General features: G+C 47.4%; 62 protein-coding genes and 1 rRNA gene (1 of these 63 running past the window's edge). 56 read left to right on the top strand and 7 right to left on the bottom strand.

From position 1 onward, the window contains the following. The 5 genes from dnaX to BUA75_RS05840 all read left to right on the top strand — a co-directional run. On the top strand, window positions 1–1,354 hold the 3' portion of the coding sequence (gene dnaX, locus BUA75_RS05860) for a DNA polymerase III subunit gamma/tau (RefSeq protein WP_072873662.1). The gene continues 368 nt to the left of window position 1, outside the view; 1,354 of the gene's 1,722 nt are visible here — the last part of the coding sequence; its start codon lies beyond the left edge, outside the window; its stop codon occupies window positions 1,352–1,354. A gap of 14 nt (window positions 1,355–1,368) precedes the next feature. Beyond that, window positions 1,369–1,680: a YbaB/EbfC family nucleoid-associated protein gene (locus BUA75_RS05855; RefSeq protein ID WP_072873661.1), complete on the top strand. Its 312-nt coding sequence runs from the start codon at window positions 1,369–1,371 to the stop codon at window positions 1,678–1,680. Continuing rightward, entirely contained in the window at window positions 1,680–2,285 is a 606-nt protein-coding gene (recR, locus tag BUA75_RS05850) for a recombination mediator RecR (protein WP_072873659.1), read from the top strand. The genes BUA75_RS05855 and recR overlap by 1 nt, the downstream gene beginning before the upstream one ends. A 104-nt stretch (window positions 2,286–2,389) precedes the next feature. Further along, complete coding sequence (locus BUA75_RS05845) at window positions 2,390–2,704, top strand: DUF2508 family protein (protein ID WP_072873658.1); 315 nt, start codon at window positions 2,390–2,392, stop codon at window positions 2,702–2,704. A 12-nt stretch (window positions 2,705–2,716) separates the two neighbouring features. Continuing rightward, window positions 2,717–2,986, top strand: coding sequence for a pro-sigmaK processing inhibitor BofA family protein (locus BUA75_RS05840; protein WP_165611955.1), 270 nt, complete (start codon window positions 2,717–2,719; stop codon window positions 2,984–2,986). A gap of 26 nt (window positions 2,987–3,012) precedes the next feature. Here BUA75_RS05840 and BUA75_RS05835 read toward each other — a convergent pair whose 3' ends face one another. Continuing rightward, window positions 3,013–4,671, bottom strand: coding sequence for a putative polysaccharide biosynthesis protein (locus BUA75_RS05835; protein ID WP_072873656.1), 1,659 nt, complete (start codon window positions 4,669–4,671; stop codon window positions 3,013–3,015). 220 nt (window positions 4,672–4,891) lie between these two features. Here BUA75_RS05835 and BUA75_RS05830 point away from each other — a divergent pair, with 220 nt between their 5' ends. The 8 genes from BUA75_RS05830 (at window position 4,892) to rsmI (ending at window position 10,640) form a co-directional block, all read left to right on the top strand. Further along, window positions 4,892–5,083: a sigma factor G inhibitor Gin gene (locus BUA75_RS05830; protein WP_072873654.1), complete on the top strand. Its 192-nt coding sequence runs from the start codon at window positions 4,892–4,894 to the stop codon at window positions 5,081–5,083. Between the two features lie 107 nt (window positions 5,084–5,190). Continuing rightward, on the top strand, window positions 5,191–6,579 hold the full coding sequence (locus BUA75_RS05825) for an aminotransferase class I/II-fold pyridoxal phosphate-dependent enzyme (protein WP_165611954.1): 1,389 nt from the start codon (window positions 5,191–5,193) through the stop codon (window positions 6,577–6,579). A 26-nt stretch (window positions 6,580–6,605) separates the two neighbouring features. Continuing rightward, complete coding sequence (gene tmk / locus BUA75_RS05820; protein WP_072873651.1) at window positions 6,606–7,223, top strand: dTMP kinase; 618 nt, start codon at window positions 6,606–6,608, stop codon at window positions 7,221–7,223. 20 nt (window positions 7,224–7,243) lie between these two features. Next, window positions 7,244–7,573: a cyclic di-AMP receptor DarA gene (gene darA / locus BUA75_RS05815; RefSeq protein WP_072873649.1), complete on the top strand. Its 330-nt coding sequence runs from the start codon at window positions 7,244–7,246 to the stop codon at window positions 7,571–7,573. Window positions 7,574–7,630: 57 nt separating this feature from the next. After that, complete coding sequence (locus BUA75_RS05810; RefSeq protein WP_072873647.1) at window positions 7,631–8,575, top strand: DNA polymerase III delta subunit-related protein; 945 nt, start codon at window positions 7,631–7,633, stop codon at window positions 8,573–8,575. Then, entirely contained in the window at window positions 8,568–9,227 is a 660-nt protein-coding gene (locus BUA75_RS05805; RefSeq protein WP_072873645.1) for a PSP1 domain-containing protein, read from the top strand. The genes BUA75_RS05810 and BUA75_RS05805 overlap by 8 nt, the downstream gene beginning before the upstream one ends. A 70-nt stretch (window positions 9,228–9,297) precedes the next feature. After that, complete coding sequence (locus BUA75_RS05800) at window positions 9,298–9,603, top strand: initiation-control protein YabA (protein WP_072873643.1); 306 nt, start codon at window positions 9,298–9,300, stop codon at window positions 9,601–9,603. A gap of 122 nt (window positions 9,604–9,725) precedes the next feature. Continuing rightward, window positions 9,726–10,640, top strand: coding sequence for a 16S rRNA (cytidine(1402)-2'-O)-methyltransferase (gene rsmI / locus BUA75_RS05795; protein WP_072873726.1), 915 nt, complete (start codon window positions 9,726–9,728; stop codon window positions 10,638–10,640). 84 nt (window positions 10,641–10,724) lie between these two features. On the opposite strand, the gene BUA75_RS05790 is transcribed toward rsmI, so the two are convergent. Then, on the bottom strand, window positions 10,725–10,967 hold the full coding sequence (locus BUA75_RS05790) for an AbrB/MazE/SpoVT family DNA-binding domain-containing protein (RefSeq protein WP_072873725.1): 243 nt from the start codon (window positions 10,965–10,967) through the stop codon (window positions 10,725–10,727). 462 nt (window positions 10,968–11,429) lie between these two features. Here BUA75_RS05790 and BUA75_RS05785 point away from each other — a divergent pair, with 462 nt between their 5' ends. Next, window positions 11,430–12,671 carry an NRAMP family divalent metal transporter gene (locus BUA75_RS05785; RefSeq protein ID WP_242650252.1) on the top strand — a complete coding sequence of 414 codons (1,242 nt, stop codon included), beginning with the start codon at window positions 11,430–11,432 and terminating at the stop codon, window positions 12,669–12,671. 71 nt (window positions 12,672–12,742) lie between these two features. Here BUA75_RS05785 and BUA75_RS05780 read toward each other — a convergent pair whose 3' ends face one another. The 3 genes from BUA75_RS05780 to BUA75_RS05770 are packed head-to-tail and all read right to left on the bottom strand — an operon-like array spanning window position 12,743 to window position 14,587. Beyond that, the gene (locus BUA75_RS05780; RefSeq protein WP_072873641.1) at window positions 12,743–13,084 is read right to left on the bottom strand and encodes a YolD-like family protein; all 342 of its coding nucleotides are present in this window, start codon (window positions 13,082–13,084) and stop codon (window positions 12,743–12,745) included. Beyond that, entirely contained in the window at window positions 13,081–14,343 is a 1,263-nt protein-coding gene (locus tag BUA75_RS05775; protein ID WP_072873639.1) for a DNA polymerase IV, read from the bottom strand. The genes BUA75_RS05780 and BUA75_RS05775 overlap by 4 nt, the downstream gene beginning before the upstream one ends. Further along, a complete protein-coding gene (locus BUA75_RS05770) occupies window positions 14,330–14,587 on the bottom strand; it encodes a YhjD family protein (RefSeq protein WP_072873638.1) in 258 nt (85 codons plus the stop codon). Before BUA75_RS05770 ends, BUA75_RS05775 begins: the two co-directional genes overlap by 14 nt. A gap of 301 nt (window positions 14,588–14,888) precedes the next feature. On the opposite strand from BUA75_RS05770, the gene BUA75_RS05765 reads away from it, so the two are divergent. From BUA75_RS05765 to BUA75_RS05620, 29 genes are all read left to right on the top strand, one after another. Further along, window positions 14,889–15,107, top strand: a complete 219-nt coding sequence (locus BUA75_RS05765; protein ID WP_072873637.1) for a hypothetical protein — start codon at window positions 14,889–14,891, stop codon at window positions 15,105–15,107. Between the two features lie 16 nt (window positions 15,108–15,123). Further along, a complete protein-coding gene (metG, locus tag BUA75_RS05760; RefSeq protein ID WP_072873636.1) occupies window positions 15,124–17,115 on the top strand; it encodes a methionine--tRNA ligase in 1,992 nt (663 codons plus the stop codon). After that, complete coding sequence (locus BUA75_RS05755) at window positions 17,115–17,909, top strand: TatD family hydrolase (protein ID WP_072873634.1); 795 nt, start codon at window positions 17,115–17,117, stop codon at window positions 17,907–17,909. The genes metG and BUA75_RS05755 overlap by 1 nt, the downstream gene beginning before the upstream one ends. Continuing rightward, the gene (locus tag BUA75_RS05750) at window positions 17,902–18,498 is read left to right on the top strand and encodes a ribonuclease M5 (protein ID WP_072873632.1); all 597 of its coding nucleotides are present in this window, start codon (window positions 17,902–17,904) and stop codon (window positions 18,496–18,498) included. The genes BUA75_RS05755 and BUA75_RS05750 overlap by 8 nt, the downstream gene beginning before the upstream one ends. After that, window positions 18,495–19,367 carry a 16S rRNA (adenine(1518)-N(6)/adenine(1519)-N(6))-dimethyltransferase RsmA gene (gene rsmA, locus BUA75_RS05745; RefSeq protein ID WP_072873630.1) on the top strand — a complete coding sequence of 291 codons (873 nt, stop codon included), beginning with the start codon at window positions 18,495–18,497 and terminating at the stop codon, window positions 19,365–19,367. The genes BUA75_RS05750 and rsmA overlap by 4 nt, the downstream gene beginning before the upstream one ends. Window positions 19,368–19,467: 100 nt before the next feature. Further along, on the top strand, window positions 19,468–19,944 hold the full coding sequence (locus tag BUA75_RS05740) for a ribonuclease H-like YkuK family protein (protein ID WP_072873723.1): 477 nt from the start codon (window positions 19,468–19,470) through the stop codon (window positions 19,942–19,944). A 63-nt stretch (window positions 19,945–20,007) separates the two neighbouring features. Beyond that, window positions 20,008–20,874, top strand: a complete 867-nt coding sequence (gene yabG, locus BUA75_RS05735; protein ID WP_072873628.1) for a sporulation peptidase YabG — start codon at window positions 20,008–20,010, stop codon at window positions 20,872–20,874. A gap of 151 nt (window positions 20,875–21,025) precedes the next feature. After that, window positions 21,026–21,289, top strand: coding sequence for a biofilm formation stimulator Veg (gene veg / locus BUA75_RS05730; protein ID WP_072873722.1), 264 nt, complete (start codon window positions 21,026–21,028; stop codon window positions 21,287–21,289). Between the two features lie 284 nt (window positions 21,290–21,573). Continuing rightward, window positions 21,574–22,416, top strand: a complete 843-nt coding sequence (locus BUA75_RS05725) for a cyanophycinase (protein WP_238413599.1) — start codon at window positions 21,574–21,576, stop codon at window positions 22,414–22,416. Continuing rightward, entirely contained in the window at window positions 22,413–25,064 is a 2,652-nt protein-coding gene (cphA, locus tag BUA75_RS05720; protein ID WP_072873626.1) for a cyanophycin synthetase, read from the top strand. Before BUA75_RS05725 ends, cphA begins: the two co-directional genes overlap by 4 nt. A 94-nt stretch (window positions 25,065–25,158) precedes the next feature. Further along, on the top strand, window positions 25,159–26,037 hold the full coding sequence (gene ispE, locus BUA75_RS05715) for a 4-(cytidine 5'-diphospho)-2-C-methyl-D-erythritol kinase (protein ID WP_341350427.1): 879 nt from the start codon (window positions 25,159–25,161) through the stop codon (window positions 26,035–26,037). Next, window positions 26,034–26,837, top strand: coding sequence for a pur operon repressor (gene purR, locus BUA75_RS05710; protein WP_072873623.1), 804 nt, complete (start codon window positions 26,034–26,036; stop codon window positions 26,835–26,837). Before ispE ends, purR begins: the two co-directional genes overlap by 4 nt. 86 nt (window positions 26,838–26,923) lie before the next feature. Then, window positions 26,924–27,298 (top strand): RidA family protein, encoded by a 375-nt coding sequence (locus tag BUA75_RS05705; RefSeq protein ID WP_203114928.1) that lies wholly within the window; start codon window positions 26,924–26,926, stop codon window positions 27,296–27,298. 168 nt (window positions 27,299–27,466) lie between these two features. After that, window positions 27,467–27,754 (top strand): septation regulator SpoVG, encoded by a 288-nt coding sequence (gene spoVG / locus BUA75_RS05700; protein ID WP_072873621.1) that lies wholly within the window; start codon window positions 27,467–27,469, stop codon window positions 27,752–27,754. A 343-nt stretch (window positions 27,755–28,097) separates the two neighbouring features. Continuing rightward, on the top strand, window positions 28,098–29,498 hold the full coding sequence (gene glmU / locus BUA75_RS05690) for a bifunctional UDP-N-acetylglucosamine diphosphorylase/glucosamine-1-phosphate N-acetyltransferase GlmU (protein WP_072873619.1): 1,401 nt from the start codon (window positions 28,098–28,100) through the stop codon (window positions 29,496–29,498). 1 nt (window position 29,499) lies between these two features. Next, window positions 29,500–30,444, top strand: coding sequence for a ribose-phosphate diphosphokinase (locus BUA75_RS05685; protein ID WP_072873617.1), 945 nt, complete (start codon window positions 29,500–29,502; stop codon window positions 30,442–30,444). A gap of 9 nt (window positions 30,445–30,453) precedes the next feature. After that, window positions 30,454–31,026 (top strand): aminoacyl-tRNA hydrolase, encoded by a 573-nt coding sequence (pth, locus tag BUA75_RS05680; protein ID WP_072873611.1) that lies wholly within the window; start codon window positions 30,454–30,456, stop codon window positions 31,024–31,026. A 110-nt stretch (window positions 31,027–31,136) separates the two neighbouring features. Beyond that, on the top strand, window positions 31,137–31,379 hold the full coding sequence (locus BUA75_RS05675; protein WP_072873610.1) for an anti-sigma-F factor Fin: 243 nt from the start codon (window positions 31,137–31,139) through the stop codon (window positions 31,377–31,379). A 126-nt stretch (window positions 31,380–31,505) separates the two neighbouring features. Continuing rightward, the gene (mfd, locus tag BUA75_RS05670; protein ID WP_072873609.1) at window positions 31,506–35,048 is read left to right on the top strand and encodes a transcription-repair coupling factor; all 3,543 of its coding nucleotides are present in this window, start codon (window positions 31,506–31,508) and stop codon (window positions 35,046–35,048) included. Then, on the top strand, window positions 35,038–36,039 hold the full coding sequence (locus BUA75_RS05665; RefSeq protein WP_072873608.1) for a peptidylprolyl isomerase: 1,002 nt from the start codon (window positions 35,038–35,040) through the stop codon (window positions 36,037–36,039). Before mfd ends, BUA75_RS05665 begins: the two co-directional genes overlap by 11 nt. A gap of 153 nt (window positions 36,040–36,192) precedes the next feature. Next, on the top strand, window positions 36,193–36,735 hold the full coding sequence (gene spoVT, locus BUA75_RS05660; protein ID WP_072873607.1) for a stage V sporulation protein T: 543 nt from the start codon (window positions 36,193–36,195) through the stop codon (window positions 36,733–36,735). Between the two features lie 168 nt (window positions 36,736–36,903). Next, window positions 36,904–38,502 carry a putative polysaccharide biosynthesis protein gene (locus BUA75_RS05655; protein ID WP_072873606.1) on the top strand — a complete coding sequence of 533 codons (1,599 nt, stop codon included), beginning with the start codon at window positions 36,904–36,906 and terminating at the stop codon, window positions 38,500–38,502. A 30-nt stretch (window positions 38,503–38,532) separates the two neighbouring features. Further along, on the top strand, window positions 38,533–40,017 hold the full coding sequence (gene yabN, locus BUA75_RS05650; RefSeq protein WP_072873605.1) for a bifunctional methyltransferase/pyrophosphohydrolase YabN: 1,485 nt from the start codon (window positions 38,533–38,535) through the stop codon (window positions 40,015–40,017). 80 nt (window positions 40,018–40,097) lie between these two features. Continuing rightward, window positions 40,098–40,370, top strand: coding sequence for a non-specific DNA-binding protein Hbs (gene hbs / locus BUA75_RS05645; RefSeq protein ID WP_072873604.1), 273 nt, complete (start codon window positions 40,098–40,100; stop codon window positions 40,368–40,370). Beyond that, window positions 40,371–40,661: an RNA-binding S4 domain-containing protein gene (locus BUA75_RS05640; RefSeq protein WP_072873603.1), complete on the top strand. Its 291-nt coding sequence runs from the start codon at window positions 40,371–40,373 to the stop codon at window positions 40,659–40,661. It begins immediately after the preceding gene. 239 nt (window positions 40,662–40,900) lie between these two features. Beyond that, entirely contained in the window at window positions 40,901–41,164 is a 264-nt protein-coding gene (gene yabP, locus BUA75_RS05635) for a sporulation protein YabP (RefSeq protein ID WP_072873602.1), read from the top strand. A 6-nt stretch (window positions 41,165–41,170) separates the two neighbouring features. Further along, a complete protein-coding gene (gene yabQ, locus BUA75_RS05630; RefSeq protein WP_207549715.1) occupies window positions 41,171–41,755 on the top strand; it encodes a spore cortex biosynthesis protein YabQ in 585 nt (194 codons plus the stop codon). Window positions 41,756–41,806: 51 nt separating this feature from the next. Continuing rightward, window positions 41,807–42,163 (top strand): FtsB family cell division protein, encoded by a 357-nt coding sequence (locus BUA75_RS05625; RefSeq protein ID WP_083574116.1) that lies wholly within the window; start codon window positions 41,807–41,809, stop codon window positions 42,161–42,163. Between the two features lie 150 nt (window positions 42,164–42,313). Further along, complete coding sequence (locus BUA75_RS05620; protein WP_072873600.1) at window positions 42,314–42,733, top strand: S1 domain-containing RNA-binding protein; 420 nt, start codon at window positions 42,314–42,316, stop codon at window positions 42,731–42,733. A gap of 401 nt (window positions 42,734–43,134) precedes the next feature. Here the strand turns inward: BUA75_RS05620 and cmpA are convergent, their stop codons facing one another. Next, window positions 43,135–43,284 (bottom strand): cortex morphogenetic protein CmpA, encoded by a 150-nt coding sequence (gene cmpA / locus BUA75_RS15590; protein WP_129583530.1) that lies wholly within the window; start codon window positions 43,282–43,284, stop codon window positions 43,135–43,137. Window positions 43,285–43,375: 91 nt separating this feature from the next. After that, a complete protein-coding gene (locus BUA75_RS05610) occupies window positions 43,376–43,876 on the bottom strand; it encodes a ComE operon protein 2 (protein ID WP_072873598.1) in 501 nt (166 codons plus the stop codon). A 158-nt stretch (window positions 43,877–44,034) separates the two neighbouring features. Here BUA75_RS05610 and spoIIE point away from each other — a divergent pair, with 158 nt between their 5' ends. The 13 genes from spoIIE to BUA75_RS05545 form a co-directional block, all read left to right on the top strand. Continuing rightward, the gene (spoIIE, locus tag BUA75_RS05605; RefSeq protein WP_238413601.1) at window positions 44,035–46,476 is read left to right on the top strand and encodes a stage II sporulation protein E; all 2,442 of its coding nucleotides are present in this window, start codon (window positions 44,035–44,037) and stop codon (window positions 46,474–46,476) included. A gap of 131 nt (window positions 46,477–46,607) precedes the next feature. Next, window positions 46,608–47,333 (top strand): vWA domain-containing protein, encoded by a 726-nt coding sequence (locus BUA75_RS05600; RefSeq protein WP_129583537.1) that lies wholly within the window; start codon window positions 46,608–46,610, stop codon window positions 47,331–47,333. Beyond that, window positions 47,333–48,295 carry a protein kinase domain-containing protein gene (locus BUA75_RS05595; RefSeq protein WP_072873596.1) on the top strand — a complete coding sequence of 321 codons (963 nt, stop codon included), beginning with the start codon at window positions 47,333–47,335 and terminating at the stop codon, window positions 48,293–48,295. Before BUA75_RS05600 ends, BUA75_RS05595 begins: the two co-directional genes overlap by 1 nt. A 77-nt stretch (window positions 48,296–48,372) precedes the next feature. Further along, window positions 48,373–49,848: a tRNA lysidine(34) synthetase TilS gene (tilS, locus tag BUA75_RS05590; RefSeq protein WP_072873595.1), complete on the top strand. Its 1,476-nt coding sequence runs from the start codon at window positions 48,373–48,375 to the stop codon at window positions 49,846–49,848. Window positions 49,849–49,858: 10 nt separating this feature from the next. Further along, window positions 49,859–50,401, top strand: coding sequence for a hypoxanthine phosphoribosyltransferase (gene hpt, locus BUA75_RS05585; protein WP_072873594.1), 543 nt, complete (start codon window positions 49,859–49,861; stop codon window positions 50,399–50,401). Window positions 50,402–50,508: 107 nt separating this feature from the next. Beyond that, window positions 50,509–52,350 (top strand): ATP-dependent zinc metalloprotease FtsH, encoded by a 1,842-nt coding sequence (gene ftsH / locus BUA75_RS05580; protein ID WP_072873593.1) that lies wholly within the window; start codon window positions 50,509–50,511, stop codon window positions 52,348–52,350. Between the two features lie 108 nt (window positions 52,351–52,458). After that, complete coding sequence (gene hslO, locus BUA75_RS05575) at window positions 52,459–53,340, top strand: Hsp33 family molecular chaperone HslO (protein ID WP_072873592.1); 882 nt, start codon at window positions 52,459–52,461, stop codon at window positions 53,338–53,340. 64 nt (window positions 53,341–53,404) lie between these two features. Continuing rightward, complete coding sequence (folP, locus tag BUA75_RS05570) at window positions 53,405–54,205, top strand: dihydropteroate synthase (protein WP_242650251.1); 801 nt, start codon at window positions 53,405–53,407, stop codon at window positions 54,203–54,205. Beyond that, window positions 54,183–54,683, top strand: coding sequence for a 2-amino-4-hydroxy-6-hydroxymethyldihydropteridine diphosphokinase (folK, locus tag BUA75_RS05565; RefSeq protein WP_072873591.1), 501 nt, complete (start codon window positions 54,183–54,185; stop codon window positions 54,681–54,683). The genes folP and folK overlap by 23 nt, the downstream gene beginning before the upstream one ends. After that, the gene (locus BUA75_RS05560) at window positions 54,664–54,897 is read left to right on the top strand and encodes a helix-turn-helix transcriptional regulator (RefSeq protein WP_072873590.1); all 234 of its coding nucleotides are present in this window, start codon (window positions 54,664–54,666) and stop codon (window positions 54,895–54,897) included. The genes folK and BUA75_RS05560 overlap by 20 nt, the downstream gene beginning before the upstream one ends. Window positions 54,898–55,097: 200 nt before the next feature. After that, window positions 55,098–55,574 carry a transcription elongation factor GreA gene (gene greA, locus BUA75_RS05555; RefSeq protein ID WP_072873589.1) on the top strand — a complete coding sequence of 159 codons (477 nt, stop codon included), beginning with the start codon at window positions 55,098–55,100 and terminating at the stop codon, window positions 55,572–55,574. 157 nt (window positions 55,575–55,731) lie between these two features. Next, window positions 55,732–57,222, top strand: a complete 1,491-nt coding sequence (lysS, locus tag BUA75_RS05550; RefSeq protein WP_072873588.1) for a lysine--tRNA ligase — start codon at window positions 55,732–55,734, stop codon at window positions 57,220–57,222. A gap of 258 nt (window positions 57,223–57,480) precedes the next feature. Then, window positions 57,481–57,671: ribosomal RNA gene (locus BUA75_RS05545) — 16S ribosomal RNA — on the top strand; the annotation flags it as partial.

Genomic DNA, 57,671 nt, shown 5'->3' with positions numbered 1-57,671 from the left:
CATTGTCGATGAGGTGCACATGTTGACCATGGAAGCGTTCAACGCTTTGCTTAAAACGTTGGAAGAACCACCTTCCTATGTATTGTTTATCCTGGCTACAACCGAACCTCATAAGATACCAGCCACAATTGTCTCTCGTTGCCAAAGGTTTGATTTCCGGCGGATTGAACCGGCTGATATGGTAGGCCGCTTGCGAGCTGCAGTAGATGCCGAGCGATGGCAGGCAGCAGATGAGGCGCTCTGGCAAATCGCCGAAGCGGCAGATGGTGGTATGAGAGATGCGCTAGGTCTCCTGGAGCAAGCTGCAGCTTATGGTGAAGGCCAGATTACCTTGGATGTACTGTCATTTGTCATGGGCGGTTTACGGCCACAGGACAAGCTGAGCTTGCTTGAATCGCTGGTGCAGGGAGATTTGCTTGCAGTTTTGCAAAAACTGTCTAATTTCTATCAAACGGGTAAAGATGCAGGGCGGATAGCTGCTGAGATGCTGGCCATGTTTCGAGATGTGCTGGTTGTGCGGCTGTCTCCAGCGGATCGTCCACTTTTGCATTCTTTCAAAGACTATAAAGAAATAGCGAGGCGGCTTTCTAGCGAATGGTTGCTTTTGGCTATGTCCAAGATGAATGATACAATGATGGCCTTACGTCATGCGGAACAACCACGTTTAATGTTGGAAACAGCTTTGCTCTCGCTGAGTCAAGTCTCGTCTCCTGGCGATTCCACAACAATGGCAGTGATGGAGGCACAGCCAACGGTGTCGCGGTTACCCGCGGCAACGCGTGTTGCGGATGCGGGTATTGAAAAACGACAAATGACACCGCTTGTCCGTTCACCAGATGAAAAATCTTCGGCAAGCGAATCATCTGCTCAGAAAGAATTGGCAACACCTTCTCCCTCTGGGCAGAATCGCCAACTTCGCGCACCAGCCGCCATGCAAGGGCGAAAACGTGAAGTGCTACTCTCTCTATTTGAGAGACAAGACGGTACTGCCTTGCAGGCCATTTGTGACCGATGGCAAGACATTCTTCAAAGTGTTCGGCAACAGCGAATTCAAGCACACGCATGGCTCATGAATGGACAACCTGTGCTGGCCACCGAGAAAGAAATGGTGATTGCTTTTGGCAGTAAAATTCACCGCGACGCCGTTATGAAACCTGATGAGCGAAATGCTATTGAATGGGCAGTGGAACACACAATCGGCGAAGCCAGAAGTTTGTTGGCGATTCTACAAAGCGACTGGGAAGAGTTTCTTGCTGAACAGGATGGCAACGCGGTGGCGCCAGAAAGTTGGCTGGAAGTGGTGGAATCGCTGTTTGGCAAAGATAAGATTGAGTATGTCACAGATGAACTTTAAGAGAGGGATTACACATGAAAAATATGAATCAATTGATGAAACAAGCTAAAAAGATGCAGGAAGACTTATTGAAGGCTCAGGAAGCTTTGGCAGAACGAAAAATAACTGGGACTGCCGGCGGGGGAGCCGTTTCTGTAGTGATGAATGGCCACAAGCATGTGGAGTCGGTTATGATTTCACCCGAAGTGGTTACACCAGATGATGTGGAGATGCTCCAAGATTTGATTCTGGTTGCTTTGCAAGATGCGGAACAAAAGGTGAATGAGCTGACGGAATCAGAAATGGGCAAGTATACTCGTGGCATGAACTTGCCAGGGTTGTTCTAATGTGGGGTTATCCAGAACCCATTGAACGGCTGATGGAACAATTTATGAGGCTTCCCGGAATTGGGCCCAAAACAGCCGCTCGATTGGCTTTTCATTGTATGAGCATGTCCAAAGAAACTGTTGCAGAATTTTCCAAAGCTTTGCTGGATATCAAAGAACGCTTGGTAGAATGCCAAATCTGCTGTAATATTACGGAATTTTCCCCTTGTCCTGTCTGTCGTGATGAGCGACGAGACCGGAGCGTACTTTGTGTAGTCCAAGATGCCAAAGATGTGGTAGCTATGGAACGTACGCATGAATTTCATGGACTTTATCATGTTTTGCAAGGGGCCATCTCACCCATGGATGGTATCGGTCCCAATGATTTACGGATTCGTGAATTGTTGACGCGATTGGCTGGTACTGACGATTCGGTCGAAGAAGTGATTCTGGCTACCAATCCAACCGTGGAAGGTGAAGCCACAGCCATGTATCTTTCTAAATTATTGCGTCCTTTTGAACTCAAAGTTACACGAATTGCACGTGGTTTGCCGGTTGGCGGCGATTTGGAATATGCGGATGAAGTGACTCTGGCTAAAGCTCTGGAGGGTCGCCGCAGCCTGTAAATTTTCTTATATACGGTTGTAAAACTATCATTTTTTCTACAAGAGTCATAAAACGCCTCCTGCCTGTCTATATTCTAGTATTCAGGTCACGGGAGGTTTTCTTTATGCGTACCCCGACTGCCGCAAAGCCGAAACGTCTCTCTGCGCGATCGCGGTTTAATCCCAAGCGGGATGGAGCAGACGCTTTTGGAGGTGCCGCTGATCCACTTTTTCAAGAAATCGTTCGTTCGCATCGAGCCTGGTTGGAAGCTCAGAGCCAATTTAATGAAGTGAGCGATCCGGAACTTATCGATCATATGGTCTTTCGGTTAGATGCCGCTGAACAGCATTTTCGTTATTTGTTGCACCAGGCGAGACAGCGCCAGTTAGTCGTAGAAGGTGTGTGTTTTGAATGGTTTGAACTGGATGATGGAGTGTAAAGAGGTGATATGATGTCTATACATTGGTTGCTCTACGGCGGAGGTATTCTCCTGGCTCTCATCATTCTCGCTCAATTTTTTCGTAAACCGCTGGATGGGCTGCTGACCCTTCTCAAGATTGCTGTTTTTGGTTGTGTATCTATTTTTGTAATCAATTGGCTAGGAAGCTATGTGCATTTTCATCTCCCATTTAATCCAGCTACTGCTTTGACAGCAGGCATTCTCGGTTTTCCTGGTCTTGCAGCGCTCATTACCTTAAAACTTTGGATTTTTCCGGGTTGAAAATTTAGAACGCCATACAGATTCATTCATCGAGCAGAAGCGTGTTCTGGGTACATTCGGCGGGCTATGATGGCCAATCGCCGACCGATACCTGGTAACGCTTCTAATTCTTTCTCTCGCACGATTCCCAATTTTAGAAGTAGGTAAATATAGACCCAACCTCCGGCTCCCACTGCCAGCAGTAGTTCAACGGCGCTGGTAATGCGTACAGAGCGAATCATCAAATCATGTAAAAACCAATGGGTGACAGCGCGTGTTATCCATAGAACGGCTGCTGTAGGCAATGTGGGCAATAAAAATCGAATACTGTAGCGAAATAAAGAAAATTTTACTTGTCCGTACTTTTTCACAGCCAGTACATTGAGTGTGGAAGAGAATATGTAGCCAATGGTGGTGGCAATGGCGGCACCCATAACACTGTGAAAGGTAGGTATGAGTAATATGTTGAACATAATTTTTACAAATACGCCTAAAAACATATTGCGTACCGGACGATAGAAGTTTCCGAGTCCTTGAAGGATATAGGTAGAAATTAATTCAAGACTTGAGAAAATAGCCATAAAAGAAACGGCTGAAATAATGGGTGCTCCGTCGAAATCACCAGAAAGCGTAGCAGATAAAGGTCTAGCTAATACAAGCAGGACAGCCGCTGCTGGAAAGGTCATGAGAAACATGCCGCGTACAGTTGAACTGACGGTACGCTGTAAGGCGCTCTGATCTTTTTTGGCCTTCGCACTAGAGACAGCTGGCAGAATCGAAACGCCTATGGCATAAGCGAATGTAAGTGGCAATTGAATCAAATAGAGTGCTTGTCGAGTCAAAATGCCGTATTGAGCTGCGGCTTCACGAAAACTATCGTGTGCAGCTATAAGAAGATTTTGTACTGTAAAACTATCCGCAAGATTAGAAATAGGCACCACTAATCCACCCAGAGAGATGGGCAATGCTACTTTATACAAGGTACGCAACGCTTGCCAGTCCGATTGATTGGAAAAAGAAGCGAGTGGTTTGTATTCTCTGCGAATAGGTCGGACAGCCAACGCCAGTAGTAAGGCGCCAGCCGCAGCTCCCACGGTTGCGCCAAAGGTGGCAGACGCACTGCCGAAAACATAGGATTCGTGGCGCACGCGCATGAGATAGTAAGTAGCAGTTACCATCCAAAGAACGCGAAAGATTTGTTCCACCGTTTGTGAGTAAGCGGGCATCTCCAATTGCTGGAATCCTTGCAAATAACCACGGTAGCCACTCATGAAAGGAATAAATAAAAGTGCAAAGGCAAGCGCGCGAAACGAAGGCACCATGTATCGCGCCGCTTCTCCCGAATCCTGCACAGCGGTTAGTCCTGACAGTGCAGGAGCGAGAAACCACATTAACAGAAAGGCAATGATGCCTAAAGGGATAATCGTGCGCATGGCGACTCTGTAATATTGTTCCGCTTCACCATAGCGTTTGATGGCCAAACGTTCAGAAATCAGTTTGCTCATGGCTAGCGGGAAGCCGGCCAAAGCCAACTGTTGGAAAATGGTGAACATGGCGTAGGCATTGTTGTACAAGCCTAAACCCACATTGCCAAGCAGATAGGTGAGTGGAATGATATAGATGATGCCAAGAAATTTGGCAATCCCAACACAGATGACGTATATGGACGCGCCACGCGCGACATTTGTTGCTTTCGTTGGATCCACCTCCGCATTCCACTCCGCATTATAACAGAGAGTTCCGCAGCCTAGAATGCTCTATTTTGAACCTCCTGAGAAGCTCTGTCATAACGTATAGAGAACGGAGTGGCAGCCGCTTGCGCCAGCCGCCAATTTTTTGCCCCCTTCTACGTATAGGATTTCGCGTTAAGAGACAAACTAGAAATAGAAAATACATCTGCTATCTTGCTGGAAAGGCGGTGCAGACATGCGAAACCATTGGCCGTCCGAAACAGAATGCATTATTTGCGGGATGACTAGGAGTGCTGGCATTCGTATATGCGGTGAATTCATCTGTATAGATTGCGAACAGGCCATTGTACATACGGAAGTGGGCGATCCTCGCTATTCACTCTATGTAGAGTGCATGAAGAGAATATGGCTTTCAGCCCTCTCTTGAAAACTCCGATATCCAGTTGAGGTGTTGCCCGTCATTCGTTATGATGAGCGTACAATGTTGGAGTAAAGGGCGGGATCGACATCATCACCTTGGACGAGACACCCATTTTGCGTCAATTGTTGGGTGCAGCGCAGGCTGAACGCTTGTCCATGCATGTGCCCGGCCACCACAGTGGGCGAGACATGCCTGCCTTGTTAGGACAATGGTTGCAATCTGCGTTGCGTATTGATTTGACGGAGCTTCCCGGTCTCGACAATTTGCATGATGCAACGGGGAGTATTTTAGCCTCTCAGAAACTGGCTGCCAGCCATTACGGTTCGCAAGGTTGCTACTATTCTGTCAACGGTTCAACAGCTTGTGTCATGGCGGCTATCTTTGCCTCTGTCGATGAACGACATCGCGACGTCGTTGTCGCTGGGCCATTCCATTGGAGTGTTTGGCGCGGAGCGCAATTGGCACGAGCCAAGCTGTGGCGACTGGCTCCCGTTTGGGATGAAAATCGCCTGGAAATGCTAGTTCCACCTCCTGAAGCAATCGCCAACTGGTTAGCTGATCAGGCACAATCTCACTCATGGGCAGCGATTGTGGTCACCTCGCCAACGTATACGGGACGAGTGGCAGATATAGACGCTTATGCTCGTTTGGCGCACGAATACAACTGCCCGTTGATTGTTGATGAAGCGCACGGCGCTCATTTAGGGCTTGTCACTGATCTACCTCCACACAGTGTGCAACAAGGAGCGGATATTGTTATTCACAGTGCCCACAAGACGCTTCCAGCGCTCACACAAACCGCCTGGGTCCATCATCAGGGTTCTCTATTGTCGGCAGAGCGTCTGAAGTCAGCGCTTTCTTTTTTGCAAACCACCAGTCCCTCATATCTGCTTTTAGCTTCTCTGGACGTCGCGCAAGCTTGGTTGCGTTGTGAAGCTGCAGGAGATGTCTTGCAGCTACAGCAACATTTATCCATGCTTGATAGATGGCGCAATGTTTCAGATGCCGATCCGCTCCGTATCTGGATTCCAACCGGATCGACCAAACGAGCCCAGTTATTGACGGAGGCCTTGGAAAAGGAAAATATTTTTGCGGAATATGTCAATGTAGCAGGCGGCTTGCTCATTCCGCCCTATCATCTCAGTCAACGCGACACAGTTCGCTTAGAGGCATTACTTGTACGTTGGCAGCTTGAATCAGGGGACCTGGACCCTAAACTCTTGGCGATTCTCCAGGCAGTTGCTGAGTGTACGCCGCAAAAGTGTCTGGATACAGCCGATCATTTTCCGCCTCAGGAGACCTGCGTTGTTTGGCAAAGTGGTCATAGCGCAGTGGGCAGAATATCAGCTGCTTGTGTCATTCCTTATCCGCCCGGTATGCCAATTCTTCTGCCTGGCGACGAGATACGTCGTGAACATGTGGAATTGGTTGCCTATTTAGAAGCTTCTGGTGCCATCCCGGTGGGCTGTAAACCAGGATGTCAATTTCCGGTGCTGTCTTGAGATCAGATGAGTGGGGGCAATGTTCTATGTTTGTTACTTTTGAAGGATTGGATGGAGCCGGAAAAAGTACGCAAATTAATCGACTTGTGCAAAAGTTAAAAGAACAGGGCATGAAAGTTTTGGTTACTCGGGAACCGGGTGGAACTTTGGGTGGACAACAAATTCGTGAGTGGCTGCTCAACCCTGATGCAGATTGGACACCTATTGCAGAAGCCTATTTATATGCGGCTTCGCGTGCGCAATTGGTGGAAACTGTGATTCGTCCCGCGCTCCAGAAGGGTGAGATTGTCATTTGTGATCGTTATGTAGATGCTTCTATTGCTTATCAAGGAGCTGGACTTGGTTTAGGAGAACGTCGGGTGGCTGTGTTAAACGAGTTGGCTGTGCAGGATGTACGGCCTGATTTAACTTTTCTCTTTGATTTACCTGTGACGGATTCCCGACACCGGATTGTCCAAGGAAGAGAAGGACAGCAATTGGATAGGATAGAAAAGCGTACAACTGAATATTTTGAGCGTGTACGCCGCTCCTTTTTGGCGATTGCTGCTGCTGAACCGCATCGAGTGGTGATATTGGATGCCAGGCAAAATCGCGAGACGCTGGAGCAGGAAATCTGGTTGACCATCGAGAAATATCTCACATAGGAAAGGTGGGTCAAGCAACAATGAAAATGATGATTGCGATTGTCCAGGATAAGGATAGTCCAAGGCTCGCCCACAATTTGGTTAAAGCTGGAGTGCGTGCCACTAAGCTGGCTTCCACAGGTGGTTTTTTGCATGCAGGCAATACTACATTTATTATTGGTGCGGAAAATGAAAAAGTGGAAGACGTTAAAGAAATTATTCGAAATAGTTGCCGTTCTCGAGAACAGGTTGTTACTCCTATGTCTCCCATGGGAAGTCAGTTGGAATCGTACATTCCTTACCCAGTTTCCGTGCAAGTGGGCGGCGCTACGTTGTTTATTCTAGATATTGAGGAATTTGCACAATTTTAATTTGCCGAGATAGGAATTGCCAAGCTTATCTACGATTTTGATAGAGGAGGGCCAGCGATGGTAGAAGACTCGCTGAGTCCATTTTTTCTTTCTTGGACCCAAAAATATCCTGCACTTGCTGGGTTAGAGCGAGCCTGGATGCAGCAACAACTTCCCCATGCTTTGCTTCTGACGGGTCCACGAGAAACTACTGAACAGTTTGCCAGCCAGTTTGCCAAGTTTTTGCTTTGTCAGGATGAATCGCGCCCTTGTGGCAGCTGTTCTTCTTGCCGCCAATTTGCTGCTCATATCCATCCTGACGTTTTTACTTTTGACAACTCGGAAATTCCGATAAAGACAGCTCGTTTGGAAGAGTTACAGGTATGGATGAGCCGACGTGCGCATTATGGGCAAAAAAAAATTTATATTCTTCCTGGATTGGACAAGTTGTCTTTAGTGGCCGCCAATCGTCTTTTGAAATGTTTGGAAGAGCCAGAGTCGGAAATACTGGCCATACTCTTGGCAGAATCTTTGGGTGGGGTGTTGCCTACTCTGCGTTCACGTAGTTTTGCTTATGAAATGCAGTCAGGTCGTTCTTTTCCTTGGGAGGATGCGGTGGTTCACCAATCCCTGCTTGCTTTGGAAGGAGAAGAATCTTCGATTGCAGGTAGTTTCGAGCAGGTGCTACAATGGATTGAAGCGTGGATGGCAACACCAGAATCACCGCTTTTATTAGCCCAACAGTGGCTGAAAATATTTTCGAGTGTTCAATTGGCCAATGGTCTACAGCTCTTGTTAGCTGTATTTCGAGATATGATACACATTTCTTTAGGAGACAGCCAAAATTTGCGTTTCCCTGTTTTGCTTGAGCGGCACTCACTGGAGCGCTGGCCCGTGCAGATTTGGACTCAAGCGGCTGATGTGGTGCAGGAAACACTTCGCAGGCACGCTGCGCATGTGATGCCGCAGTTGAATGTGGAGAGAATGTGCATTTGTTTGCGAGGGGTGAGGATTGGTGTATAGCATTGTTGGCGTCCGCTTTAAGGCCGCCGGTAAAATTTATTATTTCGATCCCGGTGAAGCTGTCATTGAGCAGGGCGCCAGTGTCATTGTGGAAACTGCTCGCGGTGTAGAATTCGGTCAAGTGGTTGTAGGTCGCAGGGAAGTAGGAGAAGAAGACGTAGTGCTTCCCCTGAAACCAGTCTTAAGAGTCGCCACAGAAGAAGATTGTCAGATGGTTTCTTATAATATGGAAAAAGCGCGCGAAGCCATGCGGATTTTTCGTGAAAAAGTCGACCACCACGGTCTGGAGATGAAGTTGGTTGATGCGGAATATACTTTCGATCGCAATAAATTGATTTTTTATTTTACAGCCGAAGGCCGTGTTGATTTTCGTCAGTTAGTGAAAGACTTGGCAAGTGTTTTTAAAGTTCGTATCGAGTTGCGTCAAATTGGTGTTCGAGATGAGGCTAAGATGCTTGGCGGCATTGGACCCTGCGGACGCTTGCTCTGTTGCAGCACTTGGATGGGCGAGTTTGATCCGGTCTCCATTCGTATGGCCAAAGACCAAAGTCTCTCCCTCAACCCATCAAAAATTTCCGGCTTGTGCGGACGTTTAATGTGTTGCCTTAAATTTGAGAACGATTCGTATCAGGATGAAAGCATTATTGTCTAGCCGCTCGTTTGCTGATACAAGTCAGCCAAGCGTTGAAAAAGTTAGCCGCTTTTACCGATAGGAGAAGGTTATGGATAAAGCGTCTCTGTTTGTTCAGGTTGCCAATATGGAAGAGCGCTTGGGAGAACTGTACATGGAGTTAGGTTCTCTTAAGGAGAAAATCCTGCAATTAATAGAGGAAAATCAGCGCTTGCAGCAAGAGAACAGTCGCTTACTGCAACAGTTGCAAGAGGACGAACCCATGGGGGATTCGCAATCGCATCATAACTTGTTGCGTATTTATGAAGAGGGATTCCACGTCTGTCATGTCAACTACGGAAGCTTGCGCACAGATGGAGAATGCTTATTCTGCCTGTCCTTTCTTGGGAAACACTAGACGGTTCTATTTTGGACCGTCTTTTGATACGATTTTGCAATTCTAAGGCGTATTTTCTCCAGTTAGAATGATTCCATTTTTGGCTTGATGGTTGCAGGAGGTGGCATGCTCTTTTGGTCAAGATGAAAAGTTTCGGCGATACAGGGCCGAAACTTTATCTATGTAGCACGCCCATTGGCAATCTGGATGATGTGACGCCGCGCCTTCTTGAAACACTGGCAAGTGCAGAACTGCTGGCTGCTGAAGATACTCGGCAGACTCGTAAACTGCTATCACGCTATCAAATCCATGCGAAGCGACTGATTTCTTTTCACGAGCATAATTCGAATCATCGTCTTCCCATATTAGTCTCTGCTTGGGAAAACGGTGATTCAGTTGCGCTTGTCACAGATGCTGGAACTCCCTGTGTGTCCGATCCCGGTCAGTCCGCTGTGAGGGCGGCTATTCAGATGGGAGTACCCGTTATTCCGATACCAGGTGCCAGTGCGGTCTTATCGGCGTTGGTGGTCAGTGGTTTGACTTCGGAGCGTTTTGCTTTTCATGGTTTTTTGTCACGTGACAAAAAAAATGCTCGTAGAGAGTTGGCAGCTTATCAGCATTATCAGGGTTCTTTGGTGATTTATGAGGCCCCGCATCGACTGCAAACGACTTTGCAGTTGGTGAAAGAAATGTTTCCCAATTGCCCCATGGCTGTTTGCAAGGAATTGACGAAACAGCATGAAACGGTTTGGCGGGGATCGGTGGAAGAAATAGAGTCTGAGATCAGTAGTGAGGAAATACGTGGAGAGTTTGTTCTTGTACTGGATTTGGCAGAATATGCTCTCTCTTCTACGGTAATGGATACGGAAAAGGAATCGTTGGATAAGCAGATGGCTGAGGAATCGCCTTTGGAGTATGCCCTGGATGAGGTTAACGTTGCTATGGCAGAAGGGCAATCTATGCGTGATGCTGTCCGTGAAGTGGCTAAGCGGTTGGCGGTGTCACGTAGTCAACTGTATCAGCTTGCATTGAAGCAACTTTCGCAGGGAGACTCGTGATAAAAAGCTGCTCTTACTCTTTGTTTGTTCAAAAAGAGTAAAAGCAGCTTGTCTAAGCGAATTGTAAGAGTTAGCTGTAAGTCCTTAAGCCTGCATTTCAGAAATGCATGATGGGCAGATATTTTTACCTTTGAAATGAACAATTTCATCTGCCTGTCCGCAGAATATGCAAGCTGGTTCGTATTTCTTCAGAATAATTCGGTCGCCATCTACATAAATTTCGAGAGCGTCCTTTTCGCCAATACCTAGTGTACGGCGAAGTTCAATGGGAATTACTACGCGTCCTAGTTCATCCACCTTACGAACAATACCTGTCGATTTCACCAGTATCATCCCCTGACTTAAGATTTAGTTTTGCTAACGGATCCTGTTTTTTATTTATTCTCTGGATAAAAAGGAAGAGAATGAATATGACGAATTCAAAATCTCTACACTTTCGCCAGAATTGTCTCTACTATACCTGATATCAAAATTTTTGCAAGACCTTACAGTTGTTGCAAAAGATTTTGTCGAATCTTGTCAGATCTCTGTTCACATATTAGACAAAATGTGACACGGATCACAACTCGATCCAAAAAATAGATATTCTACTGGGTTCAACAAGTTCCTTCTACTTGATAAAAAAATTTTTGTAGAGCCAACAAACTGTTGCAATTAGTTTAGGCTAACTATATAATTTCTTCGTCAAAACATGATTATTTTACTCAACTTTCAGAACGGATCGGCCAAAGAGATTGCGAGAAGGTGGCGTGGCACTTTTGGCGGATATGAAGAAATGAGGTTTGGGGATTGCCAAATGCAGATCGTGCGGATGTGATGATGCCGGCGGGCCGTTTGCGCAAACTGATGCTGCTTGTCAGCATACTTGGACCAGGACTGATGGTCATGTTGGCAGATACGGATGCAGGCAGTGTGATTACCGCCGCTCAGTCAGGAGCTATGTGGGGATATCGTATGGTATTGCCACAAATCGTGTTGATGCCGATTCTTTATTTTGTGCAGGAGATTACTGTACGTTTAGGTATTTTGACGGGTAAGGGACATGGAACGCTGATTCGTGAAAAGTTCGGGAAAAATTGGGCCCTTCTATCTGTCATTACCCTGTTTATCACTTCGGTCGGCGCTTTGGTCACAGAGTTTTCGGGTGTTGCGGGTGTGAGTGCCATGTTTGGCATACCCAAGCTTTGGAGCGTCAGTGCTGCTACGATATTATTAATTGTCCTTGGCGTCTCTGGCAGTTATCGTCGTGTTGAACGAGTTGGTATTGCCATGGGTCTCTTTCAGTTGTTTTTTGTAGTAGCTATGTTTTGGGTGCATCCGAGTATTTCCGCATTGACTCATCAGATGATGCAGATTCCATTATCTAATCGTAATTATTTGTTTTTATTGGCTGCCAATGTAGGTGCTGTGATTATGCCGTGGATGATTTTTTATCAGCAAGGTGCAGTCATTGACAAAGGTTTGCGTTTGGAAAATATGCCCACTGCTAAACGAGACACCTTGATTGGGGCGATTGTGACCCAATTGATTATGCTGGCTGTAGTTGTGGTTTTGGCGGTAGCTCATCCACATCAAGCTTTAAATACGATTGGACAGATTGCTACTGCTGTGGCGCCGTTTATGGGGGAGCAAGCTTCCCGTTGGATGTTGGGCTTGGGGATGCTTGGGGCGAGTATGATTGCTGCTTTGGTGGTCTCGATTGCCGGCGCTTGGGGAGTCAGCGAAGCATTTGGAATTCAGCACAGTCTCAATGCTCGCTGGCGTGATGCTCGTTGGTTTTACTCAATATATACTCTTGCCCACGTGCTTGGCGCTGTATGGGTTTTACTCAGTGTGGACTTGGTTCAATTGAATATTGATATTGAAGTGATGAACGCTATTTTGCTGCCGATTGTTTTAGGATTTCTTTTGCTGCTGGAAGCTAAAGCATTGCCGGATGAATGGCGAATGAAAGGCACTTATAAATACATGGTATGGGCCATTTGTTTGCTGGTGATGGTGTTTGGACTGTATACGTTAGTATCTCTCTAAACAGTTGGCCTCTTTTGACAGGTGGAACTTGTTTTTTCCATATGTCGCGTGCGATTTCTGAATCCAGTGTTTTAATCGCTGAACTCGTCTAGATGGATTCGGAGAATATCTTCTTTTGGGATTTTGTGCGTTTTCTGCTCGGCTTGTAGATGCAGAGAAGAGGGCGTAGCGTGTGTCAGCCATCCGCTCAGAGGTTTGCGCTTGCCGTTTTGGAAAACTTCTAGTTGTATAAGGGCTGGAAGATGAAGGGAAAGCAATTGTTCCATAGCCCAATTCAAAGATTCCAGTTGCTGTTCATCCAGCAAGGGTTGTGGCAGACGCTCCTTTCGGCGGCGAAATTCGGCACTTGCTGCGCGATGTTCGGGAAGCAGGAGACGCATGGATTCGAAAATATTTCCTTCATTTATCTTCACGCAAAATGACCTCCTATTTTGACAGCCCGTGTGTGTTTTTGGCCCGCAGGCAACAAACTGCTGGTGCGGATAATGCTCGTTTCGCCAAAGGTGGCATGTAAATGGTCCACAGTACGCCAAAGTTGCTGGCGGCGCGGCACATTTTCAAAGAGATCGAGCTGTGTACCGCTTTCCTCAGTCAGCAAATCGAGTGAGACACTCACAGCTCGCACGCCACTTCCGTCCCAATGCGTATCGAGCAGGGAGAGTAAAATCGGGTAAAGTTGTTCACTGCGATTGGTTGGGCGCGGCAGGGTTTTGGCACGGAAAAATCCACCTGTCATGCCCTCGTAGGTCAGCCCAAGCCCTATGCGCCGCCCGCACTGCTGTGTGTAACGGGTACGAGAGCAGACTTCGTCCAATAGTTCTAAAATTACTACCGCTACTTCTTCTCTCTGATAAAAATCGCGAGGTAGCGTAGTGCGGTTGCTGTAACCCCGATGCGGCGTCTGTAACGCATTGTCGTTCAAAGTGCTGCCATCCTGGCCTTGGGCCCATCGCTGGATAACCTCTCCCCATACACCAAACCGCGTCCGCAAACGTCCCAGTGGTAAGCGTGCCACATCGCCAATTGTTTGGCATCCAAACTCTTCTATTAATATTTGCGCGCGCCGTTTCAGTCCCCACATCTCTGTTACAGGTAGTGCGTGCAATTCGTGTATCAATTGATCTTGCGTCCACCAGATCACGCCGCCCCGTCTGTGTTTGGCCGCCTTATTGGCCATTTTGGCTGCCCATTTGTTAGGAGCGAGACCCACCCGGCAACGAATACGAAATTGATCCCAGATACGGGTGCGCAATTCGCTGGCGGTTTGTAACGGATCGGCAAAAAAATGGCTTGGATAAGGAAAGGCAAAGAAGCATTCGTCAATCGAGAAAGATTCTGCCTTAGGGAACATTTGACGAATGGTCTCTTGAATACGCAGAGAAGTTTCCAAATAAAGACGCATGCGTGGTCGCACGCAGATGAGTTTTGGGCATGCGCGGACAGCTTCCCCCAGTCGCATGGCGGTGGAAACGCCCATTGCTTTGGCTGTTGGCGAGGCGGCCAAAACAATACCGCTTCGTCGCTCTGGATCACCTGTAACGGCGAGTGGGGGGTCGCTCTCATCGCATTCTAAATGCCGGCTGGCTGTGAAGGCTGGAGTGGTGGCCACCTCCACTGACGCGTAGAAACTTTGCATATCCACTAGACCTACAATCCATTCAGTGCTGCTCATGGACAGGACCCAGTTGCATCCGTGCTTCCAGCTCTGCTGTCAGCATGGGGCGCATATAAATGGCTTCGTGTGTGTATCCTTTTTCTTTATATTTGACTACCCACTCCAAGTCTTCTTCCATCACGTCTACAATCTCTGTTTGGCTCTCCTTCAAAAGGCGAAGTAAGCGTGCCCGTTGTTGATGGATATGTCGCTCTGCCAAATCGAGCAGAAGGAGGCCGCGAATGGCTAAAGTTGGTCTCATGATTGATCACCCTTAACGAACATATGTTCGTATTTATCAGTATATGCATTTCTGCGCTGAAATCAAGCGAAAAGTTTTGTGAAATTTTGAGGGGGATTGAATGAAATGCTGAATTGACGAAGTGGATAGGGTTTTGTAGAATTTCTCCAAGAGCTTTATTGTCAAACGAATCTCGAATAAGAGCCTATGAAAAAAGGGTACCTGGCGCACAGTCCGCAGCGAGTCGGGAGGGTGCGAGCCGATGGCGAGGTGGCCAGGGAGTATGATTTTGGAGGCCGCAGGCTGAGCGTAGGGGCGAGGTTTGCGCGGAAGTCCCCGTTACCGGACAGAGTGGACAGAAAAGCATGTCCGCTTGCCAGAGGTGCGTCATACGGTAATGAGAATGATGATTGCAGTTTCAACCAACATCATTTTTCAGCCCGAGCGCATGAATTTGGGTGGTACCGCGGCTATACAGCTCGCCCCAAACAGGGGCGGGCTTTTTGGTGTTACACCGATTGGTATGGACTGGCATGGATAGAGAAGGGAGTTTTAACATGACGAATCCAAAAACATTTTACGTTACCACACCTATTTATTACCCGAGCAATCGCTTGCATATTGGGCACGCCTATACCACGGTAGCTGCTGATGCCATTGCCCGCTATAAGCGGTTGCGTGGCTACGATGTCATGTTTCTTACAGGGACGGACGAACACGGCCAGAAAATCCAGCAAAGCGCGGAGGCTGCTGGTCAGAAGCCACTCGAGTTTCTCGATGGCATTATTGCCTGGATTCAAAATTTGTGGAAAGAGTTGGACATTTCCTACAACGATTTTATCCGCACCACAGAGTCCCGTCATACCGAAGTGGTGCAGGCCCTGTTTGAACGGTTGGTTGCGCAGGGGGACATCTATTTATCCGATTATGAAGGGTGGTATTGCACACCCTGTGAATCTTTCTGGAGTGAACGCGAATTGGTGGACGGCAAGTGTCCTGATTGTGGCCGTCCTGTGCATTACACCAAAGAGGAAAGCTACTTTTTCCGGATGAGTCGATATGTTGACCGACTTCTCCAGTTTTATGAGGAAAATCCAGAATTCATACAACCAGAATCGCGCAAAAACGAGATGATTAACAACTTTATCAAACCTGGCTTGCAAGATTTATGTGTTTCTCGAACTTCTTTTGATTGGGGCGTACATGTGCCAAGCAACCCGAAACACGTTGTCTACGTCTGGCTCGATGCGCTTACCAACTACATTACGGCTATTGGTTATGGATCGTCTGATCCGCAAAAGGAGGAGCAGTTTGCACGCTACTGGCCTGCAGACGTCCATCTGGTGGGCAAGGAGATTGTCCGTTTCCACACCATCTACTGGCCAATCTTTTTAATGGCGCTTGGTTTGCCGTTGCCGAAGAAGGTCTACGCTCATGGCTGGCTGCTGATGAAAGACGGGAAAATGAGCAAATCCAAAGGTAATGTGGTCGATCCGCTTCTGCTCATTGAGCGCTATGGGCGAGACGCGATTCGCTATTTCTTGTTGCGTGAAATTCCGTTCGGACAGGATGGCGTTTTCACACCGGAAGCGTTGATTGAACGGCTCAATTTTGATTTGGCGAACGATCTGGGCAATCTTGTTCATCGCAGTGTGGCTATGTTGCATCGTTATCGGCAAGGTGTGGTGCCGCGCCCGGGGCAGCGGGAAGCGGTCGATCTCGCTTTGGCTCATTTAGTGGCTGAGACAGTCGACGCAGTAGAGGCGTACATGGAACGGTTGGAATTCTCTGTGGCGCTGGAGGCACTGTGGAAGTTGGTACGTCAGGGCAACAAATATATTGACGAGACTGCTCCTTGGGCGCTTGCCAAGAATGATCAACAGGAGCGGCTGGATACGGTGCTCTATCATATGGTAGAAACGATTCGCGTCCTTTCGATACTTGTACAGCCGTTCATGACAGATTTTCCTCGTGCTGTGGTTGCGCAGTTTGGTTTCCCGGTAGACGCTTTTAGCTGGGCCTCGTTGCGCGAGTTTGGCCAGCACAGTGCGGGTCTCAACGTGATCGAGCAAAAACCGCATTTTCCTAGACTTGATGTAGCTGAAGAGATTGCAGCACTGGATGCCTTAATGGGTGCGCGGACAACTGCGTCCCCATCTGCTGCAGTTCCTGGCGCGGCAACCGTTTCGTCTGACGCCAGCCAGCAGCCAATAGAGGAGAAGATGCCACTGATTGGTGTGGATACGTTTGGGCAAGTGGAGTTGCGTGTAGGTCAGATTGTGGCTGCTGAAAAAATCGCCAAGGCGGATAAATTGCTCAAGCTTCAGGTCGACCTTGGTAGTGAGACGCGGCAAATTGTCTCTGGAATAGCGCTACATTATCGTCCGGAAGAGCTGTTGGGAACGCGGGTTGTTGTGGTGACCAATCTTAAACCTGTCAAGCTGCGAGGCGTAGAATCCAATGGCATGATTTTGGCGGCTTCGTCGGGAGACACCTTAAAGCTGGTTACTGTGCCTGAAGGTCTGCCGAATGGGAGTGTTGTGAAATAATGCTGTTTGACACCCATTGCCATTTGATGGATGACCGTTTTCGGGAAGATTTGCCGCACGTTATAGAGCGTGCTCGCGCTGTAGGTGTCACAGAAATAGTTGTACCTGGAGTGGATGTGGAAAGTTCGCGAAAGGCCCTTGAAATTGCTGAGGCGTACTCAGGGGTGTATGCTGCGGTAGGCATTCATCCAGAGGCGGTAGGGCGCGTTTCTGATGATGATTACGCGGCGATTGAAACTATGGCTGCACATCCGCGTGTAGTGGCAATTGGCGAGATTGGACTGGACTACTATTGGGACGCTGCGCCTCGCGACGTTCAGCGGGCAGCGTTTGTTCGCCAGATTGAGATGGCCCGCCGTCTCCAATTGCCAGTCATTGTGCACAACCGCGAATCCACAGGAGATGTTCTGCAGTGTCTGCAAGAGGCTCATGTGGAAGAAGTGGGCGGTATCATGCATTGTTTCAACGGCAGTGAAGAGACGGCCAAAATTTGTCTAGCTATGGGCATGTACTTGTCGTTTGGCGGACCCATCACGTTTAAGAATGCGCGCAATGTACAGGCTGTAGCCTCGACGGTACCGAGGGACAGGCTGCTGGTGGAGACGGACGCGCCCTACCTGACTCCCCATCCGCATCGTGGAACGCGCAACGAGCCTGCGTATGTTCAACTGGTTGCACAGCGTTTGGCGCAAGCGCAGGGAATAAGCTACGAGCAGATATGTGACTATACGCGAGCCAATGCTCTGCGCCTGTTTATGAAAATTGGAGAGGGAGAGGGGCAGAGGCATGGCTGATCAGTCGTTGCCGCGCATCCCTGAATTGATTGTGGTAGAGGGTGTGCATGATTGGCAACGTGTTCGGGAGGCGGTGGAAGCAGACGTTTGGGTGCTTGGCGGCGAGCGTTTCAGTCGCGCAACCTACCATGCTTTACGGCGGGCGGTGCAAGTTCGGGGGGTCATTCTTTTGACCGATCCCGATGGGCCTGGTCAACGCATTCGCCAGCGCATTGATCGGGCTGTGCCAGGATGTCTGCATGCTCATCTGCCGAAGCGTTTGGCGGTGGGCGGCCAGAAACTAGGCATTGAACACGCGCAACCAGAAGATATTCGTCAAGTATTGCTGGCTGTGCGTCGACCTCGCGTGCAAGATCAAGAGGCAACTGCCAACCAGCCTTTTACCATTGCTGATTTGCAGGAAAACGGGCTCACGGCTTGTCCTGAAGCCATGGAACGGCGTCAATGGTTGGGCGACTGGCTTGGCATTGGCGGTGGCAATAGCAAGTCGTTTGTGTACAAATTAAACGCTCTGGGTGTTACGCGTGAAGAATGGCGCATAGCTTTGGAGCGGCTCTACGACCACGAAAAGGAGACGCATCAGGCATGAAACCAGATATCACGCGACCATCTGTCCTGCGGGAATTGCTTGGCCGCCATGGATTTACACTCAAAAAACAGTTAGGACAAAACTTTCTCATAGACAGTCACGCTCTAGACAGCATCGTTGATGCGGCAGACATCCATGCTGATACGAGCGTCATTGAAATTGGTCCGGGTGCTGGGGTTTTGACGACCCGTTTGGCAGAGCGAGCAGCACGGGTCTTGGCGGTTGAAAAAGATGACTCCCTTCGACCTGTGCTGGAGGAGGTGCTGTCTGGAACAGACAATGTGACTTTGCTTTTTGCCGACGCTCTGGAAGTTTCCCTGGAGGATTGGGTAGGGCAGCATTGGGGCGAAGTGAAACGGTTGGTAGTAGCCGCCAATTTGCCGTATTACATCACTACACCGCTGCTCTTTCATATACTTGAAAGTAATCTTCCCGTTAGTGATATGGTGATTTTGGTGCAAAAAGAAGTAGCCGATCGCTTGCTCGCCAAGCCTGGTGGCAAAGACTATGGCGTACTCACAGTGATGGCTCAATGGCGGGCGGAAGTACAGCGTGTGGTGAATGTGTCGGCCAACTGTTTTCTGCCTCCTCCTACGGTGGAGTCGAGTGTCGTGCGTCTAGCGGTTCGTTCACAACCTCCCTATCCGTTACAGCGTGAAGCAGCCTTGCGAAAGGTTGTGCGTGCAGCTTTTGGCATGCGCCGCAAAACATTGGATAATGCCTTGGCAGGTGGATTGAGTCTTTCTAAATCGGCAGTAACCCATCTTCTCGCTTGTGCTCAAATTGACGGCAAACGGCGCGGAGAAACGCTTGATTTGCAAGAATTTGCACGCTTGGCTAATGCGTTTGTCGAAAATGGCGTACAATAAGAGGTAAAATAAGAACAAAAAGAACAAAGCACAAGGATATCCTGAAGTTTCTACCATTCCTGATGGTGGTCCATCTGCAGGAGAGTGATGCGATGTGTGGATGTTTGAGAGTCCTACTTACGGCAGACTGACGCTCGACGAAGTAGCCGAAAGAATTCAGGCTGCGCTTAGCCATCATCCGAACGACGAATTTCGCCTCATTATAGGCTCGGATTCTCAGCCTAAACCGCAGGCGCATCACGTCTCGTTCGTGACAGCCATTATCTTGCATCACGTCGGTAAAGGCGCCCAATATTTCATCCATCGAGAACAACTCATGCATATGGAATCCTTGCGTCAGCGCATGTTTACAGAAGCCTCCTACTCTCTCCAGGTAGGAGGCATGTTATTTGAAGCTCTCCCTGCTTTGCCTCAACGCCTGCGCGTAGAGGTACATCTGGATATTGGCGAACGCGGTGCGACACATCACATGATTCGTGAGATTGTGGCCTGGATTACTTCCAGCGGCTACGAAGCGCGTATCAAGCCAGATTCCTACGGTGCCTCTAAAGTGGCCGATCGCTATACCAAGTCGTAAGCCTGGCAAACACATTCGGCGCAACCTTCGCATAGGCTGATGCATCAACGGCGGACGGGAGGGATGCGCGTGTGGAAGCCAGGTGACTGTGTGGTTCGAAAATCATACGGCAAAGACGTTTTCTTTCAAATTGTGGAGGTTGATGAAGAAACTTCTACAGCTATTCTCAAGGGTATGGATGTACGGCTGATTGCCGACGCTCCTTATGACGATCTGGAGGCTGTTTCTGAAGATGAGCAACGCGTCTTTGAAGCAAGACGCAGCAAAGTAGAAGGAGAAAGTCTCAAGCTGATTCAGTCCAGACGGGCTGTCGATTTAGAGAAGCGAGCGTTGCGCAGGGAAACGCGCTATCAATCGAATCCGGATTTTTTTGAACGGCCCGGACGAGTTCTACACCTCGACGGAGATGGAGCATATTTACAGAAATGTTTGGCGATGTACCGCGAACTCGGTATCCGGGCAATAGGAGAACATTTGGCCGAGCACAAAATGGCGGATATGGTCGTACAGCTGATTGAGAAGCATGAGCCAGACATCCTGATTATTACTGGACACGATGGTGTGATTCGCAAAGGAAAAGATCTGAAAGACATACAAAATTACCGCAACTCCTTGCATTTTATCCGCGCAGTGGCTAATGCCCGCAAGCGCGTGCGGAATATGGACGATCTCGTTATTATTGCAGGAGCCTGCCAATCCCATTTTGAAGGTATTATTGACGCGGGTGCCAATTTTGCCAGTTCCCCGCAGCGCATCATGATTCATGCGCTCGATCCGGTCTTTATTGCGGAGAAAATTGCTTATACGCCGATTCACGAGACGGTCAATCTCTACGATGTCGTCAAGGCGACCTATACAGGCATTGATGGTGTAGGCGGATTGGAGTCGCGCGGAAAATATCGCCTTGGACTTCCGAAATCCTCCTTTTAAATGAAAGCTTAATGGCTTCGGGACGAAAATATAAAAAAAGAATGTAGTTTACCCATTGACAACAAAATTCATGCGTTGCTATAATGTACGCTTTGGGTTGACATGCCTCTTTCTTGATGATATACTGTTTGTTGGAAAGAGGTGGTGTGTGTTGGCGAAAAATGCGCTCCACGAAATTAAAAAAAATCTTGAAGGTCTGGTTGGTGAGCGCCTGTTATTGCGGGCCAACGGAGGGCGCAGGAAAACAGTCGAGCATTTTGGTGTGCTTGAGGAAACCTATCCCTCTGTATTTGTCGTCAAGCTTGATCCTCCTGATGGTTCCTTTAAACGCGTTTCCTACAGTTATGCTGACGTGTTGACAGAGACTGTTGAATTGGTTCTATGCAAAGACGGCGAAAACACGCGGCTCATGTAGCAGGCAAGTGATTGCGGACATTTGGTAGCCGCAGCGTTTCGTTTTAGAGATAGAAGCAATAAATTTGACATCTAGGTCAATCTCAATAGATTTTGATATGGTTAAGTTTCTCCTGAAGTCGGCGCTTTAGCGTACGGCTTCTTTTATTTTTTCGTTTCCGCGTCTACGTTATCTGGATATTTGAAAAAATATGGCCAAAATCTCTGAGGGGTTCATCTAAAAATGGAATATGATTGCGCTTCTGCGCAAAAACTATGCCTTGTTCCACGAGAGGAGGGAAGTCTGTGGCCCCTCAAGCTGGACCACTTGTAGTAGTGGGTGGAGCAGAGGACAAGCAGAATGAATGCAGAATTCTTAGACATTTTTTGGAACTTGGAGGCGGTCGGCACGCCCGTGTCCTCATTATGACCGTGGCCACTGAGTATCCAATCGAAGTGGGAACGCAGTATATCGAGGTGTTTAAAAAACTGGGCGCAGCTGATGTGCGCACTTTTGACGTTTCTAACCGTAGCGCAGCCAATCGGGATAGTGCGGTGGAAATGATTCGCGATGCCACTTGCATTTATTTTACAGGTGGAGATCAGTTGCGGATTACCAAGTTACTGGGAGGGACACGCGTAGACGCAGCACTTCATGAGGCGCACGCAAACGGCATTCCACTTGGCGGTACGAGCGCGGGTGCATCCATGATGTCAAGTACCATGATTGTCAGCGGCGAGGCGGAGACCAATCCGCGCATATCTATTGTGGATATGGCTCCCGGTATGGAATTTTTAGATGGCGTCGTTATTGACCAACACTTTGCCCAGCGCGGCCGGCTTGGACGACTACTCTCGGCAGTAGCTCAATATCCGCACCATCTTGGTATGGGAATTGATGAAGATACAGCCATTTCTGTGCATCAAGGTGTGCTGCGGGTGATTGGGCGTGGCGCGGTTTCTATTGTCGATGCTGGACAATTGCTTTACAGCAATTTAGATAAGGTTCATCGAGATGAATCACTTGCACTCTGTGGCGTACGCCTGCATGTGCTACCAGATGGATACGGGTTCCATATGCGTCGGCGGGAAGCCATTACAGACTGGTCCGCTTATCGGGAGCAGAGCGACAAGGAGCTGTCAGAATGAGAATCGTCTCTGTACGGCATATTGAAGGGCCTAATTTGTTTCTTTATAAACCTATACTTCAGGCCCGTATCCATTTAGAAGAACTGACAGAGCGCGAGAGCAAAGAGTTTCCGGGTTTTCATGAACGTTTGCTTCAACTCTTGCCAGGACTGTCGGAGCACCACTGTGCAAAAGGTCAGCCTGGAGGTTTTTTGGAGCGCCTTGAAGAAGGAACGTATTTTGGGCACATAGTGGAACATGTTTGTATAGAATTGTGTACATTGCTGGAGATCGACGTACATTATGGCAAGACACTCTATGCAGACGGTCCAGGTATATACAATATAGTTATTGAGTGTAAAGCGTATGCTGCGCAAAAATTTCTTCTCTACAAAGCGTTGGAATGCGTAGAAAATCTATTGCAAGGGCAGGCATTTCCCTTGCAGAGCGTATTGCAGGAAGCACAAGATATTCTGGCGGTTACAGAACTTGGCCCCAGTACAAAAGCGATTTTGGAAGCTGCTGAAAGGCGTGACATACCAGTTCGACGGATCGGCGGGCAAAGTTTTCTTCAACTTGGATATGGCCGTTACTGCAAAAGGGTGGTCGCTACCATTACCGATAACTGCTCCGCGGTAGCTGTAGATATCGCATCTGATAAAGAATTGACCAAGCTCGTTTTAGAAGAAGCAGGAATACCGGTGCCTCGTGGTGATGTGGCCGTTACTTCTGAGGAGGCAGTGCAAATCTGGGAACGTCTGGGTCAACCAGTAGTGGTCAAACCGCGTTACGGTAACCAAGGAAGAGGCGTATCGCTCGATCTGAACAGTCCAGAAGAAATCCAAAAAGCGTTTGACATTGCAGCAGAGTATAGCCAGGAAGTCGTGGTTGAGGTCTATTGCCGCGGACAAAATTTGCGTCTGCTTTGTGTAGGCGGCGAATTTGCCGCAGCTAGTCTTAGAATACCTCCTTATGTAGAGGGAGATGGTCAACGGACCGTTAGTGAATTGATTGAAATCTTAAATGAAGATCCTCTTCGGGGCATCGATCATGAGCGGCCGTTGACACGTGTCAAGGTAGATGAAATTGTTCATCAGACCTTGACTCGCCAGGGCTATTCTCTTGATTCTGTGCCGCAAGCAGGTCAACAAGTGTGGTTGAGGGAAAGTGCAAATCTCTCGACAGGTGGGCATGCGAAGGATATCACCGATCAAATTCATCCGCTTCTTAAAACTTTGGCTGCTCGCACAGCCAGAGCAGTAGGTCTGGATGTATGTGGTATTGATATAGTGATGGACAATCCGTTAGCCAAACCATCTTCTTCGAATATGGCTGTCATTGAAGTGAATGCTGCGCCGGGAATTCGCATGCATCAATATCCTACACAAGGACGTTCAAGAGACGTGGCTGATGCTATTGTTGCATCCCTCTTTCCTGACAATAGCAACGGAAGAATTCCCATTGTCGCTATTACAGGCACCAATGGCAAAACGACAACCACTCGTTTGATTGCCCACGCTTTAGAGAGGCAAGGCGTCAGGGTAGGGATGACGACCACAGAGGGAGTCTATATCAATGGCGTACAAGTGATGTCAGGAGATACCACAGGACCGCGCAGTGCCCGTCTGGTTTTGTCCGATCCAACAGTCGATGTAGCTGTTTTGGAAACGGCTCGTGGCGGTATTTGTCGCGGGGGTCTTGCATACGACTTGGCTGATGTGGGTGTGATTACGAATATTACAGCTGATCATCTTGGTCAAGACGGCATTGACACATTGGAAGACATTGTACATGTCAAATCGTTGGTAGCAGAATGTGTCAAACCAACCGGTTGTGTCGTATTGAACGCTGACGACGAGCGTGTTCTTTCTATGCGTTCGCGCATTAAAGCAAAAACAGCCTTGTTTTCAATGCAGACACAAAACCATGAGATTCAGCTTCACTTAGCCTCTGGAGGAACAGCTTATTACTTAAATCGTAAGCAAATTGTTGAGGCGGTTGGGAGCTTTGAATATCCAATTGTATCAGTAGAGAAAATACCTCTCACCGTTTTAGGGACAGCCAAGTTTCATGTGCAAAATTGTTTGGCTGCGACAGCGGCGTTGCGCCATCTCGGGTTGACCCGGCAGGAAGTGGCGGCGGCATTGCTCGGTTTTCATGCCAATCAGCATAACACTGGCCGAGCTATGATGTACGAGTTGCCCAATCGGGTAAGGGTCATTCTTGATTATGGACATAATCCTCACGGCTTTGCTTGTGTGACAGAGTGGGTGAAACAGTTGGGGGCCCATCATCTCATAGGGGTTGTGGGTGTTCCGGGCGATCGCGCTGACGAAGTTGTTTACGCTTCTTCAGAGGTGTTGGCGGGTTGTTTTGACTGGACGATTGTGAAAGAGGATGCGGATAAGCGTGGACGACAACCAGGCGAAATCGCCAAAATGATGGCAGAACGTATGCAAAGTTTGGCTCCTCAAAGTGCGTTGCAAATCATTGAAGATGAACTGATTGCTTTTCAGACGGCACTAGATAAGGCAAAAGCGGGAGATATGGTGGTAGCTTTCTATGAAAAATTGGAACCGTTGTTGACAGAACTCAAGTCACGTCAGGCCAAGCCCCTTACACAATGGCAGGCAGACGCCGAACAGGTTCCTGGTTACGCAATGGTTTAAGCGTATTTTCCTAGGCTTTTCAACAAACTAGACAAGGAACTTGACTTGGCCTTCGCCACGTCGCATGCTAGAGTGCGACGAGGTGGGGCCTTTGTTGTTGGAGCGGGCGTATGCCAAAATTAATTTAACCCTAAATGTACTTGGAAAACGTCCAGATGGTTATCATGAAGTGGATATGGTCATGCAGAGCATTGATTTGTCGGATGAAGTGGCTCTGGAGTGGTTGCCGGAATCTATGGAAATTGTCATGGAATCACAAGCCACGAGCATACCGCTTGATGGACGTAATTTGGCGGTGATAGCGGCTGAGAAGTTTCTTTCTGCTGCTAACCTTACGCGCGGTGTACGTATTTATTTGACCAAAAATATACCGGTCGCAGCCGGATTAGCCGGGGGCTCGGCTGATGCTGCTGCCGTTTTGCGCGGTCTTAACCGTCTGGCGGGACATCCCTTTTCATTGGACGAATTAGCTGAACTTGGTGCTCAAATCGGATCGGACGTACCTTTTTGTATTTACAACGGCTGTGCTATTGCATCCGGGCGGGGCGAGAAAATTACGCATGTTCAACCTGCCTTGCGCAGTTGGGTAGTTTTATTGAAACCTCCACTTTATGTTTCGACTACAGAGGTTTATCAGTCGATTCAAGCGGATGATTTTAGCAACAAGCGAGTCAGTTCTGCCATGACGGAGCGATTTGCTAAAGGCTGTACACTGGCGGAAATAGAGTCGCTCATCTGTAACGACTTGCAGCCCGTGACCTTTCGGCTCTATCCCGAAGTGGCTCAGCTGCATCGTAAAATGCAGTCGGTGAGTGGATTACCCTGCCATATGTCAGGCAGTGGCCCAACGCTTTTTACGCTGGTTCCTACGCAGTCTGCAGGACAGAGGGTATACAATGCGCTACGCGGGTTTGCCAAGGATGTTTATCTTGCGCGACTTTTTCAGCCAAACAGCGGGGGGCAGACAGGATGAGACGGTCTTCACGTTTGCTGGCTATGGCCAAGCGTCTCTTTGATCGTCCCCATCATGTATACTCTCTTTCGGAATTGGCGGGCAGTGAGGTAGCTGCCAAATCGACGCTCAGTGAAGATGTGGCGTTTTTGCGCGCTTTTCTAGAAGAAACACAGGAAGGTACAATTGAAAGTTTGCCTGGTGCATCGGGTGGAGTGCGTTTCACGGTAGGTATGCCAGATTCCATCAGACTGCGTTTTCTTGAACGGTTAGCGAGTGAACTTTCTCATCCTTCACGTATGTTGCCGGGTGGGTTTATCTATATGTCGGATATTCTTGGCCAGCCTGATGTATTAGATAACATTGGTCGGATGATAGCAGCAGAAATGGCTAAAGTACAACCCAACGTGGTAGTGACAGTGGAGACTAAGGGAATCCCACTAGCTGTAGCGACAGCTCGCTATCTCGACGTGCCGCTTGTTATTGTCCGTCGCGAGCATAAGGTGACGGAAGGAGCGGCACTCAGCATGCATTATGTGTCCGGTTCGGAACGGCGGATTAGTACAATGTATGTGTCCAAACGGGCGCTCCCAGAACGGGCGCGTGCCTTGGTAGTTGATGATTTTATGAAAGCTGGTGCCACAGCGCAGGCTGTGCGCGCTTTGCTGGCAGAGTTTTCAGTGGAAGTAGTTGGAACAGCGGTCTTTGTAAAAACCGAGGAACCCCAGAAAAAGTTGATATCCGATTACTTGGCGCTCCTTGAGGTCAAAGCAACTCAGTTGGATGGGAGTATATTTGTTCAACCTGTCTATCACGCGTAGCTATCACGTCGTGATATAGTGAATAACGGAATGTCCGGATGGGTTCCCCATTCTTTGTAAGCCTTAGAAGGGAAGGATGAAAAATCATGAAGATGATTGCCACTGAAAAAGCACCGGCGGCCATAGGTCCTTATTCACAAGCGGTGCAATTGGGAAATGTTCTCTACACCTCTGGCCAGATACCCTTGACTCCAGCTGGTGAAATGGTCACTGGCGGAATTGAAGAGCAGACAAAGCAGGTACTGGATAATTTGGATGCAGTGCTACATGCGGCTGGAATGACACGTCAAAATGTGGTTAAAACGACTATTTTTCTTACCGATCTCGCTCATTTTCAAACTGTGAATTCCTTGTATGCACAATATTTTGGCGACCATCGCCCGGCGCGTTCCACGGTTCAGGTGGCTGCTTTGCCACGTGGGGCGCAAGTGGAAATAGAATTGGTTGCTGCTCTCGAATAGAATTTTTTCTAACCTGTTCCAACCTGCCCCTGACTTTTGAGAGGGGCAGGTTTTTTATTGACGAAAATTTTACAAACATTTTGACGTAATAGCAGGAAAAGAAGAACAATATGTAGAAAAATATGCACAGCATGGGGGATGCTTCTACAGCTAAGGGTGGTGAACAGGGTGCAAATTACGGATATACGTTTGCGCAAAGTCGTCAATGATGGACGTATGAAGGCAATTGCTTCAGTAACTTTTGATGGCGAATTTGTTGTTCATGACATCCGCGTCATTGATGGAAACAATGGTATGTTTGTGGCCATGCCGAGTAAAAAAACACCGGATGGTCAGTTTCGAGATATTGCGCATCCCATTTCATCCGATATGCGTCAAAAGATTCAACAGGCTGTTCTGGAAGAGTACTATCGTTCCGATGTATCCGATGTGGCTTTGGAAGAGCCAAGTGCCTGATGATATCGGAAGAGGCGTTGGGGTTGTTGAATAAAAAGTCGTGCAGCAATGCAATGACTGAATTTATGTATAAAAAGATAGACCCTGCCAAATTTGCAGGGTCTTTTCTTGATATCACCTTTCTGATTTACAATAAAAGGAAAAACAATTCTTTATGTAGATCATGTCCAAGTAGAAAACTGAAAGAAATGGTACACAAACTACTCTTAAATGAAATTGAAATTGTTTTGTCCCTTCCTGTACACTGAAATGAGGAATGAATCGCGCTTTCAAAAACATGTGGACTGGAAGTGCGTACGGTTCTCCTATTGAGGACAGACAGGTTTGGTAAGGGGGATCAAGGTTGGGTAGAACTGCCATAGTACTGGCCGGCGGGCTAGGTACGCGTATGAAATCCTCTTTGCATAAAGTGCTTCATCCTGTACTTGGGAAACCCATGATTTTGCATATTTTAGATGAAATTGAAAAAGTACAGGTCGATGAAGTGATTGTTGTTGTGGGTCAAAGCCGCGAATCTGTCATTTCAGTTGTAGAAGGACGGGCAAAGATAGCCGTTCAGGAGCAACAGTTGGGAACTGGACATGCTGTAATGGCGGCGCTTCCCCACGTGAAAGCGGATTCTGACACAGTATTGATTCTATATGGAGATGCGCCGTTGATACAGGCATCCACTATGGAATCGATATTCCAGAAACAGGAGCAAAGTGGAGCGGGAGCAGTGATTTTGGCTGCCCATGTTCAAAATCCGACCGGTCTGGGTCGTGTTATATTATCGCAGAGCGGACAAGTGGAGCGAGTGGTGGAAGAGCGCGACGCAAGCCCTGAAGAGCGTCAAAATCATTTGATTAACACAGGAATTTACTGTTTCCGCACCGAACGCCTGCGGGAAGCTTGCGCTCAGTTACGTCCGAATAACGCTCAGAATGAATATTACCTCACCGACACCTTGCAATACTTACAAAGTATGGGTGTCGATGTATGGGCGCAGATAGCGGATGATGAAGAAGAAGTGGCTAGTGTAAATGATCGTTTTCAATTAGCACAAGTTGAAAAAATTGCTCAGCAAAGGCGTAACCGCGAACTGATGTTGGCAGGCGTCACCTTCTTACAACCGGATTCCACTTGGATTGGAGCCGACGTAGAAATCGAGGCTGACGTCACGCTTTATCCAGGTTGTGTGCTGGAAGGCTGTACACAAATTGCTGCGGGTGCTGTGATTGGGCCATATACTCGTCTGGTGGATGCCCAGGTAGAGGCTGGCGCCGTGGTGCAAAATAGCGTTGTTCTGCAGTCAATCATTGGTGAGGGTGCACAAGTTGGACCTTTTGCCTATATCCGTCCAGGCAGTACTGTGGGGGCGCGAGTCAAAGTTGGCGATTTTGTCGAACTCAAGAACACTCGACTTGGAGCCGACAGTAAAGTCAGTCATCTGGCCTATCTAGGCGATGCAGTCATTGGCGAAAGAGTCAATATTGGCTGTGGAGTCATTACAGTGAATTATGATGGAATGCAGAAACACACTACAGTGGTAGGGGATGACAGTTTCATTGGTTCTAACGCCAACCTCATCGCACCTGTCCAAGTTGGAGAGGGCGCTTATGTCTGTGCCGGATCGACCATTACAGATAATGTGCCAGACGACGGGTTTGCCATTGCTAGAGTGAAACAAGAGACCAAACCACGCTATGTTAAGGCCTGGAAACAGAAAAAAAGTCGCGTTTTGCGCATGGGGAGGGACTCTTGAAGTGAGTTTTGACGGGGATTTAAAACTCGTCACCGGCAACGCGAATCCGCAGTTGGCGCGTGAAATATCGGAATTTGTCGGTGTCCCGCTGGCGGAATGCCAGGTCGGGCGATTTATGGATGGAGAAGTGCAAATTAAGTTGGCAGAAAGTGTGCGCGGTAGCGATGTATTCATCATTCAGCCAACGTCTGCGCCAGTCAACGAGCACTTAATGGAGTTGCTGATTATGGTTGATGCCATCAAGAGGGCTTCAGCCAGCACCATCAATGTAGTTATTCCGTATTATGGTTATGCGCGTCAAGAACGAAAAGCTCGTGCGCGCGATCCGATAACAGCTAAACTGGTGGCCAATCTCTTAGAGAAGGCTGGTGCAAACCGCGTTATCTGCATGGATTTGCATGCGGCTCAAATTCAAGGTTTCTTTGATATTCCGCTGGATCACTTGATTGGAATGCCCATTTTGGCCAAGTATTTTCTCAACAAGCAATTGGAAAATCCTGTTGTGGTTTCTCCGGATATGGGTGGCGTCACACGTGCCCGCGCGTTTGCTGAACGGCTTGGGGCTCCGCTTGCGATTATTGACAAACGCAGACCAGAAGCGAATGTTGCTGAAGTTATGAATATTATTGGCGATATTCAAAATCGGACAGCCATTCTGATTGACGACATGATTGACACAGCCGGAACTATCACATTAGGTGCCAAGGCGCTTCTCGAAAGAGGGGCAAAGTCTGTTTATGCTTGCTGTATTCATCCTGTTCTCTCCGGCAATGGTGTAGAGCGTTTAGAGCAATCCGATATTCAGGAGGTCGTGGTTACCAATACCATTCATCTGCCAGAAAGCAAGCGAATTGATAAAATTACCGTGTTATCTGTTGCTGAGTTGATTGCCGAAGCGATCATTCGGGTGCATACTCAGCGTTCTATCTCACAACTTTTTGACTAGGCGGTTATTATGAAGTTAATTGTAGGATTGGGCAATCCAGGAAAAGAATATGAATGGACAAGACATAACGTTGGGTTTTGGGCGGTTGATACGTTAGCCGCCCGTTTTGGCATGGGCGTGAAAGATTTTCGCGTGAAATTTCAGTCTCTCGTCTCTGAGTATACGTTTGGCGGAGAGAAGATTCTGATGATGAAACCGCAAACATATATGAACGTAAGTGGTGTAGCTGTGGCTGAAGCATTGAATTTTTATAAGATTATGCAACCCGATCGAGATGTAATGGTTATTTACGACGATATGGATTTTCCGGTAGGCACATTGAAATTACGTATATCCGGCAGTGCAGGCGGTCATAACGGAATCAAATCACTGATTGCGCATATGGGAACAAGTCAATTTGCCAGATTGCGTGTTGGCATTGGGCGGCCATTACCTGAACAAACCGTCATTTCCCATGTGCTTGGTCGCTTTCCCAAAACCGAAGAGGATCAAGTGAAGTCTGTTTGCGAGAAAGCGGCAGAAGCAGTGGAATATGCTTTGATGCATTCTTTCCAGGCAGCTATGAATCGCTATAATAGCTGAGCTAACTCACTTTGTTAGGTATGATAGGACGGTTTCGCCCCCATACTAACTAGGGATGATTCCTGGTATGTGTTCCATTGTTGGGAACGCAGGCAAAGGTGGGGTAGTTTATGCGTATTGAATATATCTGCCGACATTGTCGACAAAAAGTAGGCCAGCTGAATCAGCCACATTGGACCATGGCTGACGTGGATGTGCGGCTTGGCTTAGGGCGTCTGACACCAGCTGAACGACTTGAATCTGTACAGATGGACACATACGACGATATGCGGGTGTATACCGTTTGTTCATACTGTGAAAATGCTTTGCGTGAGCATCCAGAATTACTTTTGGAAGGAAAACTTTTGCAATAGGGCCGCTGTTGGAGAGCGCAGGAGGCTTCTCGCGGCTGGTTCTATAACCCGCGTATTCGTTAATCAGATGGAAGACGCGAGTTTATGGTGCGGATTTTTCAGATCCGCCAAGCGAGGAGGAGTCTCATGTTGGAATTGGCGCACATCCTTCTGCAAGATCAAAATTTTGTGGATTTTTTGCAATCCGTCAATCGAACGAATATCGATGCATTGGTGACAGGAGTTGGCGGCAGTGCGCGCAATTTGGCGTATGCAGCTATGTTGCAACACTGGCGCCTGAAACACCCAGATCAATCATTGCTGATTGTCACTCATAGCAGTAGCCAAGCTGACAGTGTGGCAGACGATTTGCGTACGCTTCTGTCTGAAGAGGAAGTCTTTGTCTATCCAGAACGAGAATTGGCTGCCCTCCATACATTGGCCGCCAGTCCAGAAGTTACAGCGTTGCGCCTTCGCGTATTGGATAGACTTTCTTTACGTATGCCAACCGTAGTGGTCACCACCATTCTGGCAGCAACTGAATGGTTGGGACATCCAAAGACATTTCATGAGGTTGTGCGCGAGTATCAAATCGGTATGCAGCTTGATATAGAGTCAGAGTTGACGAGACTCGTCCAAATGGGTTATGAACGAACAGAAATGGTCGAGCGGCAAGGACATTTTTCTCTTCGCGGTGGCATTCTTGACATCTTTCCAGTGGGTCAAGAGCATCCCGTACGCATGGAATTGTTTGATACTGATATTGACTCATTGCGTACATTTGACGCACAAACCCAGCGTTCATTGGAAAATTTGCAAGAGTTTCGCTTGTTGCCAGCTGTGGAACTAATCTTTCCGCAATCTGCTTTGTTACAGGCGGCGGATGAAATTGAAAAATTCATGCACGATCGATTGCGCAGTTTGACAGATTTAGAACAACGTGATCGGCTGCAACAACAAGTGGGCAAAGATATTGAGAAGATGCGACAGGGCCAGCCATTTCTAGGGCAAGCACGGTATATTGAACATTTTAAAACTCATGCGGCCACACTGTTGGATTATTTCCCTGCAGCCACTTTGCTCTGCCTGGAAGAACCGTTGCGGCTTCAAGAACGGGAGAAGTCCGCGCGGCGTGATTTTACAGAATGGCTTGCCAATGCTCTGATGCGTGGTGATGTATTGTCAGCGTCAATCGCTGCACCAGAAACTGGGCGTGTTTATGATGAACCGCGATTCACTCGCATTCATTGGAGTAAATTCCAAAGAGGATCTGGACGTTTTACGGCTCATTTGACGTTGACGACCAAAGACGCCCAAGAATTTCACGGACAGATGAATGTTCTGAAAACAGAACTTGCTCATTGGAAAAAATCAGGTTATCAAGTCGTTTTTTTGGCACCAACTGAGGAACGGGCAGCGCGTATGGAACGCGTTTTTGTTGATTATCGTGTCGAAGCTGTGCGTCCGAAATCATTTCAGGTCGGTGAGACGCCACAAATTTTAATCGGAGAATTGGCAAGTGGTTTTGAGTTTCCCATGCAGCATTTGGTCGTTGTGACAGACAGGGAAGTGTTTGGGAATCGCCAGAAAGTTCGGCGAGCACGTCTGGAAATGTCAGATGCCGAGCGGATCAAGAGTTATCAGGAACTGAAAATTGGCGATTACGTAGTGCACGTCAATCACGGTATTGGCAAATACGTAGGCATAAGGACACTGGAAGTGGATGGTCATCATAAAGATTACCTGCATCTGGTTTACGCCGGGAATGACAGTCTCTACGTTCCCGTAGAGCAGATTGATCAGGTACAGCGCTATATCGGATCGGAGGAAAAAGAACCTAAAGTTTATCACCTTGGCGGCGGCGAATGGTCACGTGTCAAAAATCGCGTATCCAAAACTGTTAAAGATATTGCGGCCGATCTCGTTAAACTTTATGCCAAACGAGAAGCTACGCCAGGACACGCATTTTCACCGGATACACCCTGGCAGGCAGATTTTGAAGCGGCCTTTCCATATGAGGAAACCCCCGATCAATTGCGGGCTATCGAGGAAATTAAACGGGATATGGAACGCGGTCGACCTATGGATCGCTTGCTCTGTGGAGATGTAGGTTATGGAAAAACAGAAGTTGCCATTCGGGCGGCATTTAAGGCGGTTATGGATGGCAAACAGGTGGCTGTGTTGGTGCCAACAACCGTTTTGGCACAACAACACTTTGAGACGTTTAAAGAGAGGTTTGCTGGGTTTCCCATCACAGTGGACGTTTTGAGCCGTTTTCGTTCGCGGAAAGAAGCAACAGCCTGTATTCGCGGGCTGAAAGATGGCAGTGTGGATGTCGTAATTGGGACGCACCGACTGCTGCAAAAAAGCATTGAGTTTAAGGATTTGGGGTTACTCATTGTTGACGAAGAGCAGCGTTTTGGTGTCACACATAAAGAACGGCTGAAAGAACTGCGGGCCAATGTGGATTGTTTAACGCTGACAGCAACGCCCATTCCGCGCACGTTGCATATGTCGATGATGGGTGTGCGCGATTTGTCAGTGATTGAGACACCACCGGAAAATCGTTTTCCCGTACAGACATACGTAATCGAGCAGAATGAGGGAATGGTTCGCGAAGCTCTCGAACGCGAACTGGGTAGAGGCGGTCAAGTCTATTACCTTTACAATAATGTGCAGAGTATTGTCAGTCAGGCGGAACGGTTGCAACGTTTGATGCCGCAAGCAAGAATCGCCGTGGCGCACGGTCAAATGGCGGAAGATGAGCTTGAGCGTGTCATGTTGGAATTTCTTGAAGGAGAAATTGATATTTTGGTCACTACGACCATCATTGAAACGGGATTGGATATTCCAAACGTCAATACTTTGATTGTGCATGATGCTGATCGACTGGGACTATCGCAGTTATATCAATTGCGTGGTCGTGTGGGGCGTTCCAACCGGATTGCCTATGCTTATTTCCTGTATCAAAAAGACAAAGTCTTGACAGAAGTGGCAGAAAAACGTCTACAAGCTATCAAGGAATTTACAGAACTGGGCAGTGGTTTTAAAATTGCCATGCGCGACTTGGCGATTCGCGGCGCAGGCAATCTGCTGGGCGCAGAGCAACACGGCTTTATTAATTCTGTTGGATTTGACATGTATAGTGAAATGTTGGCGGCGGCAGTCAAAGAGTTGCGCGGCGAACAAATAGAAGAGCATCCGGAAGTAAGCGTCGAGTTGCAGGTGGATGCTTATTTACCCGACTCATATATTTCCGATCCGGCGCAGAAAATCAGTATGTACAAAAAGTTCAAATTTGTGCAAACGCCTGAAGCTGCTGATGATCTCGAAGAAGAACTGGAGGACAGATACGGCGATTTGCCTGAACCTGTACGTCATTTGTTGGACATCACGCGCATAAAAGGCTATGCTGTCAGGTGCGGGGTTGACCATATCTCCCAACAGGGAGCGGAGACGGCCATCCGCTTGCTTCAAGATGATAGGCATCGCATCGATTACGCTAAATTGCAGTCGGTTGCAGTCAAACATGCGGCTGCCGTCACCAAGAGGCCCAATGGCACGACCTTTTTGTTACTGCGGACGCGGGGGTTGTCTGACAGTGAAAGATTGCTTCGCATCAAGCGGATCCTTTCGGATTACGCAGAGATGTTGAGTAGTACACGGGAGGTAGAAAAGATTGCAAAGTAAACGCACCGTCCTGTTGTCGCTGGCAACGGCTGCTGTTGTAACCTTGGTAGCCGGCTGCGGGGCGCAAAACGCCGGCAACCATACCACGCAGAATGCCACTCCAACTAGCCTGAATCTTCCTAAACTGCCGACTTATAGCGGTCCTACAGTGGCTACTTACAATGGGGGCACGCTGACCAAGCAGGAATTTGAACAACAGTACAATCTGCAAGTTGTATTGCCCAAGTTGACTGCTCAGGAGTCGAAGACGCAGTTCTTGCAGAATTATATCCTTGTCTATAAATATCTTTATGCTAAGGCAGTGAAAGCAGACAAAACACCCGTCAATGTATCTGAAGCGGAACAATTGACCAATCAGTATATGAGTCAGTTGGTCGGACAAGATTACAAGACACAAGCAGACTTGAATAACGAAATGAAAAAACTGGGCATCACCAAACAAGATTTCGTCACATTGGCGGAAGAGGGACAAGTGTTGCAAAATTATCTGCAGCAGGAATTGAAAAATGTCACCGTTTCAACGACGGATGCACAAAATTACTATAACGCCAACAAATTGAATTACTTGCAGGTGACCGTCAGCGAGATTCTTGTCAAGACGGAGAGTCAAGCTAAGTCGCTGATAGCTGAATTGAAAAAAGACAATGGCAAAAATTTTGCACAATTGGCTGACAAATATTCTCAAGATCCGGGTGTCAAGCAAAATCATGGCACATACGCCAATGCAACAGCCGGTCAATTTGTGCCGCATTTTGCAGAAGCTTGTGCAACCTTGCCAATAGGTCAAATCAGCAGTCAACCTGTGCATACACGTTATGGATGGTTTGTCATGCGAGTGGACAAGCGTCAACAATTACCGTTTAGTCAAGTTGAGAGCAGCATCAAACAACAGTTGTTGCAACAGGCGCAAAATCAAAAAGAGACACAGATTATGGATGATGCCAAGAATAACGTCGATGTGAAAATGACAGTCAAAAGTTCGCAGTTGTAAAATCTGTGTGCATCATTGAATAAAATTGGGCTGTTTGATTCTACGAATGTGCAACAGTATGCCTGAATTGGTGTATAGAGGAATCCCACCCGTCACATACTAACCACACGCCAGACACCGCAGAACTAACTCATGAGGGTGGGGGACTTCACATTGAAAGCTACAGGCATCGTACGGAGAATTGATGACCTCGGTCGTGTCGTAATTCCGAAAGAAATTCGCCGAACGCTGCGTATTCGCGAAGGTGATCCGCTGGAGATTTTTGTAGATCGAGATGGGGAAGTCATTCTGAAAAAATATTCACCAATCGGTGAATTGGGCGATTTTGCAAAGGAATATGCAGAGTCGCTTTCTGAATCCACGGGGCATGTCGCGTTAATTGCCGACAGAGATGTGATTATTGCGGCCGCAGGCACTGCCAAAAAAGATTTTCTCGATCGTCCCATATCCAGTGATGTAGAACAGGCTATGGAAGATCGCAAGACCATTATGAATTTTACACCTGGGGAATACAGTATTGTCCGGGATATGCCAGAACGTCTAGGTTCGCGTGTCATCGCGCCGATTATTGCAGCGGGTGATCCGATTGGCGTTGTGATGCTTATCACTCGGGATGAAAATGCGAAAATGAGTGAGTTGGAGCGCAAACTTGTGGAAACCGCTGCTGGTTTTCTGGCTAAACAGATGGAACAATGAATTGTCACGTAAATTTTAAAAATGCGTACCGTCTGACGTAAGCAACAAAATACGAGAAAAAATCCCGTCCAAAGCCGAGACGGGATTTTTTCTGATTCATCAATGGGACTAACTGGCCCACTTTGTCCATAGGATGTTGAAAGAATCTATGGATAGGGGAGAAGGCGTATGAAACGGCGCGGTTTTGTCCATGGCGCCATGCTCCTGGCCGGGGCTGCCATGCTTTCTAAATTGCTCGGATCGGTCTATACCATTTTCTTGCAAAATATTATTGGCGATCACGGTATGGGGCTGTTTCAAATGGCCTATCCTGTTTACTCGACACTCCTTGCTGTCGCAACAGCAGGTTTTCCGGTTGCAGTTTCCAAGCTGGTTGCAGAAGAGTTGGCCCAAGGACATACACAAGCTGCTCGCCGCACATATCAAATCTCTGCATTTTTTCTTTGCGTGCTAGGCGTTTTTGCCTTTCTGGTGCTGTACATTTTTGCGCACACCTGGGCAAAAATTGCTGGCGATCCTTCTGCTACGCTGGCGATTCGCGCGATTTCTCCGGCGCTTTTGATTGTGCCATTGCTCAGTGCCATGCGAGGTTATCTCCAGGGGCATGAATGGATGGAACCAACTGCAGTTTCACAAGTCATGGAGCAGTTGGTCAGGGTAATCACGATTTTGGCTTTATCCATTTATTTTATGCAAGCCGGGTTTGGTGCTGCTACAGCTGCCGCTGGAGCGGCTTTTGGTGCCGTGACGGGTGCGGCGGCCGGTTTGTTGACCATGATGTTTTATCGCAGGCGACAACCGGTTTCTAAAATGTCGGATCGACATCAAATTCCATGGAGTCGACTGCTACGCCGTCTGATTTATTATGCCTTGCCGATTTCCTTGGGAGCTTTGGTGATACCTCTCATGAACAATGTGGACGCACTCACTGTCGTGCATTTATTGAAACAGGCGGGCGAAACACAGCGAGAAGCTACCAGTGCTTTTGGCTTGTTGGCAGGAAGGGCTGCAAAATTGACACTTTTGCCAATTACGCTGGCTTCGGGTATTGGCATTGCGGTGATGCCAGCCGTCTCTGCTGCTGCCGCTCGACAGGACATGCGCAGCGTGCGCAATCATGTGCAAGTTTCTCTACGCATGACCGCCATTCTAGCTCTTCCGGCGACCGTCGGTCTGGTTTTACTGGCACGTCCAGTGGATATTGTCCTTTTTCAAAATTCGGATGGCTGGAATGTTATAGCTTGGCTTTCCCTCTCCATTCTATTTGCCAGTTTGCAGACCACAGCAGCGGCAGTTTTGCAGGGAGCAGGTATGGTATACTTGCCCGTAATTCATCTATTGGCGGCAGCTTGTCTGAAGGTCGTACTCAATCTATTGTGGATTCGACAACACGGGTTAGTAGGTGCTGTTTGGTCTACAGATATAGCCTATTTGTTTGCGTGTCTACTCAATTTGCTTGCCATCTCGCGCCGTCTGGGTGGATTGAGTCTCTCCGATTTTGGGTTTCTGCCCATTGGTGTTTCGGCATTTGTCATGGGAGCTGTGGAATTCGCTTTAGTTCGTGCCTGGCCTCTCTTGCAAAGTGATACGGAAAGCCGTTGGACAGTTTCCTTGGCGCTGATGGCGGCTATTGTACTCGGCGTGCTCGCTTTTTCCATAGCGGCTGTTGCCAGTAACGCTTTGCAGGAAGAGGAAATCGAACGAATACCTAAAGTTGGTCCACGTTTGCTCTCGATTTTCTCGCGTATGGGATTGACACGCAGCTAAGTTAGAAAAGGCTCCTAAGGGGATGAAAAAATGCTGATTGAAGTCGTGGGGCTTGGTCCGGGTGATGAAAGTACCATGCCGCTTTCTACATGGAAAACATTACAAGAATCTCGTTCGCCCATTATTTTGAGAACCAAAATTCATCCGTCCGTTCCTGCTCTTACAGAAGCAGGCATTTCCTTTACAACGTTTGACCATCTCTACGAGCAGCACGGCGACTTTGAAACGCTTTATGAACAGATGGCGGAAGAATTGCTACGTTTAGCAACACAGCATAAGAAAGTGATTTACGCCGTTCCTGGTCATCCGCGGGTTGCTGAGCAATCTGTGGAATTGTTACTGAAAAAAGCGACTGCCTGCGGGGTGGAGGTGCATGTTGGGGCTGGACAATCTTTTCTCGATCCGCTTTGCACAGCTATCGGATTAGATCCGATTGCTGGTCTCCTGCTCTTAGATGGAACTCAATTACATATAACTGAATTGCAACCGGGAGTTCATACGCTGATAGCTCAAGTTTATTCACCAGCCGTTGCCTCAGATGTGAAATTGACACTCATGGAAGTTTATCCTGATGAACACGAGGTCACAGTTTTGAGTGCTGTGGGTGTTGCCGGGGAAGAGAGCGTCACTTCTGTCCCGCTCTATGAATTGGACAGGCTGACAGAGATTCATCACTTGACGACAGTCTATGTTCCCCCCGTGCAAAATTTATCAGAAAAAGCTCGGCATCCATTATATCTTGCTGACATTGTGGCTCGCTTACGGCATCCTTTGGATGGCTGCCCATGGGATTTGGCCCAGACGCATGAAACATTGATTCCCTATGCCACCGAGGAAGCCTATGAAGTGGCTCAGGCAGTTTTAGAGGATGATCCAGCACATTTGCAAGAAGAGTTGGGCGATTTATTGCTTCAAGTTTTGTTGCATGCGCAAATTGCAGCAGAGAACGGAGATTTTACGTTGCAAGATGTGTTTTTTGGACTGGCAGAAAAACTCGTCAGGCGCCATCCTCATGTATTTGGTCAACAATCAGCCAGCAATGCAGAAGAAGCCGAAGCGATGTGGAAGTCTGCTAAGGCAGAGGAGAAACAGCGAGACTCCCTGTCCCTGGAAGGAAACGAGACGCCACTGTCGCGCATGAGCGATGTACAGACTGGACAAGACGCACTCAACTATGCGTTTGACGTACAAAAAAGAGCGGCAAAGGTCGGATTTGAATGGAATTGTATAGAGGATGTTTTAGAAAAGCTGAGAGAGGAAATAATTGAGTTTGAAGAAGCGCTTAACCAGAATGATTCTAAAGCTTTGACAGAGGAATTAGGGGATTTATTTTTTACTCTGGTTAACTTGTCGCGTTGGTTAAAGATGCATCCAGAAATGGTTCTTCGTAAGGCGGTAATCAAATTTGTCCGCAGATTTGAAAGGGTAGAGCAGGCTGTACATGAGAGTGGGCGAACATGGCAGGAGTATCGTTTGGATGAATTAGATCAACTGTGGCAAAATGCGAAATTATGATCTGAATGAATGAAAAGCAGGAATTTGGCGGGAAAACACGAATATTGTTCCCGACATTCCCACAAAGGGGGCACTTTCCAGTGAATAAAGCAGATTTGGTCAATAAGGTTGCGGATAAAACCGGACTTAAGAAGAAAGATGCGGAAGCTGCTGTGAATAGCGTCTTTGAAAGTATTGAAGAAGCGCTTCGCGAAGGAGAAAAAGTTCAGGTCATTGGTTTTGGAACCTTTGAAACCAGAACGCGCGCAGCGAGGTCTGGCCGCAACCCGCAGACGGGTGAGACGATTGAGATTCCTGCTGCCACTGTACCAGCCTTTAAACCAGGCAATAAACTGAAAGAGCTGACTCGCTAATTGCGTCTAGACAAGTTTCTCAAGGTTTCGCGCTTAGTGAAAAGGCGAACACTGGCTAAAGAATTATGTGACGCAGGACGTGTGTCTTTGGGAGACAGGGTGGCAAAGGGTAGTAGCCCAGTTCAAATTGGGGATATTTTGTCAATTCGTTATGGACATAAAAGAATCACCGTAGAAGTGTTGCAGTTGATGGACAATCCCCGCAAAGAACAGGCGTCGTCCCTGTATAGGGTTCTTTCCGAAGAACGTCTTGAGCAGGTGAATACTCATTTTGTGGATGATGAAGAATAGACCCTTTGTATCACTGGGGTATGGTTTTCTTTCTATCCATAAGCAAACGATTTTCAAGAGTTAACTGATAGGAGTCAGCAAAAATTCATGGAGTCAAGAGCCTCCAAATTCACTGTTTGAAAAGTGGATTTGGAGGCTCCTGTATTTAGAAAAAAGCTTTTGCCATTTTCGGTTCTAAATTTTGCTCCCCATCCATAGCATGATGAAAGGACGGGCAGGCGAGGACTGGAGGTAGGCGTATGGCAGAATTGTCCACGCATCATATCCATTTGGATGGTCGTAGACGTGCTGATATCACAGGCGTTTCCAGCGTGGAAAGTTTCGATGTACATGAATTCACTCTGAAAACTACAGCCGGAATGTTGCAAGTCAAAGGCGCGAATCTCCATATGAAACATCTCGATCTTGAATCCGGACAGGTTATTATCGAAGGGACAGTTCATGGTATGCAATACATTCAAGAGAACAAGAAGAAGAGTATTAGTTCTCGGTTCAAGTGGTAAACCATGATGAATTCCAGCATGTACCTATTTACAATCAGTGCATCCGGATTTTTGATGGGCTGCGTATTCGATATTTATAATACCATTCTCTCTGAGCACCCTTTGTTGAGATGGTTGCGAACGTTGGCTGATTTGCTGTTTTGGCTTGTTTTTGCTGTGTGGGTCTATCATTTCTGTCTGGTGACTGATGAAGGAAGATTTCGCATTTACACACTCGGTATATTGTTGTTTGGATATGTGGTATATCGTCTGACATTGCGTAAATTGCTGTTGGGGAGCGTTGCGCTGTTAGTGAAACTGACGCGCATGATCTTTCGTATCGTTTGGCGAATCGTTTACGCAGTCGTGATTTGGCCGTTGCTCGCCTGCTGGAGGATTGTCTGGCGAATATGTTCTATTGCTTATTCAGTTCTTCAAAAATTAGAGAATATGCTGGTGACATTTTTAACTTTTGGACTGAAAATTCTTTTTTGGCCACTGAAAAGACCTTGGGAAAAGTTTAAACCCATGTTCTTGCCGTTTTTTGGGCACTGGGAAGGATTCTGGACAAAACTGTCGAACATGTTGAAACATCCACCGAATGCAGCATAAGCATAATGGAATGGCGTATGTTGCTTTTCATGAGACAGGGAGCGGTTCGCTTTGCCCAGACAATCTTCATATGCTTCACGTCAAGCTGCCCCGGATGTTGCACCCAGGATTTTCGTCCGCAAACCTTGGAGAAAGTTTTTGCGTCTTCGTTATGTGGCACTTTGCGTCGTGTTTGCGTATGCGGTTATTCACTATGAAACAGTGCAGCGCCCCATTCTTCAGCAATTGGAAGTGCAACATCAACAACTCAACAACCAGTTATCTCAGTTGAAAACGCAGAATACTTATTTAAAGAATCGAGTTCAGCAACTCAATAATCCTAGTTTTATTGAGAAATACGCAACCGATCATTTTGGTCTGATTGTACCGGGACAAATCCCGTTCACTGTTGCAAATTCCCAGCACTAAAGCGTGAGGGATGACAGTCTAAAATAAGACCATGATAAAAATGAATCGGTAAGTGGGGCAATTTAAGGCGGTTTGCTTGACACCAATTTTTCGTCTTTTCTATACTGTAGAATGGAAGTCTCTAAAATCCTAAGGAGGAAGCTCGTCTGTATGTCCATTGAGGTCGGCAGCAAAGTGTCTGGCAAAGTTACTGGTATAACAAATTTTGGCGCATTTGTCCTCTTGCCCGGAGGCGAAACGGGTCTTGTTCACATTTCGGAAGTTTCCAATAGTTATGTGAAAGATATTCGTGAGCATTTGCAAATGAATCAGGAAGTACTCGTTAAAGTAATTAATGTCGACCCAAGCGGCAAAATTGGTTTGTCCATTCGTCAGGCAGATGACCAAGCGCCAGCAGCCCGTCCAACCCGCGAGGGGAATTCTCGAGGTCGTAGCGGTGGTCACCACAATCAACAGAGAATGTCGTTTGAAGATAAAATGTCCCGCTTTATGAGAGACAGTGAGGAACGTTTAATGGCTTTGCGTCGCAGTGAATCCAAACGCGGGGGTCGTGGCGGTCGGCGCGGATGACAGCAGGCGAGCCTATCATTTCAGATTAGATTGTCTGTTATAGTCTTTGATAAGGGCACTCCATAGAGGAATGCCCCTTTACTTTTTGGACAGAACCGCGCGTTCGGCCATCGTTCTGGTACATGCTGTCCTGTCCATTTTTTGACTGATGCATTCTGGAGAATGTAACTGGTTTATCCAGACATTAATTGGTGGTATTCCATTCAAAATAACATGACACAAGGAGAGAATCAGATGGGGGAACCCTATTTTCTTCAGTACCAACTTTCCGACGATAGAGTTGTGATGTTGCAGTTCTCCAACATAAACGATAGGGACGGCTGCCATATCTCTCTTGATATGTACAAAGCCCAACTGGGCCCTGTTACTCAAGCTGTGATGGAACGCATTTTAGCTAAGTTTCAGGGCACAGTGTGGGGAGGATTAGACCAATCGTAATGACTATCCCGCCTCTGGCGGTATCGATAGTACGCTTCATTGAGCATCACAATCGATTGAACGTCACGATTATAAAAAGCTCGTTTCAACTGCTTGCACAGCCAATCAGGCATCGGTATTCCTCCGTCCTGAGTGTGATGTGCCTCTTGCATACGCAAAGGCAGAGTCAATGACCTCTGCTCTATCATACGCATGGATAGCTTGTCACGCGCCACTTGCAGACGAATTTACCGCTTGCAGCAAAATATCAAAGCGGCTCTGCACTTGGCGTGTTTGCACGCCAGCCTTTTCCAGTAATTCGATGGCATATGTGTTGGGGCGGTAGTCAAATTCAAAGCATACTTCACGTATGCCAGCTTGAATCAAACTCTTTGTGCAGTTTAAACAGGGCCGATGGGTTACGTAAAGCTGAGATCCGTCCACAGCAATACCTAATTTTGCACACTGCAGCAAGGCGTTTTGCTCGGCATGAATAGCGCGTATACAATGACCATCTTCCATCTTGCAACCCACATCAATGCAATGAACGTCCCCTGCTAGAGAACCATTGTAACCACTGGCCACAATTCGCTTATCGCGAACAATGACACACCCAACCGCCAATCGGGCACAGGTCGAACGAAACGACATGACTCGACTTTGTGTGGCAAAAAACTCATCCCATGACATCCTTGGTGTTTGTGTGTTCGATGAGGCAAAATTCATGGATAAGTCATCCTCTCTATAAAAATCGTCCGTTAAACCTTCAGGAAACTTGGCAGATGATGTCGGAAGATTTTATCTTGCAACCTCCTTGGTTTGACAAAATCAGCGTCATGCTCCGCCTATACTGGTCATACAAATAACAGGAAGGGGCTCGGCTCATGTCACACCTATCCCTGGTGGGAAAAGCGGATCGACCATCATCACAAAAAGCTGCGTTGGTGCGAGTGCACTGGCAACGTGCAGTATTGCTTGCTGGAATGGCTTTTGTTCTTGGACACGCTACTATTCTACACGCAGTATCACCCTTTGGTTTTGCTTTCTTTGTAATTTTGCACGAACGCGGTGGACGAGGCAGGCGATTTCCTGCCTATGCTGCAGTATTGGGAGCCCTGGCTGGTGGGGGAGTTTACGCTGCTGCTGGCATGCTTTTGCAATTTTTTATGTACCGCGCTGTGCGTCTGTATATATTGCGCAAACCGTTTGCCGATTTTCGGTTTATTCCACTGATTGCAGGCGTAGTAGCGCTCTGCAGCAAGTTGTTGTTGATTGGCACTGTCTGGACGCAGATGGATGTTCTGCTGGCTCTGGCTAATGCAGCGCTAGTCACTTTGTTGTGCCTGATTTTTATTCAGTGCATTTCCATATTCATTGGCAAAGAAGCCGTTAAATCTCTACGTCACGAACAAGTAGCGGCGCTTATCATTCTTGCTGGATCTGTAGTCATGGGTTTGTCTGATTGGAAAATACATGATGTTTCAATCGCCTCCATAGCCGTGAACTGGATGATATTAATGATAGCTTGCGGCGGTATGGGGATGGCTGCAGCAGGTGCTATTGTGTTGAGCTTACTTTCATTACTGAGTCATCAGGGCAATATGGCGGATGTAGCCATTAGTGGATTTGGAGGCTTTCTGTCGGGGCTTTTAAAGGATGCCAACCGCTTCTGGATCGGTCTAGCCTTTGTACTGTCCACTACAGTACTTGCTATGTCAACATCCAGTGATTGGCATGGTTTAGCGAATCATGCTTTAGCTGCTTCGATTGCGACAGTAATTTATTGGTTAACCCCGCGCCGTTTGCATCTTGAAGTAGCATCGTATGTTCCAGGAACATTAGAAAATCGCCAGTCAGAGCAAGATCGTGTGCGTCGTATGAATCAGTTGATGGCTGAAAAAATCGAGCAATTCGGACAAATATTCGAAGAATTAGCCGTTACTTTTGCCGATCACGGTGAAAATCCATATACTACCGCGCAACAGTTGGTTACGCACATGGTCAGTACGACAGCTGGTCAGGTTTGTTCAGGATGTGCGAGACGTGCCACCTGTTGGGATAAACAAGGTATCCAAACTTACCAGGCTATGGCCAATACCATTAGCCAAATTGAAAGCTGTCCACCTGGCAAAGCATTTCCTACTCATGATTTAAAAGAACGCTGTTGTCGGCTTGACGCTATGATGGGGGTTTTAAAATACAATCTGGATCTTACGTATCGAGATGAAAAATGGATGGCTAAATTGCACGATTTGCGTACACTGGTAGCCGCCCAACTTGGTGGAGTTGCAGCAGTTGTCCGGGCAATTACAGACGAAATTGAAGAATCCGAACGCAGTGCGCTCTCAGATGAAGAACAGATACTAGCGGCTCTTGAAAAATTAGGATTGTATGTCGACCGGGTGCATATTGTTTCGTTGGATGCCGGCAAAATTCATATTGAAGTTTTGCAACCGACTGACAGGGCATATGAAACGTCAACAAAAGTGATTGCTCCACTGCTGTCGGGTGTGGTTGGTGAAACACTCTCACTGTCAAAGCTTGATGCAAATGGTGATGGATACAGTATCTGTGTCTTTGCGTCTGCTCGCCGCTACAGTGTCCATACAGCAGTTGCTAGCGCTGCGCGAGGTGGACGAATTGTCTCTGGAGATACTCATACGGCAGTTGATTTGGGGAACGGACGCTTTGCGATTGCCGTTTCAGACGGTATGGGTAATGGAGAACGCGCACGCCGTGAGTCTCGTGCTGCCATTGAACTTCTCAAAAAACTTTTGAAAGCTGGATTTGATGAACAGTTGGCCATTCGTACAGTCAATTCCACCTTACTTTTACGCAGTCAGGATGAGATGTTTGCCACGCTCGATATGGCTTTGATAGATCTATACAGCGCCAAGACAGAATTTTTGAAAGTTGGTTCCGCACCGTCTTATATTTTGCGAGGCAATGATATTATGACCATCACTGGCGCGGGTGTACCCATTGGTATTTTGCAAGATATCGATGTTCAGGCGGTCACGGAAGATTTGCAAGATGGAGATATTCTCATTCTTATTTCAGATGGGATTTATGATGCACCCAAAGAAACTTTCGAGCCTTCTGATTGGTTGCAGCAGCAATTGCGTATGTTGAAAACACGCGATGCCCAAAGTATTGCAGACACACTTGTGGAAGCGGCAGTGCGTGCTAACAACGGTAAAATTGCTGACGATATGACAGTGGTTGTAGCAAAAGTGGGAAAGTTTGAGCCAGAATGGGCCACCATTAAGATTCCTGGTGTACAAGGCTTGCGACGTAAGGCGGACAAGCGTAGACGAGGCGCCTGACAAAGAAAGACACCCAAGTTTCAATATTTTTTGGAACTGATAAATGAATAGCTGAAATTTCATAGAGTGAGAATGTCCACACCATTGGCTGACCATACTGGTAGAAGAACCAGATGTGGAAGTCGATGGAGGTGGACGTTTTGTCTCTGGAAGCCAAGATGAAGCAGATTTTAGTGATTACAGATGGTTGTTCCAATGTTGGAGAATCCCCGATAGAAGCGGCTGCTGATGCGCGTCGTCAGGGTATCGCAGTGAATGTCATTGGTGTAGTAGAAAAAGGCGAGATGGGCGGCGCAGGGCGTGATGAAGTCATGCGTATTGCAGAGGCGGGAAATGGTATGTGCCGGATCGTTCAACCCAGCGATTTATCAGCTACTGCTCAAATGATGACACATCAGACTATGCAGTTGACCTTACAGCAAGCGGTTAATGCAGAATTGAAATCGGTTCTCGGAAAAACGCAGGAGGAACTTCCGCCTGAAGAACGTGCTCGTGTGACTTCTGTGGTAGACAAATTACAGGAAGAACTGCATCTGGATTTAATAGTACTCATTGATACGAGCGCTAGTATGAAACACAAAATGGACATGGTACGCGAGGCTGTGCGGGACTTATCTTTTTCGCTCAGCGCCAGAATGGGTTCTTCACGAGTGGCAGTCGCTGTTTTTCCAGGACAACGGGGAAATTGGGTAGAGACGGTGCAGACTTTCTCTGCTACTCTTGACCCCAAAACATTAGAGCGTTGCTATGTAGCGAGTGGAGGTACACCTACGGGTCCGGCTATTCGTCATGCTTTGCAGTTGTTTCAGGAAAAAACGGAAAGTGGAATTGATGAGCAATGGGCGGCGCTTGACTAATGGTGACCCGCCTGCTGCAGCCAGGCCAAGTGCTTGTTGGTAAATGGCAAAAAAACAGTTATCGTATTCTCCAGCCGCTTGGGCAGGGAGCAAACGGTGAAGTCTATCTGGCGCAATCTATCATGAACAAGCAGGAAGTGGCGCTTAAAATCAGCAGTAACTCGCATGAAATCGCAGGTGAATGGCGACTACTCAGACAACTTTCCGCAGTAAGTCACGCTTTGCCGAAACCGATTGAACTAGATGATGCACAGCATGCACCACTGTACTTTTACAGTATGGAACGTATTGCCGGACAGCCGCTGACAAAAGTTCACCAGCATCTGCGCCAGACGGAAATCGATCGATTATTTGCTGCCTATCTTCAGGTTTTACATGAGTTTCACCAGGCTGGATTCGCTTTTTCTGATGTCAAACCAGAAAATTTATTGGTTGAAAGCGGGACGGATGGCAGGTTGCAAGCGCGTGTGGTTGATATAGGCGGTGTCAGTGCCTTTGGTCGATCCGTTCGACAATACACGCCAACAAGTGATCGTGCCTATTTCGGCTTAGGTACGCGTTCAGCCGACGCGATGTATGATTTGGTAGGGCTCTCGCTGGTTTTTCTTCAGTTGCAACAACCATTGCCTGTTCATCGCATGGGTCGTGTGGAAGATCGCCAGCGCTATGTTTTTACAGCACTGCAACTTATGCCTAAAACGAGAAGAAAAACAGTCATTGACGCTATTTTGCATGGCCAGGTGCAATCGGCGGCAACTGCGCTTTCTCTGTTTCATTCAGCTAAAAGCAACAAGAAGAGACAAACCATGCCAAAGCCTGCTCGGCAGAAAAAGTCAATGGCTACTTCTCCATCACCGCGATCGAAAAAAAAGAAATGGGACTGGACAGAGCGCCTGATGTGGTTTTCTTTGACGACGGCGGCGATTGCTACACTTGCGGCCTGGACGGTATTTTTACTATGATGAAGCAAATTGGGCGCGTGGTTCTGAATGCGGTTTGCAGATAAGGATTGAGCCGCTGCGATGAGTCAAGGTGGATTATGCGGAAATCATCAGTAGTTTCAGTACATGAGTTTTTGCAAATATGGCTCAGCATGGCGAAGCAAAAAAAGCTTCAAAGAGTTCTTGTTGCCTGCTCAGGCGGTGTGGATTCTGTAGTGCTTTTGCGAATGCTAGCCAGTTTGCAATCTTCCCTCTCTTTGCAGTTGGTGGTAGGGCATGTCCATCATGGATTGCGCGAAACGGCTAATCGTGACGCCCGCTTTGTTCAGGAATTGGCTGAACAGCTTCACTTGCCAGCTGAGATAGAGTATGTCCACTTGCAAGACATCAGCATTCAACATCGGCGCGGTACGGAGGCGGACGCTCGTCATTTACGCTATCAGGCTTTGCTTCGCATGGCAGAGAAATATCAATGTGATGCGATTGCCGTTGCTCACCATGCTGACGATCAGGTGGAAACGGTATTGTGGAGATTGTTGCGCGGCGCTTATTTGTCGGGGTTGCAGGGAATGCAGGCTGAGTCAGTTGTTCCACAAAGCCATATGCGCTTGCTCCGGCCACTTCTCTCTTTTTCCAAGCAAGCTATTGAGAAAACAGCTCAACAAAACGGATGGTCCTGGGTTGAAGATGAAAGCAATCAGTCGCTTCGCTTTCTTCGCAATCGTTTGAGGCAGCGTGTGTTGCCAGAACTTCGCGCTATTGAACCCAATGTTTCAGAGATAATTGGACGTTTTACAGCAATGGTTCGTGAAGAAAATGATTGGCTGAATGATTGGGCCAAACAATTATTCAATACGTATATTACATATGACGAGACTTTATCAGCGTATCATTTGTCTACAAATCAATGGATAGAGTTGCCGATTCCTTTACAAAGAAGGGCAATTCACCTACTATTGACATGTTTTCCGACGGAAATCAATTGGACTGCGCGCCACGTGGAAGATCTGCGGAAATTGGCCAGCAGCAAAGATCCGTCGGCTGGCATTGATTTGCCGGGCGGATTTTTAGCGTGGCGTATTTATTCTCAATTGTGGGTGGGCCCTCGACCTCGTTTCTTGAACACTAAGCGGCAAACTGTTCGGGAAGTCCTTCTCAACGAAGGAGAGTGGGCTGATGAGCTTGGATGGATTTGGCGTCTTACACGTCATCATATATCAAACTTGGTGTCAGGTAATGATTGGGGATGGACGGTTCATTTACCGCCAGAAATCCATTCGTTGAGCATTGAAGACTGCAATCGAAGCTGGCGTGTCAAGACACGGGTCGGATCGAAAAAAATTCAGGACTTGATGACAGATAGTAAGTTGCCGAAAATGTTGCGAGCTGCCTGGCCAGTTGTAAAAGCTGGCGACTGGCTGTGGATTCCAGGTTTGTATAGCTCATCGCGAATTCATTCAAAGGATGCAGAGATTGCCCGTTGGACCTTACAAACCATTCCGCCCAAACATGTGCAAAGTTTGTTGCAAGCTGAGGAATGCAGAATTTTATGGAGAAGGGACAAGGAGGAGTAGATTTTCTGTCATGCAAAAAGACCTAGAGAGCATACTGTTCGATGAAGAGCAAATTCAACAGCGCATTCAAGAGTTGGGGAAACAGTTAGCTGTCGAGTACAATGAGAAAAATCCGCTTTTTATCTGTGTCCTCAAAGGCGCAGTGCTCTTTATGGCGGATTTGATTAAGCGGGTAGATGTTCCGCTTGAAATTGATTTTATGGCAACCTCCAGTTATGGAGATGCCTCAAAATCATCAGGTGTTGTGCGTATTTTAAAGGATCTTGACAGACCTGTGGAAGGTCGGCATGTGGTAATTGTCGAAGATATTGTGGACTCTGGTTTGACACTGCGCTATTTGCGCGAAACCCTCTTGCATCGAAAGGCAGCATCTGTGAAAATTGTTTCGCTGTTTGACAAACCGGAGGGCAGGCAAGTGGACATTGAACCGGATTGGTTTGGTTTTCGTGTACCCAATGCTTTTATTGTAGGATATGGACTGGACTATGCTGAACGCTATCGGAATCTGCCTTATGTAGGCATTTTAAAAGCCGAGATTTATCAGGAGTCATGACGTTCAACAGATCTGTCACAAAGGATTCATGGCCTCCTTCCGCTCTGCTGTTGTCTATTCAGTCCTTATGGTACAATATTCCCGCCATGACCGAGAGGAGGTAAGGCATGAACAGGTTTTACCGCAGCATTGTTTTCTATGTGCTGATTTTGCTAGCCATCGTCGGAGTGGTGGACTTTCTGACAAATTCAAGCCGCCCGCAATCGACGATAGCCTATAGCCAATTTGTGAGCGATATCAAATCGCATGAAATTTCCGGTCCGGTTTATGTGACTCCAGATGGGCTAACGCTTACCATTGACGGTACGCTCAGTGACGGAAAGAAGTTTTCTACCAGGGGTCTGAATGACGATAACGTCTATCCTCTTCTGGAAAATAATAAAGTCGACTTCTACGTCAATCAGCAACCAAAAGAATCTGTTTGGATTCAATTTTTAACTTCCATTATTCCGTTTGTCTTTGTTTTTGTCATTATGTTCTTCCTGTTTAATCAGGCACAAGGCGGCGGCAGCCGAGTCATGAACTTTGGCAAAAGCAGGGCAAGACTTTACACTGAGGAAAAACGTCGCGTTACTTTTCGTGATGTAGCTGGTGCGGATGAAGAAAAGGCTGAATTGGAAGAAATTGTAGAGTTTCTTAAAGATCCCAAACGCTTTTCACAACTCGGTGCCCGCATTCCCAAAGGTGTACTTCTGGTAGGGCCGCCTGGTACGGGTAAAACTTTGCTGGCTCGTGCGGTTGCGGGAGAAGCTGGCGTTCCCTTTTTTAGTATTTCAGGTTCTGACTTTGTAGAAATGTTTGTCGGTGTCGGTGCATCACGTGTGCGTGATTTGTTTGAAACTGCCAAGAAAAACGCACCTTGTATCATTTTTATTGACGAAATTGATGCAGTTGGACGTCATCGTGGAGCAGGTCTCGGTGGCGGTCATGATGAACGTGAACAAACACTCAACCAATTGCTTGTAGAGATGGACGGTTTCTCGGGAAATGACGGCATAATTATTATTGCTGCCACCAACCGTCCAGATATCCTCGATCCAGCGCTGCTGCGTCCAGGCCGTTTTGACCGCCAGATTGTGGTCAATCGTCCTGATGTAAAAGGCCGTGAGGAAATTTTAAAGGTGCATGCTAGAAACAAGCCGTTTTCTTCTGATATTCGCTTGGATGTGATTGCTAAGCGGACACCCGGGTTTACAGGAGCCGATTTGGAAAATGTCCTCAATGAGGCAGCACTATTAGCGGCTCGCAAGCGAGAAACCCGCATTACCAATCGCGATATTGATGAAGCGATTGACAGAGTGATGGCTGGCCCGGAAAAACGCTCGAGGGTGATTAGTGAACATGAGCGTAAACTGGTAGCCTTCCATGAAGCTGGGCATGCAGTGATTGGCTATTATGTGCAGGCTGCGGACACAGTTCATAAAGTCACCATTATTCCCCGCGGAATGGCGGGTGGGTATACGGTTACCTTGCCTAAGGAAGATCGTTATTTCATGACACGGCAGGAGATGTACGATCGCATCTGTGGATTGTTGGGTGGTCGAGTCGCGGAAGAGATTGTTTTAGGCGAAATTAGCACAGGTGCATCCAACGATTTAGAGCGAGTTACGGAAATTGCTAGGCAAATGGTGACTCAGTATGGTATGAGCGACAAACTTGGCCCCATGCAATACGGTAGCCGTCAAGGTCAAGTCTTCTTAGGCAAAGACCTGTCGTCAGAAGCCAATTATAGTGACAGAGTTGCCTTTGAGATTGACGAAGAAATGAAGCGGATAGTTGAAGATTGTCATGAGCGCACTCGCAAGATTTTGACGGAACGTCGAGATCGGCTGGATGCTTTGGCCAATCTTCTCCTGGAAAAAGAGACGATTGATGAATTTGAGATTCGGGCCATTATGGAAGGCAAATCACCAGAAGAGGTAATAGCAGAACAGAATAAAGACCTCTAGATAATAGATGGCAAGGGAAAATGCGTTTTGAAGAAAAGCAGCATTGACAGGAGATTCTAACGACAACCCTCTACATGGGGGTTGTTCGTCATTCTAGGAGGTTTAAACATGAAAAGCGCACCTGACCAGTTAGTGAGGGCAACGATATTGAATGGTCGTGGTCGTGCTCTGGCATGCGTTACGACGAACGTTGTCAATGAGATGCAGGGTCGACACCATACTTGGCCGGTGGCCACGGCTGCATTAGGAAGAACAGCAAGTATTGCCCTCATGATGGGGCAACAATTGAAAAATGAAGAGCGTCTGACACTTCGTATTGATGGAGACGGTCCGCTTGGACGCATTCTCGTAGATGCGGACGCTTTTGGCAATGTGCGGGGATACGTGGACAATCCGTTTGTTGATTTGCCAGCCAATTCAAAAGGTAAGTTGGATGTTGGCAGAGCTGTTGGCAGAGGTACTCTCTATGTTACACGAGATACCGGTTTGAGAGATTATTATACAGGTTCGGCAGCTATCCAGACAGGTGAGATTGCAGATGATTTCACTTATTATTTTGCTGTATCCGAACAGACGCCCTCTGCTGTGGGAGCAGGGGTACTCGTTGGGACAGACAATCGTGTTATCTGTGCAGGCGGGTTTCTCTTGCAATTGCTTCCCGGGCATGAAGAAAATGACATTGAAAAGCTGGAAGAACGGTTGTCTTCTATGCAAAGTGTAACTGACATTCTACAAACAGGTAAGAGTGCAGAAGAATTACTTTATTTGCTCGATCCCGATGCACACTTGCTCAATCGAGTAGCTGTACAATTTGCTTGTAACTGCTCTCGTGAACGATTTGCGGCAGCAATGAAAAACCTCGATGTCTCAGAACTCCGCAGTATGATGGAAGAAGACAAAGGAGCAGAAGCGGTTTGTCATTTTTGCGCTGCAAAATACTTTTTTGGCGTAGAAGAGATAGAAGGCTGGATTGCTGAACAACAGTCCTAAATTTATCGAGCCTGCTATCGCGTCTTCGCTTGCGTGGAGTGTCATTGGAAAGAAGGGTAACACAGTGCGTACAAAAGTGATGGGGATTTTGAATGTAACACCTGACTCTTTTTCTGACGGGGGGATTTATTTTTCCCCGACTGATGCGCTGAACCATGCGTATCGCCTGGTTGAAGAAGGCGCAGACTGGTTGGACGTGGGTGCCGAAAGCACGCGACCAGGTCACCAATCCGTTACATCTGAAGAGGAATGGCGAAGATTGCAGCCTGTACTCAAAGATCTTGCGCTTCATTGTCCGATTCCCATTAGTGTAGATACGTATAAACCTGAGATAGCGGCACGTGCTCTTGAATGCGGCGTGAGCGGTATCAACGATGTTTGGGGTGCCCTGCACCATAAAGAGATGCTACAAGTAGTCAGTGACGCCAACTGTATTTATTTTTGGATGCATAACCGAGACAGCCGACCTTTAGGGAATGGTCTCGCAGAACTTCTTCAGGAAACACGGTCTGGTATAGAACGCTGCTTATCTGCAGGTATTGCGAGAGAACGTCTGGTCATAGATCCGGGAATAGGTTTTGCTAAGGATACCCATCAAAATCTATCTGCTTTGCGAATTTTGCCGCATTATACAAAACTGGGTCAATCCGTTTTGCTCGGTGTCAGTCGGAAACGATTTATTGGAGAAATTCTTTCGGCAGATGTATCCGATCGATTAGAAGGAAATCTGGCTATTGCTGCATATGCAATAATGGAAGGTGTGGAATACTTGCGCGTCCATGACGTGAAGGCGACTGTGCGCGTTTGTCGGATGCTTGAGGCTGTACAAGACAAGGAGGACGATGGGCAGCAAAATGGTCCATGAGGTATTTATAGCCCTGGGTTCCAATCAGGGTAGGAGAATTCACCATTTACAACGAGCTGTAGAAGCTCTTACCTGTTTATCAGAAGGGCCAGTACGTTGTTCTTCAGTATATGAGACGACCCCGGTTGGATATCTTGAACAGCCAGATTTTCTGAATATGGTGATGTCTATACAAACATCACTGGAACCTTTGCAATTGCTTCAAACCTTACATGAAATAGAACAGAACGAGGGGCGTGTGCGAGCGATACAGAACGGACCGCGTACGCTTGATTTAGATATTCTCCTTTATGATAATTTGTCTGTATGCTATCAAATGTTGCAGATTCCTCATCCGAGGATGTGGGAAAGAGGTTTCGTCATCATTCCACTGGCAGAGTTAGTTCCGCAAAGGCGCGGTCTTGGAGGAGTAACGCTGGCTGAAATGGCCGAAAACCTTTCGGAAAGTGGGGTTGAATATGTCGGACACATTTGGTAGACGAATTCGCGCTTATCGCAAGCTGAAATGTTGGACACAAGAAGAGCTGGCCAAAGAATTAGGAGTTTCCCTAACGATTGTTGGATCATTAGAAAGAGGGACGCGTCAACCGAGTCAAGAAATGATACATAAACTGGGTAATGTTTTGGATGTTACAGAGGAAGAACTTTTGAGTGATAAAATGAGCCTCTCGCCCATAAAAGATAACAGATAAGCATATGTATACGCTGTCTGGTACGCATTGACAAGCCTCAGGAGCGTATCTATAATTGCCACTAGACATTGTGTCCGGAATGGGTTTACAGAGCACTGCCGGTGTCCCCGGTGGTGCTCTATCCCATATATTGTGCGAAATGGCTTGGAGAATTCGCGTCTGTACATCGGCACTTGTCGGCAAAAAGGAGCGATATTGCTATGGCAGAAAAAGAAATTCTTTTGACTCCCGAAGGGTTGCGAAAACTCGAAGAAGAACTGGAACAGTTAAAAAGCGTGAAACGCCGTGAAGTGGCAGAACGCATCAAACTGGCCATATCGTATGGAGATATCAGTGAGAATTCGGAATATGAGGACGCTAAGAATGAACAGGCGTTTATTGAAGGCAGAATCATGACTTTGGAAAAGATGCTTCGCAATGCGCGAATCATCAATGAAGATGAGGTCGATACCAACTCTGTATCCATTGGCTCAACCGTATTGCTTAGAGATATGGAATTTAATGAAGATGTGGAATATACCATCGTTGGTTCGGCAGAAGCCAATCCAGCAAGCAACAAGATATCCAATGAATCACCGGTAGGACGCGCGTTGCTTGGTAAATCCATTGGCTCTGTGGTAGATGTTGCTGTTCCTGCAGGAACCATCAAGTTCAAAATTTTAGAAATTCGCCGTTAAAGCATTGGTCTCATGAGTGGGGTATCCATGAAATGGCTGTGTTTTAGTTGTCTTAGAATCACTAAAACATGTTTGCAGTTGGCATAACCATGCGCTCTTTTATGAAAAATGGCGAGGGAGAATTTCCCTCGTCTTTCCGTGCAGGAGGAATGTTTGAATGGATGAGTTCGATTTAATGAGTGTCCGTTTGGAAAAATTGGACGAGTTGCGAAACAAAGGTGTCTATCCATATGGCCATCGATATGATGTTACTCACCATGCGAGCGATATTTTAAATGCCGCAGGCGAGAAAAGCAAAGAGGAATTGGAAGAAATGTCGATGCGTGTTCGGATAGCAGGACGGATGATGATTCGCCGCGGGCATGGCAAAGCTTCTTTCGCCGTAATGCAAGATCGGACAGGTAGTATTCAAATTTATGCCAAGCAAGATGTGCTCGGGGAAGAAGGATACGAAATTTTTCAGTTGCTCGATCTCGGTGACATCATAGGTGTTGAAGGTACAGTATTTCGCACCAATCGCGGTGAAGTGACAGTGCTTTGTCAGAAACTTGATGTGTTATCTAAGGCTTTGCGCCCATTGCCTGAGAAATGGCATGGACTTAAAGATGTTGAAACGCGTTATCGGCAAAGATATCTTGACCTGATTGTCAATCCAGAAATTCGCGACACTTTTATGGCGCGATCAAAAATTATTCAAGCGATACGTGAATATTTGGATAAAGAAGGATTTCTGGAAGTGGAAACACCTACTTTGCATACTGTGGCCAGTGGAGCACATGCACGACCTTTCCACACGCATCATAATGCACTCGATATACCACTTGTATTGCGCATTGCGCTTGAACTTCATCTAAAACGGTTGATTGTTGGTGGTTTGGAGAGAGTTTATGAAATAGGTCGTGTATATCGAAACGAAGGTATTTCCACACGCCACAATCCTGAATTCACTATGCTTGAGCTATATCAAGCGTATGCAGATTTTCATGATATCATGGATTTAACTGAGAATTTAGTGCGACATGCCGCATCAGCCGTACATTCAACATTAGATATTACGTATGGAGAATATACCATTCATCTTCAAGGGCCGTGGCGGCGCGTACATATGGTTGACGCAATCCGTGAACAGACAGGCGTAGATTTCTGGCCCGTTCACGATTTGGAGACGGCGCGGCAGTTAGCTCATGAACATCATATTCAAATTAGTGACGAAATGAGGTATGGTCACATTGTCAACGAATTTTTTGAGCAACGTGTAGAATCCACGTTGATTCAGCCAACGTTTGTCTATGGGCATCCAGTGGAGATTTCTCCCCTTGCAATCAAGAATAAAGAGGATGAGCGATTTACCGATCGTTTTGAATTGTTTATTGTGGGTCGAGAGCATGGCAACGCATTCTCAGAATTAAATGATCCGCTGGATCAAAGAGACCGTTTTCTGAAACAAATGGAAGAACGGGCCGCTGGCAATGAAGAAGCGCAAGAATTGGATGAAGATTTTTTGCTGGCACTCGAACAGGGTATGCCACCAACAGGAGGGCTCGGCATCGGGATAGACCGTTTAGTGATGCTCTTGACGAATCAGCCTTCCATTCGAGATGTTCTCTTATTTCCTCTCTTGCGTGAACGACGCGATGAGCGCTCCTAAATATCTTATAGTGCATAGATCAACATGGCCTGCTTATAGCAGGTCAATATTTTGTGTGGAAAAAAATACATGATTATTTTTTTGGAAAAGGGGTTGCAAAAAAGTTCGGAGGGAGGTAAGATAGTCGCTGTCGCTGCAAGAGGGGACGCGAAAGAGAGCCTTGGCAGCGAGAGAACCTTGAAAACTAAACACGCACAAGAATCACCAAACGCCAGAGAAGAAGTGCCCGAGCTCGAGAGAGCGAGGGAGAAGGAATTAGACATTGAGAGTTTGATCCTGGCTCAGGACGAACGCTGGCGGCGTGCCTAATACATGCAAGTCGAGCGGGTATCGAAAGATACCAGCGGCGGACGGGTGAGGAACACGTGGGGAATCTGCCTAACAGACCGGAATAACGCCTGGAAACGGGTGCTAAGGCCGGATAGGCGCATGGGGCGCATGCCTGATGC

This window comes from Alicyclobacillus tolerans, from assembly GCF_900142255.1.
GTDB lineage: Bacteria > Bacillota > Bacilli > Alicyclobacillales > Alicyclobacillaceae > Alicyclobacillus_I > Alicyclobacillus_I tolerans.
This window is presented reverse-complemented; position numbering and strand designations above follow the sequence as displayed.

Excerpts from the sequence above, each read along its gene's own strand:
- BUA75_RS05675 (WP_072873610.1), top strand. The coding sequence starts at position 31,137 with ATGCGTATTGAATATATCTGCCGACATTGTCGACAAAAAGTAGGCCAG.
- mfd (WP_072873609.1), top strand. The coding sequence starts at position 31,506 with ATGTTGGAATTGGCGCACATCCTTCTGCAAGATCAAAATTTTGTGGAT.
- BUA75_RS05755 (WP_072873634.1), top strand. The coding sequence starts at position 17,115 with ATGCTGTTTGACACCCATTGCCATTTGATGGATGACCGTTTTCGGGAA.
- rsmA (WP_072873630.1), top strand. The coding sequence starts at position 18,495 with ATGAAACCAGATATCACGCGACCATCTGTCCTGCGGGAATTGCTTGGC.
- BUA75_RS05855 (WP_072873661.1), top strand. The coding sequence starts at position 1,369 with ATGAAAAATATGAATCAATTGATGAAACAAGCTAAAAAGATGCAGGAA.
- spoIIE (WP_238413601.1), top strand. The coding sequence starts at position 44,035 with ATGTCACACCTATCCCTGGTGGGAAAAGCGGATCGACCATCATCACAA.
- yabP (WP_072873602.1), top strand. The coding sequence starts at position 40,901 with ATGGCAGAATTGTCCACGCATCATATCCATTTGGATGGTCGTAGACGT.
- yabN (WP_072873605.1), top strand. The coding sequence starts at position 38,533 with ATGCTGATTGAAGTCGTGGGGCTTGGTCCGGGTGATGAAAGTACCATG.
- rsmI (WP_072873726.1), top strand. The coding sequence starts at position 9,726 with ATGAAAAGTTTCGGCGATACAGGGCCGAAACTTTATCTATGTAGCACG.
- BUA75_RS05740 (WP_072873723.1), top strand. The coding sequence starts at position 19,468 with ATGTTTGAGAGTCCTACTTACGGCAGACTGACGCTCGACGAAGTAGCC.
- hslO (WP_072873592.1), top strand. The coding sequence starts at position 52,459 with ATGAAAAGCGCACCTGACCAGTTAGTGAGGGCAACGATATTGAATGGT.
- lysS (WP_072873588.1), top strand. The coding sequence starts at position 55,732 with ATGGATGAGTTCGATTTAATGAGTGTCCGTTTGGAAAAATTGGACGAG.
- BUA75_RS05810 (WP_072873647.1), top strand. The coding sequence starts at position 7,631 with ATGGTAGAAGACTCGCTGAGTCCATTTTTTCTTTCTTGGACCCAAAAA.
- cmpA (WP_129583530.1), bottom strand. The coding sequence starts at position 43,284 with ATGCCTGATTGGCTGTGCAAGCAGTTGAAACGAGCTTTTTATAATCGT.
- tmk (WP_072873651.1), top strand. The coding sequence starts at position 6,606 with ATGTTTGTTACTTTTGAAGGATTGGATGGAGCCGGAAAAAGTACGCAA.
- BUA75_RS05705 (WP_203114928.1), top strand. The coding sequence starts at position 26,924 with ATGAAGATGATTGCCACTGAAAAAGCACCGGCGGCCATAGGTCCTTAT.
- BUA75_RS05800 (WP_072873643.1), top strand. The coding sequence starts at position 9,298 with ATGGATAAAGCGTCTCTGTTTGTTCAGGTTGCCAATATGGAAGAGCGC.
- hpt (WP_072873594.1), top strand. The coding sequence starts at position 49,859 with ATGCAAAAAGACCTAGAGAGCATACTGTTCGATGAAGAGCAAATTCAA.
- BUA75_RS05610 (WP_072873598.1), bottom strand. The coding sequence starts at position 43,876 with ATGAATTTTGCCTCATCGAACACACAAACACCAAGGATGTCATGGGAT.
- BUA75_RS05775 (WP_072873639.1), bottom strand. The coding sequence starts at position 14,343 with ATGAGCAGCACTGAATGGATTGTAGGTCTAGTGGATATGCAAAGTTTC.
- recR (WP_072873659.1), top strand. The coding sequence starts at position 1,680 with ATGTGGGGTTATCCAGAACCCATTGAACGGCTGATGGAACAATTTATG.
- cphA (WP_072873626.1), top strand. The coding sequence starts at position 22,413 with ATGAGAATCGTCTCTGTACGGCATATTGAAGGGCCTAATTTGTTTCTT.
- folK (WP_072873591.1), top strand. The coding sequence starts at position 54,183 with ATGGGCAGCAAAATGGTCCATGAGGTATTTATAGCCCTGGGTTCCAAT.
- pth (WP_072873611.1), top strand. The coding sequence starts at position 30,454 with ATGAAGTTAATTGTAGGATTGGGCAATCCAGGAAAAGAATATGAATGG.
- BUA75_RS05655 (WP_072873606.1), top strand. The coding sequence starts at position 36,904 with ATGAAACGGCGCGGTTTTGTCCATGGCGCCATGCTCCTGGCCGGGGCT.
- BUA75_RS05750 (WP_072873632.1), top strand. The coding sequence starts at position 17,902 with ATGGCTGATCAGTCGTTGCCGCGCATCCCTGAATTGATTGTGGTAGAG.
- BUA75_RS05840 (WP_165611955.1), top strand. The coding sequence starts at position 2,717 with ATGTCTATACATTGGTTGCTCTACGGCGGAGGTATTCTCCTGGCTCTC.
- darA (WP_072873649.1), top strand. The coding sequence starts at position 7,244 with ATGAAAATGATGATTGCGATTGTCCAGGATAAGGATAGTCCAAGGCTC.
- tilS (WP_072873595.1), top strand. The coding sequence starts at position 48,373 with ATGCGGAAATCATCAGTAGTTTCAGTACATGAGTTTTTGCAAATATGG.
- greA (WP_072873589.1), top strand. The coding sequence starts at position 55,098 with ATGGCAGAAAAAGAAATTCTTTTGACTCCCGAAGGGTTGCGAAAACTC.
- ftsH (WP_072873593.1), top strand. The coding sequence starts at position 50,509 with ATGAACAGGTTTTACCGCAGCATTGTTTTCTATGTGCTGATTTTGCTA.
- yabG (WP_072873628.1), top strand. The coding sequence starts at position 20,008 with ATGCGCGTGTGGAAGCCAGGTGACTGTGTGGTTCGAAAATCATACGGC.
- BUA75_RS05595 (WP_072873596.1), top strand. The coding sequence starts at position 47,333 with ATGGTGACCCGCCTGCTGCAGCCAGGCCAAGTGCTTGTTGGTAAATGG.
- BUA75_RS05770 (WP_072873638.1), bottom strand. The coding sequence starts at position 14,587 with ATGAGACCAACTTTAGCCATTCGCGGCCTCCTTCTGCTCGATTTGGCA.
- purR (WP_072873623.1), top strand. The coding sequence starts at position 26,034 with ATGAGACGGTCTTCACGTTTGCTGGCTATGGCCAAGCGTCTCTTTGAT.
- BUA75_RS05560 (WP_072873590.1), top strand. The coding sequence starts at position 54,664 with ATGTCGGACACATTTGGTAGACGAATTCGCGCTTATCGCAAGCTGAAA.
- metG (WP_072873636.1), top strand. The coding sequence starts at position 15,124 with ATGACGAATCCAAAAACATTTTACGTTACCACACCTATTTATTACCCG.
- BUA75_RS05620 (WP_072873600.1), top strand. The coding sequence starts at position 42,314 with ATGTCCATTGAGGTCGGCAGCAAAGTGTCTGGCAAAGTTACTGGTATA.
- yabQ (WP_207549715.1), top strand. The coding sequence starts at position 41,171 with ATGAATTCCAGCATGTACCTATTTACAATCAGTGCATCCGGATTTTTG.
- BUA75_RS05845 (WP_072873658.1), top strand. The coding sequence starts at position 2,390 with ATGCGTACCCCGACTGCCGCAAAGCCGAAACGTCTCTCTGCGCGATCG.
- BUA75_RS05830 (WP_072873654.1), top strand. The coding sequence starts at position 4,892 with ATGCGAAACCATTGGCCGTCCGAAACAGAATGCATTATTTGCGGGATG.